Raw genomic sequence first — 46,312 nt, 5'->3', positions numbered from 1 at the left:
GGCGCCCGCGGCGGGGGGGGGGGGGGGGTCGGGGCGGGGGGGGGGGGGGGGGCCCCCCCCCGGGGGCCCGGGGGGGGGGGGGGGGCGGGGGGCCCGCCGGGGCCCCCCGCCCCCCCGTCCGCGTGTCAGCCGGTGCCGTACAGGTCCGTCAGGCTGATGCCCGTCGTGGTGCCGGCGCCGCCGAGCGGGACCTCGTGGTCGAGGCTGACGAACTTGCCGTTCTCCTGCCAGAGCGCGGTCTTGAGCAGGGCGTACTTCGCCTCGTCCCAGGTGGCCCAGTCATAGCCGAGGAGCCCGCCGGTGTCGCCCGAGTTCGGGTTGAGGCACCAGAAGGTCTGGCTGATGCGGTGGTCCACGATGAGATCGCGCAGCGCCTTCAGCCACTTCTCGTTGGGGCCGTTGTCGAGGAAGCCGCCCCACTCCCCGATGAGCAGGGGCGCGGTGTTGTTCTGGTGCAGGTAGAGCCAGTTGGGGCCCCAGACGTCGCGTTCCAGCGTGCTGCGGTCCCAGTCGCCCTCGAACCAGGGCTGCTGGAAGACGAGCGGGCCGTAGTCGTGCGGGGAGTAGACGAGCTGGTCCTGCTGGGCGCCGAGGTCCACGGGGTGTTCGGCGGCGCCGCGCAGGTTCCCGCCCCACCAGTCGTAGTGGTAGTCCGCCTCGGCGGTGGAGCTCCAGTCGCTGCCGTCCTTGGGGTAGACCTCGATGCCCTCGCAGAGGATGAGGACCTTGGGGTTGATGGCGAGGATGCGTTTGCCGGCGGTCTCGCAGGCGTACTTGAAGTTGTCCTCGTCGGTGGAGTCGTCCCACTTGGCGCGCGGTGACTCGGACTGCTTGCCGTGCGGCTCGTTCTTGATGTCCATCGCCACGAGGGTGTCGTTGTCCTTGTAGCGGTCCGTCACCCATTCCCAGGCCGAGTAGAAGTCCTCGGTGGTGATCGAGCCCTTCCACCAGACGGGGTGGATGTGCCCGGAGTTGTCGGCCTCGGCGCTGTGCACATCGAGGAGGACCTTGATGCCGTACTTCTCCGCCGTGTCGAGGAAGGCGTCGAAGACCTGGAGGGTGGTCTTGTCCTTCAGCTCGGGGTTGGCGTACGTGTTGACCGCGCTGGGCACCGCGGCCTGGCCGTTCTTCCACTCCAGGAGGAGCTGGGTGGAGATCGGCACCCGGACGATGTTGATGCCGCGCTGCGCCATCTGCCCGGTGAGGGTGTCCAGGTTGGCGGACCAGAGCCCGTGGAAGACCCGTTCGGTGGCGTTGAAGCCGAACCAGTTGACGCCGGTGAGCCAGACCTCCTTGCCGTTCTCGTCGACGATCTTGTTCCCGTCGGTGTGCAGCCAGTCCGTCCCGGCGGTGCCCTGCGCGGCGGGGGTGGCGGCGGTGGGGGCCGCCTCGGCGGGGAGCGGTCCGCAGAGGGCCAGCAGCGCGGCGGTGGCCGCGGCGGCGGCGGCCAGTCCGGTGCGTTTCCTTCTGGAGGTCGTCATGGGTGACTTCGCCTTTCGGTGGGGGTCGAATGGTGCCGGTCAACGATGCGGGAGCGCTCCCATATGTGGGGGTGCCCGGCCTCCGCGCACGCCGGAGAGCGCGCGGAGGCCGGGGTGGGTCGAGAGCGTCGGGCGCTACCCGTGGAGGGGAATTCCGGCCGGGCCAGGGGGCGCGGCGAGTCGGCCGGAAAGGCGCCCGCGTCCTGAACCGTGGCATCGGGCCGCACGGCGTGTCAACGCTTTCGTAGTTGTTTCGTGACCCTCACGCGCGGGCGGCACGGCGCCTTGATCCAGCGGTGCCGACACCCTTGCTCTGCTCACGAGTTGAGCTATATAACGTTGTAAAGACGGCCTCGGGGCGCGCCGTCCGGACATCCGGACACCGCATTCCCATTCAGCCCAGGAGGCCCTGATGACCCCTCATGTCCCCGATCACACGCCCGACTCCACACGCTCTGAGCAGGACGGACCGACCGGTCCCGGACGGCGGCGGGTGTGCCGTGACGCCGCGCTGATCGGGCTCGCGGCCGGTGCGCTCGGGCTGCCGGCGGCCGGCACGGCACAGGCGGCGCCGGTTGCCTCGCCGGCCGGCGGGCGGCCGGTCCGGGTGCCGCTCGACGTGCGGGCGCTGGCCCGGCAGCGGTACGGCTCCGATGCCGACTGGTACGCGGCGAACATCCCGTTCGTGGACCTGCCGGACCGCACGATTCTGGACACGTACTACTACCGCTGGGAAGCCTTCAAGAAGCATCTGCGTTCCACCGCCGACGGAATGCTCGTCACCGAGTTCCTGCCCTCGGTCTCGTGGGAGGGCGCCAATTCGACCATCAACGCGGCGGTCGGGCACCACATCCACGAGGCGCGCTGGCTCCGCGACCGGACCGTCGTGAAGGACACCCTCGCCTGGTGGCTCGGCGGCGGGGGCAACCTGCGCCAGTACACGTCGTGGATCGGCCAGGCGGTGTGGGCGGATTACGAGGTCAGCGGCGACGGCCGGGTGCCGCTGGCGCACTCCGCCGCGCTGGAGGCGGATCTCGAAGCCTGGGAGTCCCATTACGACGCGGACATGGGGCTCTACTGGATCGCGCCGGTCAACGACGCCACCGAGTTCACCACGAGCGGGCTCGACGTCGGTGACGGCTGGGCGGGCGAGGCGTTCCGGCCGACGCTCAACAGCTACCTCTTCGCCGGGCACCAGGCCGTGGCGCGCATCGCGGCGCTGGCCGGGGACACCGCGAAGGCCGCCGCGCACACCGAGCGGGCGGAGCGGCTGCGGGCCCGGGTGCAGGAGAAGCTGTGGAGCCCGGAGTTCCGGCACTTCACCGACCGCTTCGGGCCCCAGTACCCGGACCGGCACGGGGCGTTCGTCAGCGGACCGGAGCTGGCCGGATTCGTGCCCTGGTACTTCGGCCTGCCCGACGCGCGGCACGACGGCGCGTGGCGCGGGCTCACCGATCCGGCCGCGTTCGCCGGGCGGCACGGGCTGCGGACGGTCCCGCCCTCCTCGCCGTACTACATGGTGCAGCACCGCACCCCGGGGGCCAGCCCAGGCGAGTGCGAGTGGAACGGGCCGTCCTGGCCGTTCCAGACGAGTCAGGTCCTCACCGCCCTGGCCCGCCTCCTCGACGAGCGCCCGCACGCCCCCGTCGGGCGCGACGACTACGTGGGGCTGCTGCGCCAGTACGCCGCCCAGCAGCGCAAGGACCGGCGGCCGTACATCGCGGAGAACCTGGACCCGGACACCGGCGAGTGGATCGCGGACTTCCCGGACCGCAGTGAGCACTACAACCACTCCACCTTCGCGGACCTGGTCCTCACGGGGCTGCTGGGGGTGCGCCCCTCGGCCGGTGACACGCTGCGGATACGCCCGCTCGTGCCGGCCGGGTGGGACCACTTCGCGCTCCAGAACGTCGCGTACCACGGCCACGAGCTGAGCGTGGTCTACGACCGGGACGGCAGCCACTACCGGCTGGGCGTCAAGGGGTTGTGCGTCTGGGTCGACGGACACCTCGTCGCCTCGGGGCGTCCGCTGTCGGGGGCGACGGTGGATCTGCGGCGGGCCCCGGTGCGCCGGCCGGAGGCGTTGGCGAACCGGGCGTTCAACCACAAGGGCGAGGGGTTCCCGCAGGCTTCGGCCTCGTCCAGTGGCGAGGGGACCGGTCCGGAGGCCGCCGTCGACGGGCGCGTCTGGTTCGACCGGGCGCCGGTCAACCGCTGGGTGTCGGCGCCGGACGGGGCCCGCACGGTGGAGTTCACGGTGACGGCGGCGGAGGCGGTCACGGTGGACCGGGCGCGGATCCACTACTACGACGAGGGGCCGGGGTCCGGGGTGCGCGTGCCCGTGGGGCAGCGGCTCCAGTACGCGGACGGGGACCGGTGGCGCGAGGTGCGGGTGCGGCCGGGGTCGGACCGCTCACCGGCCGCGAACACGGCGACGGAGCTGCGGTTCGCCCCGGTCACCGCGCAGCGCTTCCGGCTCGTGATGACGGCCGCGAAGGGGTGCCGGGTGGCCCTGAGCGACCTCGAACTGCTCGGTCCGCGCGGGAGCCAGGCCGACTGACGGGCGCTCACCGCCCTCGCAAGTGGCTTGCGTAGTACGAGCGTTGGGTGCGCCGAATCCCCGCCAACCGGCGCACTCAACGCATTCTTCTCAGGTTTGAGTCGTAAATTTTAGTTCTGGAAGCAGAATCTTGCGCACCATCGTGGACTTCCTTGCGGCGGTGCTCCTAGCCTGTGGGACGTCCGAAGAGCCCCCACGAGCCGCAAGGACGACTTCGACGTGACTTCCCCACCCCGACGACCGCTGTTCAAGCGGTCCATATCCGCCTCACTCTCGCTGGCCCTCGCCGCGGTCGGCACCGCCGCCGCCGTGGTGCTGACCGGCGCACCGGCCGCCCAGGCCGCCGGTGTCCCCGCCCCCTCACCGCTCTCCGTACCCGGCCGCGGCGCGACCGTCCCGTTCAAAGAACAGGAGGCCGAGTACGCGGCCACCAACGGCACCCTGATCGGCCCGAACCGCCTCTACGGCACGCTGCCGTCCGAGGCGTCGGGCCGGCAGGCGGTGACCCTGGACTCGGTCGGTGAGTACGTGGAGTTCACGCTCACCGCCCCCGCCAACGCGATGTCCTTCCGGTACTCGCTGCCGGACAACTCCGCCGGGACGGGCCGGGACGCCTCGATCGACGTACGCGTGAACGGCGCCTCGCCCAAGGCGGTGCCGGTCACCTCCAAGTACGGCTGGTACTACGGGGGTTACCCGTTCAACAACAACCCGGGCGACACCAACCCGCACCACTTCTATGACGAGGCCCGGACCATGTTCGGGTCCACCCTGCCCATCGGTACGAAGGTCCGGCTCCAGGTGTCCTCCACCGCCGCCTCACCGTCGTTCACCATCGACCTGGCGGACTTCGAGCAGGTGGGCGCGCCCATCGCCAAGCCGTCCGGTGCGCTGGACGTCGTCTCCGACTTCGGGGCCGACCCGACCGGGGCCGCCGACTCGACCGCCAAGATCCAGGCGGCCGTGGACGCGGGCAGGACGCAGGGCAAGGAGGTGTACATCCCGCAGGGCACGTTCCAGGTCCGCGACCACATCATCGTGGACAAGGTGACCCTGCGCGGCGCCGGGCCCTGGTACTCCGTGCTGACCGGGCGCGACCCCTCCAACCGGAGCAAGGCCGTCGGCGTCTACGGCAAGTACGCCGGGGACGGCGGCAGCAGCAACGTCACGCTCAGGGACTTCGCCATCATCGGTGACATCCGCGAGCGGGTCGACAACGACCAGGTGAACGCCATCGGCGGCGCCCTGTCCAACTCGACCGTCGACAACGTCTGGATGCAGCACACCAAGTGCGGCGCCTGGATGGACGGCCCGATGGACAACTTCACCATCAAGAACAGCCGCATCCTGGACCAGACCGCCGACGGGGTGAACTTCCACTACGGCGTCACCAACTCGACGGTCACCAACACCTTCGTCCGCAACACTGGGGACGACGGGCTCGCCATGTGGGCGGAGAACGTCCCGAACGTCAAGAACAAGTTCACGTTCAACACGGTGATCCTGCCGATCCTCGCCAACAACATCGTCACCTACGGCGGCAAGGACATCACCCTGTCCGACAACGTCATGGCGGACACCATCTCCAACGGCGGCGGCCTGCACATCGCCAACCGCTATCCGGGTGTCAACTCCGGCCAGGGGACGGCTGTTTCGGGCACCACCACGGCCGCCCGCAACACCCTGATCCGGACCGGGAACAGCGACTACAACTGGAACTTCGGGGTCGGCGCGATCTGGTTCAGCGGGCTCAACGAACCGATCAACGGCAACATCAACATCACCGACAGCGAGGTCCTGGACAGCTCCTACGCCGCGATCCACCTCATCGAGGGCGCGACCAACGGGCTGCACTTCAAGAACATCAAGATCGACGGCGCCGGCACCTACGCGCTCCAGATCCAGGCCCCCGGCACGGCCACCTTCGACAACGTCACGGCGACGCACATCGCCCAGTCGAACCCGATCCACAACTGCGTCGGCAGCGGCTTCCAGATCACCCGGGGCTCCGGGAACTCCGGCTGGTACGCCGATCCTCCGGCCTGCACCGGCGTCTGGCCGGACCCGGTGTGGACCAACGGCGGCGTCCCGGGCGGCGGCACCGGCCCGACCGACCCCACCGACCCGCCGACCGACCCCACGGACCCGCCGGTCGAGACGGGTAACCTCGCCAAGGGCCGCCCCGTCACCGAGTCCGGTCACGCCGATGTGTACGGCGCGTCCAACGCGGTCGACGGCAACGCGAACACGTACTGGGAGAGCCGCAACAACGCCTTCCCGCAGACGATCACCGTGGACCTCGGCGCCGCCAAGTCCGTCAAGCGGCTCGTCCTGAAGCTGCCCCCGGCGTCCGCCTGGGCGACCCGCACCCAGACCCTGAGCGTGTCGGGCAGCACCGACAACAACACGTACAACTCCCTGAAGGGCTCGGCGGGTTACACCTTCAACCCGTCGAGCGGCAACCAGGCGACGGTCACCCTGCCGGGCACGTCGGCCCGCTATGTGCGGCTGACGTTCACCGCCAACACCGGCTGGCCGGCCGCGCAGCTCTCGGAACTGGAGGCATACACCAGCTGATCCGGCGACGGACGGGACACCGGCGGGCGGCACGCGCGATGCGTGCCGCCCGCCGGGCATTTCCCTTGCGGGGAGCGTTACTTGAGGGGGTAGCTCTTGGCGGCCGCCGCGGCCTCGGCGGGCCTGACCACCTTCAGGCCGCCGGGGACCTTGTCGTCCGGCTTCATGATCACGCTCTCCCTGGTGGAGGGCGCGGCCGGGTCGGTGAAATCGTGCGAGACCCCGAAGTCGGTGCCGAAGCCGGAGATGGTCAGCAGCGCCTTGTCGACGCCCTCGCGGGTGAGGTCCTTGGCCGCGCACGCCTTCTTCAGGGCCTCGCCGTACAGGTCGGCGGCCGTGTAGCCGGCGATGACGCCGTTGTCGAGGCCGTCCTTCGGGTAGGCGGCGGCGTACTCCTTCGCAAGCTTCGCCGGGCCGGTGCCCGGGTCGCCGATGGGCAGGGTGGACGCGGCGACGTAGTAGTCCCGCATCAGGGCCGGGCCCGCCTGGGTCTTCAGCAGCTGCGGTGCGTACGCGGAGTTGTTGCCGATGACCGGGACCTTGAGGCCGGTGGCGGCGGCGACCCCGACGAACGAGGCGGCCTGGCGGGGGCCCGCGCTGATGACGACCGCCTTGACGCCCGCCTGCTTCAGGGCGGCGACCTGGGCGGTCATGTCGTCGTCGGAGGGCTTGATCATCTGCTCCACCACGGTGAGACCCGCCTGCTTCGCCGCGTACTGAGAACCGGCGAGGGCGTTCTCGCCGTAGTCGCCCTCGAAGTACACATGGCCGACCTTGTCGCCCTTGGCGATGCGTTTCTCCGCTAGCAGATAGTCGATGGCGTTGATCGTCTCGACGTCGTACGTGGCGCCGATGATGCGTACGTACTTGCTGCCGAGCAGGTTCGCGGACCATGCCTGCGGCAGGACGAGGCCCTTGTCCAGGCCGTCGATGCGCTGCTCCACCGCCCCGACGAACGGGGAGCCGATGAACTGGACGAAGCCCAGCACCTTCGGTTCCAGCTCGGTGTATCCGGCGACCGCCTTCTGCGGGTCGTAGCCGTGGTCGCGCACGGTCAGCTCGATCTTGCGGTCGCAAATGCCGCCCTCGGCGTTGGTCCGCTTCACCCAGAGCCGCTGGGCCTGGGTGACGCTCTTGCCGAGCGAGGCGTAGACGCCGGTCATGTCGGTGAGCGCGCCGAGTGCGATCACCGAATCGGTGACGCCCTTGCCGGTCTTCACCCCGCCCTTGGACCCCTCTCCCCCGTCGGAGGACCTGGCCTTCTCGCTGCATCCCGTGAGGGTGAGGGCGAGGGCCGCGCACACGGCCCCGAGCACACGCAGTTTCATTTCTTCTCCCCTGGGTTCTTCCTCGGGCGTGTCAGGCCGCCGGGCAGGAACAGGACCGCCGCGACGACCGCGGCGCCGTACAGGTAGCGCGATGCCTCGCCCGGTGCCAGGCCGCCGGTGCCGGGGGCCGCGACCAGCGGCAGGGCGTCGCTGTAGTGGGTGAGGAGCTGAGGCAGCAGCGAGACGAAGGCGGCGCCGACGACCGCCCCCGCCACGGTGCCGAGCCCGCCGATCACGATCATGGCGAGGTATTCGAGGGACAGGACCATGCCGAAGTACTCGGGCACCGTCCGCTGGAATACCAAGGCCAGGAGCACCCCGGCCAGTCCGGCGTACATGGAGGACAGGACGAAGACCCCGGCCCGGTAGCGGGCCACCGGGACGCCCATCACACCGGCCGCGATGCGGTGGTCGCGGATGGCGTTGAGCGCCCGGCCCGGCCGCCCGCGCAGCACCCCGCGCGCGAACAGGCCGCTGAGGAGCAGGGCGAGCAGCGCCGCGTACCAGAGTTTCTCGGAGGACTGGAACGGCACCGCGGCCACCACCGTCTCGGTGTCGTCGAAGGTGAGGCCGAAGAGCGACAGCGGCGGCACCGGGCGGCCGTTGTAACCGCCGGTGAGGGACGAGGCGTTGAACAGCACGTGCTGGCCGATGAAGATCAGCGCCAGGGTGGCGATGCCGAGATAGGCGCCGCGCAGCCGCCCCGCGATCGGGCTGAACAGCCCGCCCGCTACTCCGGCGAGGAGAACGGCGAGCACGGCGGCGAGCCAGCTGGGCAGGCCGAGCCCGGACAGGGTGTGCCCGTTCTCCGTACCGCCCTCTCCCGCCAGTACGCAGTAGCCGTACGCGCCCACGGCGAGGAAGAAGGCGTGGCCCATGGAGAGCTGCCCGGTCGCCCCGGTCAGCAGGTTGAGCCCGATCGCGCCGATCGCGGCGGCCATCGCGAAGAGACCGGCCTGGAGCCAGAAGCGGTCCAGATAGAAGGGGAGGGCGAGCAGCAGCACCGATCCCGCAGCCCAGGCCCAGGTACGGGGGCGGCGCAGCCGCGCGGTGACGGTGTACGCGAACGGGGTGGCGGTCTCAGACACGGGCCGGCTCCTTCGTGCCGAGGAGTCCGGCGGGGCGTACGAGCAGCACGATCACCATCACCAGGTAGGGGGCCAGGTCGCCGATGCCCCGGCCGAGGAACGACAGATCGCTCTGGTAGCCGGTGGCGAGCGATTCGGTGACGCCGACGATGAGACCGCCGGCGAGGGCCCCGGTCGTGGAGTCGAGGCCGCCGAGGATGGCGGCGGGGAACGCCTTGAGCGCGGCGAGCGAGGTCGCCCGTTCCAGGCCGGGCGTCGGGAAGACGGTGAGGAACAGCGCGGCGACGGCGGCGAGCGCCCCGGCGACCGCCCAGGCGGCGAGCGAGACCCGGCCGAGCCTGATCCCCATCAGCGCGGCCGTCCGGGGGTTCTCGGCGGCGGCGCGCATCGAGACGCCCCAGGAGGTGAAGCGGAAGGCGAGCAGGAAGACGGTGATGAGGAGGGCGGCGGCGACGAACGCGGCGACACGGGTCTGGGCGAGGGTGACCCCGCCGATGGTGAGGACCCGGTCGCCCCAGGGGTCGCCGAGCGCGAGCACCTCCGTGCCCATGCGCCGGGTGAGTTCGGTCGTCAGGAGGATGTCGACGCCGATGGTGACGATGGCGAGGACGCTGTGGTCGCTGCCCCGGTAACGGCGCATCACCAGGAAGTCGACGGCGGCGCCGACGACGGCCGCGCCCGCGATGCCGACCGCGAGGGCGGGCCAGAAGCCGATGTCGTCGTGGAGTACGGCGGTGACGTAACCGCCCGCCAACAGCAGGGACGCGTGGGCGAAGTTGACGACCTCGGTGGCCTTGAAAATGACGACGAAGCCGAGCGCGATCAGGGCGTAGACCGAGCCGATGGACAGGCCGCCGAGGAGGAATTCGATGAAGGTGGTCATTGCGGTGCTCCCAGATATGCCTGGACGACGGCGGGATCGTTCTGGACCTCTGCGGGGGTGCCGTCGGCGATCCGGCGCCCGAAGTCGAGGACGGTCACGGCGTCCGCGAGCCGCATCACCACGCCCATGTCGTGCTCGACCAGCACGATCGAGATGCCGAGGCCGTCGCGGACCCCGGCGACGACCGCGGCCGTGCGCCGGCGCTCGTCGGCGGTCATGCCGGCGACGGGTTCGTCCAGGAGGAGCACCTGCGGCTCCATGCACAGCGCCCGGCCCAGCTCGACCAGCTTCTGCTGCCCGTACGGCAGTGCGCCGGCCGGCCGGCTCAACTCCGCTTCCAGGCCTATGAATTCGGCGATCTCGCGGACCCGTTCGCGGTGCGCGCGGGCTTCCCGGGCGGCGGACGGCAGCCGCAGTCCGGCGGCCAGGAATCCCGCCCGGGTGAGCCGGTGCCGGCCGAGCATGAGGGTGTCGGCGACGGTGGCGTACGGGGGCAGCGCGAGGTTCTGGAAGGTTCGGGCCACCCCGAGCGCGGCGATCCGGTGCGGGGCCAGCCCGGTCAGCTCGGTCCCGCCGAGCCGGACGCTGCCGGAGGCCGCCCGGCAGACCCCGGACAGCACGTTGAACGTGGTCGACTTCCCGGCGCCGTTGGGGCCGATGACGGCGTGCACGCTGCCCGGCTCGACGGTGAACGAGACGCCGTCGAGGGCGGTGAGCCCGGCGAAGCGGACGGTGACGTCGCTGACGGTGAGCTGCGCGGGGGCGGTCACGCGGACCACCTGCCCAGGGTGCGTACGGTGGTGCCCGCCGCCCGGTCCGCGTCGGCGGCGGCCGCCTCGTCCACGACGCCCAGATAGCGGCGGCGCACCTCGTCGGAGGCGGCCAGTTCCTCGGCGGGCCCGTGCAGGGCGACCTCGCCGACCTCCAGGACGTACGCCGTGGTGGCGAGGCGCAGGGCGATCGACGCGTTCTGCTCCACGAGCAGGACGGAGGTGCCGGAGGCGTTGATCTCGCGGATGGTGTCGGCGATGCGTTGCGCCATCAACGGCGCGAGGCCGAGCGAGGGTTCGTCGAGGAGGAGCAGCCGGGGGCGGGCCATCAGGGCGCGGCCCATGGCGAGCATCTGCTGCTCGCCGCCGGACAGCAGCCCGGCGCTCTGGTGGGCGCGGCGGGCGAGTACGGGGAACAACTCGTGCACGCGGCCCAGCGCTTCGGCCGCCGCCTTGCGGCCGCCGGGCGCGCCGAGGGCCCCGGCGCGCAGGTTGTCCGCCACGGTCATACGGGCGAACACCTGGCGGCCCTCGGGCACTTGGACGATCCCGGCGGCGACGACCCGGTCGGGCCGCAGCCGCTCCAGCGGGCGCCCGTCGAACCGGACGGTGCCGGTGGCGGTGCCGCCGTGGAAGCCAAGGGTCCGTGAGACGGCCCGCAGCAGGGTGGTCTTGCCGGCGCCGTTGCCGCCGAGTACGGCGGTGATCGTGCCGGGCGGGACGTCGAGGTCGATGCCGCGCAGTGGGCGTACGGGGCCGTAGGTGGGCGGAGAGTGCGCGGATCTCCAGGGTGGGCATGGGGGTGTCCTCCTCCTTCCGCGGTTCCTGTGTTGCCACAGGTCAGCAGGGGGAGGAGGGGGGCGTCCATGGGGGTGGGGGGATGTGGTGCGGGTGCCCCGGGTGGGCGGGGGCGGGGTTGTGCGGGCGCACAGGGCGGGGGGCGCCTGCGGCGGGCCTTGTCCCCTACCCGCCCCTTCCCGAAACCGGGGCTCCGCCCCGGACCCCGCGCCTCAAACGCCGGCGAGGCTACCTATAAGCCCCTCCGGCGATTGAGGAGCGGGGGTCCGGGGGCAGCGCCCCCGGTTCAGACCAGAAAGTCGCGCGCGATCGACTCCGCGACCCGCTCCAGCAACGGCCCCGCCTCCGCCATGCACACCGCGGGATCCGGCTCCAGGTCCATCAGCGCGTACGCCCGCCGGATCCCCGCCCCCGCCAGCGCCTCCGGCGACAGCGCGAGGCGCCCGCAGACCGCCACGACCGGGAGGCCCGCCGCCCGCGCCGCCGCCGCGACGCCCGCCGGGGCCTTGCCGTGGAGGGTCTGGGTGTCGAGGGAGCCCTCGCCGGTGATGACGAAGGTCGCCCGGTCGAGCGCGGGCGCGAAGCCCAGGACGTCGAGCATGACCTCGATCCCGGGGCGGAAGCGCGCGCCGAGGGCGACGAGCGCGCCGTAGCCGATGCCGCCGGCCGCCCCGGCGCCGGGGAGGTCCGCCTGCTCGGGGCCGAGGAGGGACGCATAGTGCGCGAGGGCCGCGTCAAGCGTCGCGATGTCCGCCTCGGTCGCGCCCTTCTGGCGGCCGTAGACCTCCGGCGCGCCCTTGGAGCCGGTCAGCGGGTTGTCGACGTCGCTGGCGAGGACCAGGTCGATGCCGGCGAACCGGGGGTCGAGCCCGGACAGATCCGCCTCGGCGAGGTCCGCGAGGCCGCCGCCACCCGGCCCGACCGGCTTGCCGTCCGCGTCGAGGAAGCGCGCCCCGAGCGCGGCGAGCATGCCCGCCCCGCCGTCCGTGGTGGCGCTGCCGCCGACGCCGAACACGATGGTCCGGGCCCCCGCCTCGACCGCGGCGAGCAGCAGCTCCCCGGAGCCGTACGTGGTGGCCGTGAGGGGCGCGAAGACTCCTTCGGGCAGGTGCTGGAGGCCGGACGCCTCGGCCATCTCGACCACCGCGGTGGTCCCCCGCACCGCGTACGCGGCGGTGACGGGGTCGCCCAGGGGCCCGGTCACCCGTGCCTCGCGGCGCTCGAAGCCGGCGGCCACCGCCGCCGCCACCGTGCCGTCGCCGCCGTCGGCGACCGGCAGGGTCTCCACCCGTATGTCCGGGACGACGCGCCGCAGCCCGGCCGTCACCCGCTCCGCGACCTGCACGGCCGTGAGCGAGCCCTTGAACTTGTCCGCCGCGACGAGCACGCGTGCGGTTTCCATCACTGCTCCGTCCGTCACCATGATTCCCTTTGCATTCGAACAGGCAGTCGCGCCGCCCCGACCCTATCCGCCGGACCCCCTCCCTGCCCATGGTCTGATCGATCAAAATGGCTCTACGCTGACCGTGTGACCACTACTGACTACGCCACGTATATCGCCGGTCTTCCCAAGGTCCTCGTCGGTGCCGCCTGTGTCTTCCGGGACGCGCGCGGCCGGGTGCTGCTGGTCGAGCCGAACTACCGGGAGGGGTGGACGCTGCCCGGCGGGACGGTCGAGTCGGCGGACGGGGAGAGCCCCCGGCAGGGCGCGCGGCGCGAGTCGCTGGAGGAGATCGGGCTCGACATCGAGCCGGGCCGGCTCCTCGCCGTCGACTGGGCGCGCGGCAGCGACCGGCCGCCGATCGTGGCGTACGTGTACGACGGCGGGGTCCTGGACGAGGAGCAGCTGAAGGCGATCCGGCTCCAGGAGTCGGAGCTCCTGTCCTGGAAGCTGGTCGAGCCAGCGGAGATCGACCAGTACCTGAAGGGGGCGCGCGCCTGGCGGATGCACGCGGCGCTGAAGGCGCTGGAGTCCGGCACGGGCGCCGTGGAGCTGGAGGACGGCCGCCCCGTCTGCTGAGACGAGGGCGGTCAGCCCTGGGTCTCCGGCGGCCTGGACTCGTCGTCGCGCGCGGTCTCCTCGCGGACGAGCTGGCCGCGAAACATCTGGACCGGGCGATGCTCGGCGCCTTCGCCGCGTATGTGGAGGCGGGCGGCGGCGGGCCGGTCGCCGATCTCGGCTGCGGGCCCGGGCGGGTCACCGCGTACCTGCGGGACCTCGGCCTCGACGCCTCCGGCACGGACCTCTCCCCCGGCATGGTCGCCGAGGCCCGGCGGCGCTATCCGGACCTGCGGTTCGAGGTGGGGACGATGAGCGCGCTGGACCTGCCCGACGGCTCGCTGGGCGGGGCCGTCGCCTGGTACTCGCTCGTCCATACGCCGCCGCGGGAGCTGGGGCCGTACGTGGCCGAGTTCCACCGGGTCCTGGCCCCCGGAGGCCATCTGCTCCTCGCGTTCAAGGCGGGCGACGACGAAGGCGTGCGACTTGAGCACGCGTACGGGCACGCCGTGGATCTCGACGTCTACCGCTTCGACCCGGACCGGGTGGCCGGGCTGCTGGAGCAGGCCGGGTTCGAGGTGCGGGCACGCCTCGTGCGGGCGGCGGATCCGGAAGAGCGCACTCCGCAGGCGTTCCTGCTCGCCCGGCGGCCGGCCGGGTGAGGTAGTGTGGACGGCTGCGAAGGGGAGTAGCCCCGCAAACCGGTCGTCGACACACTGGAACCTCGCGGTTCCCGGTGGCCGGGCTCGTGGATCATCACGGGTGGGCGAGACCTTCGGTCAGGTGTGACACGCCCACGCCCTGTGGGCGGTGCCGTCATGCCGGGCCGAGTGGTCCTCCGAAACGCCGACCGGCACTTCGCGGAGATCCGGGGCCCGGCTCGTACAGAAAGCCACCCGGAATGCATCTCGACCCCCTGGCGATCATCACCGCTTTCGGGCTGATCTTCCTCGCCGAACTCCCGGACAAGACGATGTTCGCGTCGCTCGCCATGGGCACGCGCATGCGCCCGCTCTATGTCTGGTTCGGCACCTCGTCCGCGTTCATCGTGCATGTCGCCATCGCGGTGGGGGCGGGCGGGCTGCTCGGCCTGCTGCCCGACTGGATCGTCAAGCTGGTGTCGGCCTCGCTCTTCGCGTTCGGCGCGTTCATGCTGCTGCGCGGCGGCGGGGACGACGAGGACGACGAGGCGGGCCCGAAGACGGTGACCGGGTTCTGGCCCGTGTACTCGACGGCCTTCATGGCGGTGTTCATCAGTGAGTGGGGCGACCTCACGCAGATCACGACCGCCAACCTGGCGGCGAGCAACGGCACCTGGTCGACCGCGATCGGTTCCGCCGCCGCCCTGATGTCGGTGTCGGCGCTGGCGCTGCTCGCGGGCCGGTTCATCGCGAAGCGCGTACCGCTGAAGACCGTGCAGCGGATCGGCGGGCTGTGCATGCTGGGCCTGGCGATCTGGACGGTGACGGAGATCTTCACCGGCTGAGCCACGGAGATGCTGTACGGCGAAGGGCCCCGCACGCGCGTGTGCGGGGCCCTTCGCCGTACGCGCCTCAGAACAGCGCCGGGGTGCTCGCCTCCGTACCGTTCTCGAACGCCAGCAGCCGCTGTTTGCGGTCCAGCCCGCCCCCGTAGCCCGTGAGGCCGCCCGAGGCCCCGATCACCCGGTGGCAGGGGACGATGATGCCGACCGGGTTCTTGCCGTTGGCCAGGCCCACCGCCCGGGAGGCCCCGGGCTTGCCCAGGTTCTCGGCGAGTTCGCCGTACGAGCGGGTCTCGCCGTACGGGATGAGGCGCAGCTGCTCCCAGACGCTGCGCTGGAACGGGGTGCCGTCCAGGTGCAACGGCAGGTCGAAGGCGCGCAGTTCGCCGGCGAAGTAGGCGTCGAGCTGGCGGATCGCCTCGGTGAAGGGGCGCGGATCGGGTGCGCCGAAGGTCTCCTCCGGGGGCCGGTGGCGCTGGCCGGTCATGTAGAGGCCGGCGAGGACGCCGTCGGTGGCGACGAGGGTCAGCGGGCCGTAGGGGCTGTCGGTGACGGTGTGCTGCCGGGTCACGGGGCACTTCCTTCCGCGTCCGGGAGGTGGTTGATCGGGTGGTCGTCGACGGTCCAGAGGTACTGGACGGCGTACGCCCGCCAGGGGCGCCAACCGGCCGCGCGGGCGGTGAGCGCGGCCGGGGTGGAGGGCAGGCCCAGCTGCTGGGCGGACCTGCGGATGCCGAGGTCGGTGGGGAGGAAGGCGTCCGGGTCGCCGAGGGCGCGCATCGCGATGACCTCGACGGTCCAGGGGCCGAAGCCGGGCAGCGCGGCCAGTTCGGCGCGGGCCCGGTCCCAGTCGGAGTCGGGGCCGAGGCGCAGCGAGCCGTCCGCCAGGGCCTGGACGAGGGTGGTGAGCGTGCGGCGACGGCTGTGCGGGAGGGCCAGCTGCTCGGGGTCGAGTCCGGCCAGCGCCTCCGGGTCCGGGAAGAGGTGGGTGAGTCCGCCCTCCGGGTCGTCCACCGGGGTGCCGTGGGCGGTGACCAGGCGGGCGGCGTGGGTGCGGGCGGCGGCGGTGGACACCTGCTGGCCCAGCACGGCGCGGACGGCGAACTCGGCGCCGTCGACGGTCCTCGGCACCCGGCGGCCCGGTGCCGCGTCGACCAGCGGGGCGAGCAGCGGGTCGGTGCGCAGCTGCTCGTCCACGGCGACCGGGTCGGCGTCCAGGTCGAGGAGCCAGCGGCAGCGGCTGATGGCGAGGGTCAGGTCGCGCGGGTCGGTGAGGGAGAGCCGGCAGGCGATGTGGTCGGGGCGCGGGGTGAGCGCCACGATGCCGTGGCCGTGCGGCAGGGCGAGGGTGCGGCGGTACGCACCGTCGCGCCACTCCTCCACGCTGGGGACGGCGGTCGCGGCGAGGTGGCCGAAGAGGTTGCTGGGGTTGAGCGGGGCGCGGTACGGGAGGCGCAGCGTGATGACGCCGGGGGTGGCGGGGCCGGGTGCGGTGCGGGCGGCCCGGGTGCGCAGTTCGCCGGGGGCGAGGGCGAAGACCTCGCGGACGGTGTCGTTGAAGGTGCGCACCGAGGAGAACCCGGCGGCGAAGGCGATGTCGGCCATGGGGAGCGCGGTGGTCTCGATGAGCACCCGGGCGGTCTGGGCGCGCTGGGCGCGGGCCAGGGCGAGCGGTCCGGCGCCCAGCTCGGCGAGGAGCTGGCGTTCGATCTGGCGGGGCGAGTAGCCGAGGCGGGCGGCGAGGCCGGGGACGCCTTCGCGGTCGACCACGCCGTCGCGGATGAGCCGTATCGCGCGGGCCACCGAGTCGGCGCGGGCGTTCCACTCCGGGGATCCGGGGCTGGTGTCGGGGCGGCACCGCTTGCAGGCCCGGAATCCGGCCTGCTGGCAGGCGGCCGCGCTGGGGTAGAACGTCATGTTCTCGGCCTTGGGCGGCACGACGGGGCAGCTCGGGCGGCAGTAGATCCGGGTGGTCAGGACGGCGGTGAAGAACCAGCCGTCGAAGCGGGCGTCCTTGGACCGGACCGCCCGGACGCAGCGCTCGGTGTCGGTGTGCATGGTTCAAGGATGGGCCACCGGTGGGGGCGGAGGCTGGCGGAAATCCGACATGGGCGTCGGGCTGCCTGGGGCTGCCCGACGCCCATGTCTCTCTTGGATCAGCCGAGGAGCGCGGAGGCGAAGATGCCCGGCAGCCGAGTCGCCTTCGGGTCCGTGGTGTAGGCGGTGAGGCGTTCCATGGTCGTGCGGCCGGTGCGGTTGGTGACGTAGTACGGCGGGCGCGGGGACAGGGACGGGGAGCCGGTGAACAGGCCGCGCGGGGCGGGTGCGAAGGGGGCGCGTACGACGGTCTTCTCGACGTGCTCCAGCATGAACGCGTTGTGCACGAAGCCGACGCCGCTGCCGATGTCCTGGCGGCTGTGCCCGGGGAACGCGCCCCAGGGGGTGTAGCCGAGCAGGAAGCCGAACGCCGACCAGCAGTTGACGCCGAGGGTGCCGTAGCGGAGCCCGGCGACCGCCTCGTCGACCGCGTGGCGGTGGGCGCGCTCGGTGCGGGGGTGGACGATCAGGGTCGCGCCGAGGGTGCCGGGGAGCCGGTCGTTGGCGAACTCCGTCGCGGCGCGCAGGAAGGCCGGGGCGTCGGCGCCGGGCAGGCGTACGACTCCGAGGGCGCTGGCGAACACCTCGATGTCGAGCATCGGGTCGCCCTCGTCGGTGATGTCCGGGACGAGGAGGCGGCAGGCGCCCTCGCCGTGGGTCTCGGCGTCCGGGTGGGCGCGGACCACCGCGTCGAGGCGGTCGTCCGCGCCGGGGTAGTAGTCGGCGCGGGGCGGGAGTTCGCGCAGCACCCGGCGGATCTCGGCGAGCAGCCGCTCGGTGCCGTCCCACTCGCGGGGGACGACGAGGATCTGGCTGGCGACGCAGTTGTGGCCGGAGTTGTTCATCTTGCTGGTGACGATGTGCTCGGCCTGGAAGCGGAAGTCCGCCGCGCTCCACGGGCCGGGGGTGACGATGCAGGGGCTGACGCCGCCGAGCTCGCTGGTGAACGGCTTGTCATTGAGCGGGGTGTCCTCGCTCCTGCGCCGCTCGGCCTGCTCGTCGGTGCCCCAGACGATCGCGTCGTGGGTGCGTTCGCTGCCGGTGACGTGGATGGTGTCGACGCCGCCGTGGGTGGTGAGGTAGGCGCCGGTGTCGGCGCCGCCGTCCACGAAGCGCACCCAGCCCTTCTCGATGAACTCGGCGAACACCTTCTCGAAGTGCGGGCGCAGATAGGCGTTGACGGGGTTCATCTTGGCGAGGACGACCTCGCCCTCCGCGTACAGCTTGTGCACGATGTCGAGCGGGGTGATGGCGGGGACGTTGCCCGCGCCCAGGACCAGGGCGACGGCCGGGCTCCCCTGACGGCCCCGGTACTCCCCCGCCGCGTCGGCCAGCGCCTGCGCCCGGGTGGTCCCGGGGAGGGTCCACACCTCGGCGGTGAACCCGTTGAGCAGAAGGCGGTCCGATCCGGTGGCGGGGAAGACGTCGACCAGGACGCGGCCCCCTCGTTCGCGGACGGCCGTGCGGTCGACCGGGTCCTGTCCGGCGGCGAGCCTGCGCAGCACGTGGAGGTGGGCGCTCACCGTCTGGGCCAGGGCCCAGGGCGCGGTGACCCAGTCCTCGGCGGCCCAGGCCGAGTCGGCGGCGTACCCCTTCGCGGCGGCGGCGTCGGCGACCATGGCGGGCGCGGCCTCGGCGATACGCGGGAGCATGCGCTCCAGGAGGGCGACGCGTTCCGTGAGCGGGGTGGCGGTCCAGGCGCCGGCCCGGTCGCGGAGGCCGGCGACGGCGAGGTCGAGCGGGCTGGTGTCGAGTGCGGGGACTGCGCTCACGGGCGGGCTCCTTGGGTGGGTCCGGTGGGGGGAGGGATCAGGGGGTCGGGCGGGTCGCGTCGCGGGCCGGGTCGATGAGCCAGAAGGATGCCGCAGCCCCCAGGACGAGGAGAAGACCGGAGAGCACGACGGCGTTCTGGTAGCCGCCGGTCCCTTGGGCGTCGACGAGGGCGCCCACGACGGCCGGGGCGGCCAGGCCGGCCATGGTGACCAGGGCGTTCATGACGCCCAGCGCGCCGCCGGCCCTGTTCGGCGGGGCCAGTTCGCTGACGGTGGTCGCCGCGACGGCCGCGTACGACCCGCCGAGCCCGAAACCGAGGGCGATCAGCACCGTCTTGGCCGTGGCGCCGTCCGCGAGGGGGACGGCCAGGCAGCACAGGGCGCCGAGCGCGAGCAGCGTGCCGCCGACCCAGCCCCGGGCGCGGCGGCTGCCCACGCCGCGCCGCATCAGCCGTCCGGTGACACCGGCCTGGGCGAGCAGCACGACGGCGCCGATGGTCCAGGGGGCGACGACGACGGTGCCCGCCTCACCGGCCGTGTAGCCGAGGGCGTTGCGCAGGTAGGACGGCAGCCAGACCAGCATCAGGGCGACGGTCCAGTAGCTGGTGAAGTAGGCGAAGGTGGCACCGATCCAGGTACGGCTGGTGAGGATCGCCCGGTACGGGACCGGGGTGGCGTGCGCCTCCTCGCGTACGGGCGTGGCGGCGGTCTCCACGCGGTGTCCGCCGTCGGCGCCGAGCACCTTCCAGACGGCGGCCCAGACCAGGCCCACGCCCGCCAGCACCCACAGGGCCGTGCGCCAGCCGTGGTGCTGGATGACCCAGGACAGGCCGGGCGCGGAGGTGATCACGCCGAGTGTGACGCCGAGGGTGATCAGGGCGCCCGGCAGGTTGCGCCGGTCGTTCGGGAACCAGGCGAGGGTGGCCTGCTGGGCCACGGGGAAGGCCGGGCCCTCCGCCGCGCCGAGGAAGACCCGGGAGGCGACGAGGACGGCGAGGCCGCCGCCGATCGCCGCGGGCACCTGGGCCACGGACCAGAGCAGCGCCATGAGGAGCAGCAGGATCTTCGGCGAGACCCGGTCCGCGGCGAGGCCGACCAGGACGGCGGCGACGGAGAAGAGCAGGAAGAATGCGCCGTTGACGAGGCCGAACTGAGTGGCACTCAGATGCAGGTCCGCGCGGATCTCGTCGGCGGCGAGGCCGAGGACGGACTTGTCGGCGAAGTTGACCATCATGAAGACCACGAGCAGCACGGTCACCGTCCAGGCCCGGGTGCGGGTGCCGGCGGGTGCCACCGTTTCGGTGGGGTGCTGGGGCCGTTCGATCGGTGCCGCGGTCATGGGATCTCCTGGGAAGGGGGTGCGGAGGGGGTCAGGAGAGCGGCACGCCGGCGATGGCGATGCGCTCCATGATCCGGCGCTGCGGGAAGTAGTCGTTGATCGCGTAGTGCTGGGTGGCGATGTTGTCCCAGATGGCGATCGAGTCGGCCTCCCAGTGGAAGCGGACCTGGTATTCGGGGATGCGGGCCTGGAGGACCAGGATGTCGAGGAGTTCGCGGCTCTCGGCGTCGGACAGGCCGTTGATGCGGGTGGTGAAGGGCTCGTTGACGTACAGGGTCTTGCGGCCGCTGCGCGGGTGGCGGACGACGACGGGGTGCTCGACCTGCGGCCAGGACTTGCGGAACTCGGCCTTCTGCTCGTCGTTCATGAGGGCGCCCCAGCTCGGTGCCCAGTCGTGCACGGCGGTGAGCTCGGCGATGCGGGCCTTCAGGTCGTCGGGCAGGTTGTCGTAGGCGGCGGCCATGTCCGCCCACATCGTGTCGCCGCCCGCCCCGGGCACCTCCACGGCGCGCAGCACGGAGCCGAGCGCCGGGTTGACCATGAAGGAGTGGTCGCTGTGCCAGATGTTCTTGTTGCCGGCGGCCTTGGCGTCCTTGGCGAGGCGCGAGACGCCGGCCGTGCCGGTCTTCGGGAAGAACGGGTTGGGCTCCGGCGGGCCCCAGACGCCGGACAGGGCGAGCTGGTGTTCGGCGGTGAAGCCGGTCTGCTTGCGGAAGAAGATCACCTTCCACTCCAGCAGCGCCTGGCGCAGCTCCTCGGCGAGCTCCTCGGTGATCGGGCGGGTCAGGTCGACTCCGTCGAGCACGGCGCCGAAGTGCGGGGTGAGCGGGCTGATCCCGACCTGCCGGTACGTGGTCGGCTCGGCGCCGGGCGCGAGCCGTTCCAGGGTCCGGCTCCCGTAGTGCATGAGCGGCTTGTCCAGGACCGGCTTGGGGTTCGTGACAGCGGTCTGCATGGGTGTTCCTCCCGGCGGTGCGCTAATTACGTAACGAGCAGTATCGATATAGCGGGGCGGCGGGGCAAGGGGTGGGACGGGTTGATTTACCGGCGGGTTCGGTGACCGTCCGGGGGTGGGTTCTGTGACGGTCCGACCCGGTTTTGGGCATGCGGAAGCGCCCGGCGGCGGGCCGGGTCACGGGCGCAGGGCGTTACGCGGGAGCGGCGACCGCGCGGCTGATCAGGTCCACCACGGAATCCACCAACCGCTGGTCCGGCAGGCGCTGTTCGCCGACCATGCGGAAGACCAGCGAGGCGGCGACGAGCGTCGCGGCGGCGGCGATGTCGACGTCGGCCCGGACGTCGCCGCGTGCCACTCCGCGCTCCAGGAGGTGGCGGGTCTCGCTCATCACGCGGGCCGTGTAGTCGCGGTACGCGCCCGGCTCGGCGCCCGCCTCCGAGGCGGAGCCGATCACCCCGGCGAGCAGCCGCGAGACGCCCGGCTGCCGGTACGCCTCCATGCGCGCCGTCAGCACGGCGCGCAGCTCGGCCCGGAAGTCGCCCATGTCGGGGACGGCGAGCGGCCCGATCCGGGTCTCGGCGGCGGCCAGGACCAGATCCTGCTTGGTGGCCCAACGCCGGTACATGGCCGGTTTGCTGACGCCGGCCCGGGCCGCCACGGCGTCCATGGTCAGCGCGCCCATGCCGTGCTCCGTCACCAGGTCCACGACGGCGTCGAGCACGGCCCGGGTGACGCGCTCCTCGCGGGGTCTGCCGGGGCCCCGCCGGGTCCTGGGCGCCTGTTCGTCGGCCATGTACCGACCCTACGCGGGCCGGGCCCGCCCCCTCCCGCAGGGGTGAGGCCCCCGGCTCACCGCGTCAGCTCGTCCCGCAGGACGTGTTTGGTGATCTTCCCGGACGGCGTGCGGGGCAGCGCGGGGCGCAGGACGAGCTCGCGGGGCACCTTGTAGCGGGCGATCCGGGTCTCCAGCCAGGCGCGAACGCCCTCCAGGTCGAGCGCGGCGCCCTCGCGCGGGACGACGACGGCGACCACGGTCTCGCCCCACTGGGGGTGGGGCCGGCCGATCACGGCGACGTCCAGGATGTCGGGGTGACCGCGAAGGGCGCCCTCCACCTCCTGCGAGGCGACGTTCTCACCGCCGGTGATGATCACGTCCTTCATCCGGTCCACGACCGTGACGAACCCGTCCTCGTCGACCCGGCCCAGGTCACCGCTGCGGTACCAGTCGCCCGCGAACACCTCGGCGGTGGCCTCCTCGTCGTCCAGGTAGCCGACCATGCGGGTGTCGGAGCGCAGCCAGATCTCGCCGGTCTCCCCCGCCCCCGCGTCCGCGCCGTCCTGGCGCACGACCCGCAGCTCGACGCCGGGCATGCCGCCCCGGCCGATCGCACCGGCCTTGGCGACCTGCTCGGCGGGCGGGAGCGAGGCGCCCACGGGGCCCGTCTCGCTCATCCCGTACACCTGGTGGAAGTCCTCGGAGCCGTACGCCTTCATCAGGCGGCGCGCGGTGTCCGCGTCGAGCGGTCCCGCGCCGTAGATCCAGGCCCGCACGGACGAGAGGTCGTACGAGGCGAAGTCGGGGACCGCCTGCGTCGGCGCGATGAGGGCGATCGGGGCGCCGAACATGGCGGTGATCCGTTCGTGCTGGATGGTCTCCAGCATGCCCCGGGGTTCGTACTCGCGCTGGAGCACCAAAGTGCCGCGGGTCAGCAGCGTGCCCATCACCCAGTTGTTGAGCGGCGATGCGTGCCAGACGGGCATGCAGATCAGGAACCGTTCGTCGCGGCGCAGCGGGATCGCGGCGGCGGTGTAGGCGGCCGTCAGGGTGATGGTCCGGTGGGTGTGGACGCAGCCCTTGGGGGTGCCGGAGGTGCCCGAGGTGTACAGGATCTGCGCGATGTCCCCGTCCGCGCCCGACTCCCCGGAGAACGGCTCGGCGGCCGCGATCCGGGCCTCGAACGCGTCGGCGGACAGGGCGTCCGGCTCGGCGTCGGGGTGGCTGACCAGCCAGGTCACCCCGGCATCGGCGGCGGTGGCGCGCTCGCCGATCTCCGCGTCGACCAGGGCGATCCCGGCCCCGCAGTGGGTCAGCTGGCGCGCCACCTCGGCGGTCTGGAGCTTGTGGTTGACCGGGACCAGGGTGGCGCCCGCGTACCAGGCGCCGAAGGCGGCGAACAGGAAGGCCGGGGTGTTGTACGTCATCACGGCCAGCCGGTCGCCGGGCCGCAGGCCGGCCTGCCGCAGCACGGTCGCGGCACGGCGGGCCGCGTCGGCGAATTCCCGGTAGGACCACCGCTGCTCACGGTAGACGACCGCTTCGTGGTCGCCGGCCGAGCGGACGGCGCTGTCCAGCAGGGTACTGAGGTGCATCACGTTCTCCTGACGGGCCGGACCGTGCGAACGGGCCATGGCGGGAAACTCTGAATGATGGTTCACTTCTTTCATGGCCTACCGCAAGACCCCAGCCGAAATCAGTCGGCTCGAAGCAGCCAGGGAGCACCTGATCGCCGCGGCCACCTCGGTGGTCACGGAGGTCGGCTGGTCGCAGGCGTCGGTCACCGCCGTCGCCGACTCGGCCGGTATCGCGGCCGGCTCCGTCTACCAGCACTTCTCGTCCAAGGCGGCGCTGGCCGTCGAGGTGTTCCGGCGCGCCGCCGGCCGTGAGGTCGAGGTGCTGGGCACGGTGCTGCGCGAGCCCGGGACCCCGGTCGAGCGGCTGGCCCGGGGCGTCGAGGTCTTCGCCCGCCGCGCCCTGGAGAACCGGGGTCTGGCCTACGCACTGCTCGCCGCCCCGGCCGATCCCGCGGTCGGCGCCGAACGCCTCGACTACCGCCGCCGCTACCGCGCCCTGTTCGCCGAGGTCGTCCACGCGGGCATCGAGGAGGGCCTGCTGCCCGCGCAGAACGGCGAGATCACCGCCGCCGCGCTCACCGGCGCGGTCGGTGAGGTCCTGGTCGATCCGCTCGGCGCCGGCGACGGGGAGACCACCGAGGCGCTGCTCACCGAACTCGTCGCCATGGCCCTGCGCTGCGCGGGCGCGCCGCGCCCTTGACCACTCCGCGTATCACTTCTCCTGGAGGCCCCCGTGTCCACGACCGTCCCGCCCCGTAGCAACCCCACCGCCGCGACCCATGAAGTGACCAACCAGGCACCGCCGTTGACCGGGCACGACGTGGCCGACGACGCGGTGCTCCTGGAGGGCCTGCGCCGCGAGGGCGCCGAGTGGCACACCGAGGAGCTGCACCGGCTCGGCCGCTACGTCGGCAGCGCGCAGGCCCAGGAATGGGCCGAGCAGGCCAACGTCAACGAGCCCGAGCTGCGCACCCACGACCGCTACGGCCACCGCGTGGACGAGGTCGACTTCCACCCGGCCTACCACCACCTGATGAACGCCTCGGTGGGCGCGGGCCTGGCCGGCGCCGCTTGGGCGGACGAGCGCCCCGGCGCCCATGTGGCGCGCGCGGCCGGCTTCATGGTGATGTCGACACTGGAGGCGGGCCACCTGTGCCCGGTCTCCATGACGTACGCCGTCGTCCCGGCGCTGCGGCACGCCCCCGACCTGGCGAAGACGTACGAACCGCTGCTGACCAGCCGGGTGTACGAGGCCGGGCTGCGCACCCCCGCCGAGAAGCCGGGACTGCTCGCCGGGATGGGCATGACGGAGAAGCAGGGCGGCACCGATGTGCGCGCCAACACCACCACGGCCACCGAGGCGGGTGACGGGACCTGGCGGCTGCGCGGGCACAAGTGGTTCACCAGCGCCCCGATGAACGACCTCTTCCTGGTCCTCGCCCAGACGCCGGGCGGCCTCTCCTGCTTCCTGGTGCCGCGCGTCCTGCCGGACGGCAGCCGCAACACCTTCCGCATCCAGCGGCTCAAGGACAAGCTCGGCAACCGGTCCAACGCCAGCAGCGAGCCCGAGTTCGACGACACGGTCGCCTGGCTCGTCGGCCCGGAGGGCAAGGGCGTGCGCACCATCATCGACATGGTGACGATGACCCGCCTGGACTGCGTCATCGGCTCGGCGGCCGGTATCCGCGCCGCGCTCGCCCAGGCCGCGCACCATGTGCGCCACCGCTCGGTCTTCGGCGCCAAGCTGATCGACCAGCCGCTGATGCGCAATGTGATCGGCGACCTCGCGGTCGAGTCCGAGGCGGCGACCACGCTCGGGCTGCGGCTCGCCGGGGCGGCCGACCGGGCCCAGCGCGGCGACGCACAGGAGCGGGCGTTCCTGCGGCTGGCCACGGCGGTGTCCAAGTACTGGGTGTGCAAGCGCCAGCCGGTCGCGGTCGCGGAGGCGCTGGAATGCCTCGGCGGCAACGGCTACGTCGAGGACTCGGGCATGCCGCGCATGTACCGGGAGGCGCCGCTCAACGGCATCTGGGAGGGATCGGGCAATGTGAACGCGCTGGACCTGCTGCGCGCCCTGGCCCGGGAGCCGGAGTCGCTGGACGCCTTCCGCGCCGAGGTCGAGGCCGCCTCGGGGGCCGACCGCCGGCTGGACGCGGCCTGGCAGGAGCTGCGCGGCGAGCTGGTCCTCACCGAGGACGCCCCGCTGCGGGCCCGGCGCCTCATCGAGCGCGCGGCGCTGGTCCTCCAGGGCTCGCTGCTCGTCCGGCACGCGCCGACGGCGGTCGCCGACGCGTTCTGCGCCTCGCGGCTGGCCGGGGACCGAGGCCTCGCCTTCGGCACCCTGGCCCCGGACACCGACTTCGCGGGGCTGCTGGAGCGGCTGCCCGCGTAACACGTCGCCGGGACGCGGTGAGCACGGATCACGGCGTCCCGGCCGACCGGTCACCACCTGCCGGGCCCGTGCCCCTTCGGTGGCGCGAGGCGATCTCAGCGGCCGGACGCGGCATTGAACGTCCGGCCGCTCCGTGGTGTCATCTTCCCTATGAGGAGTGCCCGTTCAGCCCGCACGGTACTGCTGGACGCGTTCTGGCCCAGCCGTCGCGTCGACCACTTCGACCAGTTCTGTCGCTGAGCACTCCCCCCTTCGCAGCTGCCGCCCCGATCCGATGACGGGGCCGTTCTTGAGCTGCCTCCACTGAGTACGCGCGTTCCGAGGGATGCGTGACGTCCCCCTCGTACGCTCTTCCGCCGCGCCCGCACTGACGTTCATCGGTGGTCCGCGGCCGTGCCGTGCTGCTCCCAGCCCTGACAGGAGCCCAGCGATGTCCTGCTGCACCCCCGCCTCCGGGGGCCATGACCTGTGCCATCCGTCCGGTGCCCCCGGCACCCTCACCATCGGACCGCCCGGCCCGCATCGCCCCGCCCCGGAGCGGCGCGAGATCCGGGGCCAAGTCCCGCTGCACGGCGGTACGTTCGCCATGGGCGACGGCTTCGGAGAGGGATACGCGGCCGACGGCGAGGGCCCGGTGCACCCCGTCTCACTCGGGCCGTACCTGATCGACCCCACCACCGTGACCAACGCCGCCTTCGCCAGGTTCGTCAAGGACACCGGCTACGAGACGGACGCCGAACGGCTCGGCGTGTCCGCCGTGTTCCACCTGTCCGTACGGGCGGACCGCTCCGACATCCTCGGGGAGGCGGCCGGGACACCCTGGTGGCTCGTGGTGCGAGGAGCCTCGTGGCGCCACCCGGCCGGCCCGCTCTCGTCGACCGGTTCACTGCGCAACCACCCCGTGGTCCAGGTGAGTTGGAACGACGCACAGGCGTACTGCGCCTGGGCGGGCAAACGCCTGCCCACCGAGGCGGAGTGGGAGTTCGCGGCGCGTGGCGGCCTGACGGGCCGCCGGTTTCCCTGGGGCGACGATCTGAGACCGCGCGGACGGTGGAACTGCAACATCTGGCAGGGCACCTTCCCCACCCACAACACCGCCGAGGACGGGCATGAGACCACCGCCCCCGCGAAGTCCTACCGGCCCAATGGCTACGGCCTGTGGAACATGGTCGGCAACGTGTGGGAGTGGTGTGCGGACACCTTCGCCGCCGACACGTACGCCGCACGCGCCGGCGATCTGCCCGTGCACGACCCCCGCGGCCCCTCGCACGACCCGGACCCCGACGCCCGCCGCGTGATGCGGGGCGGTTCGTTCCTCTGTCATGACTCGTACTGCTACCGCTACCGGGTCGCCGCCCGCTCCGGCAACACCGCCCGGTCCGCGGCGGCGAATGTCGGCTTCCGCTGCGCCAACGACGCCGCGTGACGCCACCTCCGCCCCAGCCCTCCGCCCCGCACCAGCTCATTGAGGAGAGACCCCATGCCCAGCAGACACGCACGGCTGATCGGCCTGCTCAGCCTTCCGGTGATACTCACCCTGCCCACCCTCGTCGCCCCCGCGTCCGCCACACCGGCCCCGCACCTGCCCACGGCCGGTCAACAGGCCGCCCCCGCGCCGAACATCGTGTACGTCCTCGCCGACGACTTCGGCTGGACGGACGTCAGCACGGGGCGGACCAACGCCGGCCACCCCAGTGACTTCTACGAGACGCCGGCCCTGGACCGGATCGCGCGCGAGGGCGTCGCCTTCGACAACGGCTACACCTCGGTGAACTGCACACCGACCCGGGCCGCGCTGCTCACCGGGCTGTACGCCCCGAGGCCCCAGAACAACATCTATCTGGTCGGCGATCTCAACCGGGGCGGCGACAACACCTTGCTGAAGGGACCCGCCCAGGGCCGCGCGGACGGAGCCACCGCCCTGCCGAACGACGCGAAGACCATCGGTGAACGCCTGCAGGACGTCGGCTACACCACCGGGTACTTCGGCAAGTTCCACGTGACCCGGACGGGCGCGGACATCGTGACGCGGCACGGCTTCGACGAGAACTTCGGCGGGACCAACGCGGGTGACCCCGGCGCCTACCACGCCACGGACGGGCACTTCCACACCAAGATCGGCCCCGCGCTGGACGCCTATGCCGCCGACTACACACAGGACTACGTCGACCGGAACATCAAGCCGTACAGCCAGGGCGAGAGCTCCGCCGCCCTGGACGCCCTCGTCGGCACGGACAAGCACGTCACCGACGCACTGGCCGACGCCGAGCTGGACTTCATCGACCGCAACAAGAAGGACCCGTTCTTCGCGTTCGTCGGTTCCTACGCCGTCCACACCCCGGTCGGCGAGAAGCAGGCCCGTGCCGACCTGTTGGCCAAGTACCGTGCGAAGACTCCGGGCAGCACCACCTCGAACCCGTCGTACGGCGCGCTGATCGAGGGCCTCGACCAGAACGTCGCCCGTCTGGTCGACCGGCTGCGGACCACCGCCGACCCGCGCAATCCCGGACACGTCCTCGCCGACAACACCGTCCTGCTCTTCAGCGGGGACAACGGTGGTGTGGAGCAGTTCACCGACAACGGGCCGCTGCGCGGCCAGAAGGGTGAGCTGCGGGAGGGCGGCATCCGGGTCCCGCAGATCGCCTGGAGCGCCAACCCCCGGCTGGTGAGCGGCGACCGGGTCGACCACACCCCCGTGTACGTCACCGACCACACGGCGACGATCGCCGCGCTCGCGGGAGTGCCGGCGGCCGACCGCCAACAGCTCGACGGTGCCGACCTGCGCGGACGGCTCAACGGCTCCGCCCCGCTGGAGCGCGACGCCCTCTACTGGCATCTGCCCGGCTACCTGATCGAGGGCGGCCGCGACCAGCGCCCGCAGTCGGTGATCCGTTCCGGCAAGTGGAAGCTCGTCTACTCCTACGAGGACCGTTCCTGGAAGCTGTACGACCTGGCGAGCGACATCGGTGAGGCACACGACCTGGCCGCCGCGCAGCCTGCGGTCGTCACGGACCTGGGCACCAAGCTGATCCACTGGCTGGACGAGGTCGACGCCCCGCTGGCGACCCTGCGCGAGGGCAAGGCCCCCCTGACGTTCACCGTCACCGGCAGCACGTACGCCGATGACCAGGTCGTACAGCGCCGCAACGAGACGGTGGTGGTCCAGCCGGGCGAGGAGGTACCTGTGGTCCTGCAGGCCCCTCCGGCGGCCCGCTGACCAACCACTCGCCCCCGGACGGAGCCGGACCGCCCCTACCGGGCGTCCGGCTCCGTCTCCATGAGCCGCCGCACCTCGGCCGTATGGGTCGCGCCCGCCGGGTAGGGCAGGGCGCGCACCAGCTCGTCGGCACGTGTCAACGCCTCCCGCGCCGCCTCGCCGTCGCCGAGCCGGTGCAGGGCCAGGGCGAGGACCGTCCGCGCGTCCGCCTCGGCCAGCCGTTCTCCGGTGCGTCCGGCCCGGGCCACCTCGTCGCCCGCGATCCGCCGCGCCGCCTCCGGCCGGCCGCAGTGCAGCTCGGCCCACGCGGCGAACACCGGCACGTCCCGCTCATGGCCCTCCACGGCACGGCGCGCCTGGCCCGGGAGCCCGTCGCGCAGGGCGAGTTCGGCACGGGCCGCCCGCACCTCGTGGCCCGCCTGCCGGTCCACGAGGCCCGGTGAGGACTGCGCCCTGCCGAGCAGGACGGCGGCGTCCCGGGCGTCCCCGGTGCGCATCCGGACCAGGGCGAGGGCCGTCAAGGCGTACGGAAGGCACCAGGCGTCGTTCTGTTCGGCACCCGCGACCGCCGCCTCGGCGAGGGTGCGCGCGGTGTCGAACTCCTGGAGCAGCAGCCACAGTTCGGCGAGATTGGCCCGTTCGAAGGCGGCGCCGGCCAGGTCCCCCGACTGCTCTACGAGGTCGAGGGCCCGCTGCCCGGTGGCCACCGCCTCACGCAGCCGCCCGCTGCGCCGCTCGTTCTCCCGCAGGATCGAGAGGACCTGGCCGAGCAGGGTCGGGTCGCCGTACGCCTCGGCCGGGGCCAGCGCGAGGTCGGCCGCCTCATGGGACTTGTCCAGCCGCCCGGTCAGGCCGAGAACGCTGGCCCGGAGCGAGTGGACCCGGGCCAGCAGCCCGTTCCCCGGCATGCCCGGCACCCGCAGCGCGCGGGCCAGGGCCGGTTCCGCGGCCGACAGGGCGTCCTCGTAACGCCCCTGGATGCGGCACAGTACCGCCTCCGCCAGGTAGTGGCCCGCGGCCGGCTCCGGCGGGCTGTCCGCCGTCACCGGGTGCGCGGCCAGCACCTGCCGGCCGGCGTCGGGCAGGCCGGTGCGCCCGAGGGTGTCGGCGAGCCAGGCCGCCGCGAGCACGATGTCCTCGTGGTCGCCGCGCCGGACGAACTCGTCCAGGGCCAGGCGCAGCACTTCAGCGGCCTGAGCGAAGTTCCCCATGCGGCGCAGCACCTGGCTGTGGGCGAGGCGGGCGCGGGCGGCGTCGACATCGAGCCGGGCGACCAGGTCGCGGTAGTAGCGGTCGGCGGTGTCGTTGGCGAAGAGGGCGGCGGCGCGGGCGGCGGCGCGGCGCAGGTACTCGGCGGCGCGCGGGTCGTCGGCGCGGGTGAAGTGCGAGGCCAGGGTGTCCACGGCGTCGGGGCGGCGGCGGAGCACCGCCTGCGCGAAGGCGCCGTGCAACTGCCTGCGGCGGATGGCGGACAGTTTCTCGTAGCAGGTGATGCGGACCAGCGGGTGGCGGAAGGTCAGCCCCGCCTCGTGCCGGCCGCCGACCAGGATGTCCCGCTCCTCGATCAGCGAGGCGTCCATGGCCCGCTCCAGCGCGTCGGTGGCGGCGCCCCCGGTGACGACGGGGTGGAGTCCGTGCGCGGCGACGTCGAGCAGCTCCGACAACGATGTCTCCGGTCCGGCCACGGAGAGCGCCTCGACGATTCTCCGGGCGTCGTGGTCGAGCCGCGCCAGCCGGTCCGCGACGAGCTGCCGGACGCCGTCCGGGGCGACGGTCCCGGCGCCGTCGGCCATGCCGTGGGCCAGCTCGACGGCGAAGAGCGGGTTGCCGAGGGAGAGTTCCCAGATCCGGTCCGGCGTGCCGGTGGCGGGGGCGGCGGTCAGCTCGACCGTGTCGCGTACGACGGCGAGGCACGCCTCCTGGTCGAGGCGCGGCACGTCCTCGCGGACAGCGAGGCCCTGGCGGGCGAGGGAGGACAGGCCTGCGGAACGCGGGTCGCCGTCGGGTATCTCCTCCTCCCGGTACGTCACGAGGAACCGCCAGCCGTCCGTCTGCGCCGCCCGCCGGGCCAGGTGGCTCAGCAGCTGGAAGGAGCCCAGGTCCGCGGCGTGCAGGTCGTCGAGCACGATGAGCACCGGCTGTACGGTGGCCAGCTCGCCGAGCAGGCCGGCCGCGGCGCGGAAGAGGCGGTCGCGCTCCTCCTCGGGGCTGCGTTCGGAGTCGGCGCGGACCCGGCCGAGCGCCGGCAGGAAGGCGGCCAGTTCGGGGTACTCGCCGCCGACGCGGGCGCGTTCCGCCTCGTCGCGTTCGGCCAGCCAGCCGTCCAGGGCTTCGGCGAAGGCGCCGTACGGGGTGTGCCCCTCCGCGTCGTGTCCGCCGCCCCAGAGGACGGCGGTGCCGGAGGCGGCGGCCTGCCGGGCCACCTCGCCGACCAGCCGGGTCTTGCCGACGCCCGCCTCGCCGGTGAGCACGGTGACGACGGCGGGCCCGTCCTCCGCGAGCAGCCGCCGGAGCACGGCCTCGCGCCCGCGCAGCGGCGTGGCGGCGGCGACGCGGAGCGAGGCGGGCAGGGAGGGCGCGGACGGCGGTCCGGCGGGCTCCGCCGCGAGTGCGGCGCGGTGCAGGCGCTCGGTTTCGGGGCCCGGCCGTACGCCCAGTTCGGCATCGAGGGCCGCTCGGCAGACGTGGTACTGGCGCACCGCGCGGCGGCGCAGCCCGAGCCGGGTGTAGGCGTCGATGAGGAGGCGGTGGGCCAGCTCCTCGGCGGGGTTGTCGTCCAGGAGGCGTTCCGCGAGGGTGACCGCTTCCTGGGGCTCGCCGGCCCGGAGGTGGGCGTCGCCGAGGGCGAGGAGCAGCCGTTCCTTGAGATCGGCGAGCTGGGAGCGGCGGCCCTCGGCCCAGTCGGCGTAGCGGTCCTCGGGGAGGAGTTCGCCGGAGAAGCGCTCCAGGGCCGCGCGGAGGACGTCCACGCCACCGGCGGCGAGCGCGGCCCGGGCCTGCTCCTCCGCGCGGTCGGCGTCGATCCGGACGCGGGCGGGGTCGAGGTAGAGCAGTCCGCCTTCCGAGGCGAGGTACGAGGAGGTGGCGCGGGAGGCCAGCTCGGGTTCCAGGGCCCGGCGGGCGGCGTGCAGGGCGACACGCAGACTGCCCTGGGCAGCCTGGGGGTCCGCGTCGGGCCAGCAGATGTCGATGACCTGTTCGCGGTGGAGCCGGTGTCCGGGTACGACGGCGAGCAGCTTCACCAGGGCCTGGGCGGTCTGTCTCGGCCAGCGGTCGGCCAGGGCCGGTCCGCCGTCGCGGGTCACCCGGAAGCCACCGAAGAGATGTATGTGCACCAGGGGCGGGGTTTGGTCCGTGCTGTGTGCCGTGTGCCGCTCATTCATGAGGGCGCCCACTCTAACCGGGCCCGCTGTGGCCCCCGGCCGGCCACCCCGGTTGTCCGTTCGGCTCAACCCCGCTCGCGCGCGTCCGCCGGTCGCCGTTGCCTGGACAGTCAGGGATCCGGACCCGGCGGGAGGCGCGGTGGACGACGGCGGCGCGGCAGCGAGTGACGGCTCCTCACCCTCGGAGGTCCAGGCCCTGCGAGACCGGGTGACCGCTCTCGAACGGACGCGCGCCCGGCCGCCCCGGCATCGCGGCCGGTCCTTCCTCGCCGCTGTCCTCATCGTCCTCGGCTGTCTGCTGGCCCCGCTGTCCGTCGTCGCCGCGTGGGCGTCGGACCAGGTCGGGGACACCGATCGTTACGTGGACACGGTCGCCCCGCTCGCCTCGGAGCCGGCCGTCCAGGAGGCCGTGGCCGACCGGGTGACCGACGCGCTGATGACCAGGATCGACCTGTCGGCGCTGCTGTCCGGGGTTTCACCGGACGACCGGCCCCGCCTGGAGAAGGCGCTCGGGCGGCTCGGCGGCTCGCTGGAGGACGCGGTCCGCAGCCTGGTCCACGACCGGGCGCGCGCGGTCGCCGCGTCGGACGCCTTCGAGAAGGTGTGGACCGAGGGCAACCGGCGGGCGCACCGGGCCGTCGACAAGGCGCTGACCGGGAAGGGCGGCGGCGCGGTGGAGCTGACCGACGACGCCGTCACGCTGGACCTGGCCCCCGTGATCGACCGGGTGAAGCAGCAGCTGGTGGACCGGGGCATGGCGGTCGCCGGGCACATCCCGGAGATCCACACCGACATCACGCTCATCAGGTCGGAGGACGTCGGCAAGGTCAGGACGTACGTACGGGTCCTGCAATTCCTGGGCGACTGGCTCGCCGTGATCGCCGTCCTGCTGATCGCCGGGGGCGTGCTGCTCTCGATGCGGCGGCGCCGGTCGCTGGTGGCGGGGGCCCTGGGCGCCGCCGTCGCCGTGGGGCTGCTCGGCATCGGGCTGCGGATCTTCCGGGCGGTCTATCTGGACGCGCTGCCGACCGGGGTGTCGCCGGGGGCGGCGGGCGCGGTCTACGACGCGATGACCCGGTTCCTGGGGACGACGGTACGGATGGTGGTGGCCCTGGGGGTCGTGGTCGCGCTGGCGGCCTGGCTCACCGGTCCCGGGCGCCGTGCCACGACCGTCCGGGGGCTGTGGACGTCCGGGATCGGCGCGGTGCGGGCCACGGCCGACGGGGCGGGGCTGCGGACCGGTCCGGTCGGCCCGTTCGTACGCCGGTTCCGCACCTGGGTCACCTGGCTGCTGGTGGCCGGCGCCCTGGTGGTCTACCTGTTCTGGGCGCACCCGACCGGATGGGTCGTCGTCGGGATCGCGCTCTGCCTGCTGTTCCTGCTGGCGGTGGTGGAGTTCCTGGCGGCCGGGGACCGGGAGCCGGCCGCCGGGCCCGCCTGAGAGAGGAGCGAGGAAATGGCGGGAGTCGACGCCGACGCCGTCCGGAGGATGACCGGCGCGCTGTTCATCGAGCGCGGGCTGCGCAGTCCGGGCTCGACCCGGTTCTGGGGGCTGCTCGTGCTGGCCGCCGTCATCGCGAGCGCGGGGGTCGTCGGGGACTCCACGGCCACGGTGATCGGCGCGATGATCGTCGCGCCGCTGATGACGCCGATCCTGGGCTGCGCGCTGGCGCTGGTGCTGGCCCGCCGGCGTCAGGTGGTGCGGTGTCTGCTGCTGGTGACCGGAGGCGCGCTGGCGGTGGTGGCGATCGGCATGCTGCTGGGCTGGATCGCCGCTCCGCCGGACGCCTTCGCCTCCAACAGTCAGGTCTCCTCGCGGATCAGCCCGCGCCTGATCGATCTGCTCGCCGCGCTGGCCACCGGCACGGTCGGCGCGTTCGCCCTGGTGCGCGCCGATATCTCGGACACGCTGCCGGGCGTGGCCATCGCCATCTCCCTGGTGCCGCCGCTGGCCGTGACGGGGCTGCTCCTGACGGTGCACCGCTACCACGACGCCGGGGAGTCGGCGCTCCTGTTCGCGACCAACGTGGCCGCGATCGTGGCCACCGGGACCGTGGTCTTCCTCCTTTACGGAGTCCGGGCGGGCGCCGAACGGGCGGACATGCGGGTCGGGCAGTTCCGGGGCTGGACGCTCGTGGCGGTGGCCTGTGTCGTCGTGCTCGTCGCCGTCCCGCTCACCATCGGGACGGTCAGCGTCGCCCGGGACCGTTCGCTGGCCGCCGACGCCCGGCCGGTCGCGGAGCGGTGGGCGGCGACCGGGAAGTGGCAGATCGCGTCCGTGGAGGCGCGCAACGGGATCGTCGTCATCGGCGTGCTCGGCCTGCCGCCGCAGCCGGCGCCGACCGCGCTGCGCGAGGCGCTGGACGACCACGGCATGCGCGACGCCGACCTCGAACTCCACCTGGTCGGGGGGCGTACGCACTGGTGCCCGGCGGACACGGACACCTGCACGGTACGGGAGGGCGGGCGCAGCTGATCCGGGTCAGCTGCGGCGGCCCGGCTCCCCCGACTCGCGCAGCCGCCGCCAGACCGCCTTCGCCGCGTGGTGGCCGGACATGCCGTGCACCCCGGGTCCGGGCGGGGTCGCCGAGGAGCAGAGGAAGACCGCCGGGTGCGCGGTGGCGTACGGGACGCGGGCCAGCTTGGGGCGGATGACGGTCTGGAGGCCGGCGAAGGCGCCGCAGGCGATGTCCCCGTCCACGTAGTTCGCGTTGCGCTTCGCGATGCCGGGCGGGCCGGCGACCGCGCGGGCGAGGACCAGATCGCGGAAGCCGGGGGCGAACCGCTCCAGCCGGCGTTCGATGACCTCGGTCGCGTCGCCCTGCCAGCCCGCCGGGACATGTCCGTACACCCAGAAGACGTGCTTGCCCTCCGGGGCGCGGGACGGGTCGACCAGGCTGGACTGCGCGGTGATCAGGAAGGGGGCGCGGGGGTCCCGGCCGTCGACCGCCCGGCGCAGGGCGTCGTCGATCTCGCCGGCGGTGGGGCCGATGTGCACGGTGCCGGCCCGGCGGGGCTCCTCGGCGGTCCAGGGCACCGGGCCCGACAGGGCGTAGTCGATCTTGAAGCAGGAGGCGCCGTAGCGGTACCCCTGGTAGGCGCGGCCGAGTCCGGCGATCCGGGCGAGGGCGGCCGGCGAGGTGTCGAAGACGTAGGCGCGGGCGGGCGGCAGTTCGTCCAGGCGCTTGACCTCCGTACCGGTGGTGATCGTGCCGCCGAGCTCCCGGAGGTACGAGGCGAGGGCGTCGGAGATGGCCTGGGAGCCGCCGCGCGGAATGGGCCAGCCCCGCTCGTGGGCGGCGAGCGCGAAGAGCAGGGCGATGCCGCCGGTGGCGAGGCCGTTCGTGGGCGCGATGGCGTGCGCGGCGAGGCCGGCGATCAGGCCGCGCGCCTTCTCGCCCCGGAAGCGGCGGGAGAGCAGCGTCGCGGGCTGGATCGCGTCGAGCCCGAAGCGCGCCCAGCGGTACGGGTCGCCGGGCAGACCGTCCCACGGGGTGCGCAGGAAGTCCCGGGCGAGGGTGTCCCAGTGGCCGAGGTAGGGGGCGAGGAGGCGGCGGTAGGCGCCCGCGTCCTCGGGGCCGAGCGACATCGCGGTCTCCCCCACCGAGGCGGCGAGCACGGCGGCGGTGCCGTCCGGGAAGGGGTGGGCGAGGGCCAGGTCGGGCTGGATCCATTCCAGGCCGTGCCGGTCCAGGGGCATCGCGTCGAAGGCCGGGGAGCCTATGGCCAGGGGGTGCACCGCCGAGCAGGGGTCGTGCCGGAAGCCGGGGAGCGTCAACTCCTCCGTGCGCGCCCCGCCGCCGACCGCGGGTGCGGCCTCGAAGACCTGGACGGCGAAGCCCCGGCGGGCCAGTTCGACTGCGGCGGTCAGTCCGTTGGGGCCCGCGCCCACCACGACCGCATCGAGCATCGACGGCACCTTCGGACTCCTTTGTCAGCCGACGGTCGGAGCACCCAGGATATTCGCAGGCGCCGACGGTCGGGGGGCGGGTAGTGTCCTCGCCCGATGACCTCAGAGAACTTCGCCGGATCCGCCGATTCCGGAATGACCGCCCGGGTCGCCGAGATGGCCGCCCGGCTCACCCAAGTGCCCGGCATCCGGGCCGTCCTGCTCGGCGGCAGCCGCGCCCGGGGCGCCCACCGCCCGGACTCCGACTGGGACCTGGGCGTGTACTACCGCGGTACGCCGGACACCGCCGCCCTGTCCGCACTGGCCGCCGCCTTCCAGGGCTCCCCGGTCGAGGTGACCGGCCCCGGCGGCTGGGGGCCCTGGGTGAACGCGGGCGGCTGGCTGCGGGTGGACGGCGTCCAGGTCGACTGGATCCTGCGCGACCTGGACCGGGTCGAGGCGGTCTGGGCCGACTGCCGGGAGGGCCGCTACGAGGTGGGGATCCAGCCGGGCCATCCGCTGGGCTTCTGGTCGCCCACGTATGCGGGCGAGGTCACCCTCGGGCGCGTACTGGCCGATCCCGGCGGGGAGTTGACTGCGCTGAAGCGGGAGACCTCGGTCTATCCGGAGCCGCTGCGCACGGCGCTGACCGATGCGGCCTGGGAGGCGGAGTTCTCCGTCGTGGGGGCCCGCAAGTCCGCCCCGGCGGGCGACCGGCTGCACGTCTCGCTCTGCCTGTCCCGCGCCTTCGGCATCCTCGCCCAGTCGCTCCACGCCCACCACCGCACCTGGTGCCTCAACGAAAAGGGCGCCCTCGCCGCGACCGCCGCCCTGCCCGCGACCCCGGCGGGCTTCGCGGACCGGGCGGACGCGGCGCTGCGGGGCCTGGACGCGGCGGCGGTGGAGAGGGCGGCGGAGCTGGTGCGCGAGGTGCGCGAGGTGCTGGGGACGGCGTCGGGCTGAGCGGCGGCGTCCGCCGGGGCGGGGCTCAGTCCGCGCGGATCGCGGTGACGCAGCGGGCCAGCAGGTCGCGCAGTGTGTCGCGTTCCCCGGGGGTGAGCGCGTCCGCGATGCGGCGTTCGATGCGGACCGCTCGTTCGTCGGCGCGGTGCAGGGTCTCCGTGCCGGTCTCGGTCAGGCGGGTCTCCAGCATCTTCTGGTGGTAGGGGTGCGCCGACCTGGCGATCAGGCCGCGCTCCTCCAGGTGCTTGAGCACCCCCGCCATCGCCTGGGGGGTCACCAGGCACTCCCGCGCGAGGGCCGCGCCGGAGATCCCGGGGTTGGCGGAGAGCGCGAGCAGCGCCGCGTACTGCGCGACCGTGAGGTCGGCGTCCTTGAGCGCGGCGCTCTTGGCTGCCATGAGGGCCTGCTCGGCGCGCTTGATGTCCAGGCCGAGGCGTTCACCGGCGGTCATTCCCATGGTCGCGAGCGTACAGCGCCGGACATACAGCAAGGGCCGAACGTGAGGCAAGCATGGAATATAAATCAAGACCTTGATATAACTCAGGCCATGGATATCTACACGGCACCCGACACCTTCGACCGCACCGTCCTCATCACCGGCGCCACCCAGGGCCTCGGCCTCCACCTCGCCCGCGACCTGGCCGGGCGCGGCGCGACACTGCTCCTGCACGGCCGCGACCGCGCCCGGCTCGACCGGGCGGCCGCCGAGGCGCGGGAACTCTCGGCCGGCCGGGCCGAGGTCCGTACGTATCTCGCGGACCTCTCCGACCTGGACCAGGTCCGGGCCATGGCGGCCGGCATCCGTGCGGCCGAACCCCGGCTCGACGTACTCGTCAACAACGCGGTGGCGGGCGGCGGAAGCGAACCGCTGCGCCGCGAGTTCGGTGCGCAGGGCCACGAACTGCGGTTCACCGTCAACTACCTGACGCCGTATCTGCTCATCAAGGAGCTGCTGCCACTGCTGTCGGCATCAGCGCCCGCGCGCGTTGTCCAGGTGGCCTCGATGGGCCAGGCCCCCGTCGATCTGGACGACGTCATGATGGAGCGCGGCTACGAGGGGCTGGAGGCGTACTGCCGGAGCAAGCTCGCGATGATCATGTCGACGTTCGACCTGGCCGAGGAGGAGACGGCCCGCACCGGCGTCACCGTCAACGCGCTGCACCCGGCCCACCTGATGGACACCGAGGGCGTGCGCGCGTACGGGCTGACGCCGGCCGTCTCCATCGAGGAGGGGGTGCGCCCGACGGTGCGGCTGATCACCGACCCGGCGCTCGCCGACGTCACCGGCCGCTACTTCGACCGGTTCACGGACAGCCGGGCGCACGAGCAGGCGTACGACACCGAGGCCCGCAAGCGGCTCACCGCGCTGACCCGGGAGCTACTGGGTCTCTGAACGGCCTTCCCGCAGCGCCGCCAGGACGCGGTCGGCGGTCGCGCGGTCGCGGGCGGCGGTGAAGGGCAGGGCGTTGCCGCCCGCGATACGGAACGGCTCACCGGACAGCGTGGACTGCGTGCCGCCCGCCTCGGCGACCAGGAGGAGCCCCGCCGCGTGGTCCCACGCGTACTCCCAGTTGAAAGCCACGGCGTCGCTCTCGCCCCGGGCCACGGCGAGGTATTCCAGACCCGCCGAACCGCAGGGGCGGGCGGCGAAGCCCTCGGCGCGCAGGCCGAGCAGGGCCGCCTTCTGCTCGTCGGTGGTGTAGTCGGGGTGGGACATCGCCACCCGCAGCACGGCGTCGGGCGCGGGCGACCCGGCGTGGATCGGGGTGCCGTCGACCCGGGCACCCCGGCCGCGTACGGCGACGGCCATCTCGTCCCGTGCGGGGGCGTAGGTCCACGAGGCCAGCAGCTCGCCCCGGTGGGCGAGGGCGACCAGGGTGCAGAAACCGGGCTCGCCGCGGACGAACTGGCGGGTGCCGTCGACCGGGTCCACGATCCAGACGGGTGCGTCGCCGCCCAGCGCCTCGTACACCCTCGGGTCGGCGTGGACGGCCTCCTCGCCGACGACGACCGAGCCGGGCAGGAGCCGGGCGAGGGAGGCGGTGAGGTGTTCCTCGGCGCGCCGGTCCGCGACGGTGACGAGGTCGTGCGGGCCGTTCTTCTCGACCACCTCGTGGGCGGCGAGCTGCCGGTAGCGGGGCATGATCTCGGCGGCGGCCGCTGCGCGGACCGCCGCCTCGATGTCGGTCAGGTCACCGGCGAGGAAGGCATCGATCATGCCCCCAGCCAATCATGGGCCTCCGGGGCGCCGGAGGGCCGGGCCGGTCAGCCGTTGACCGTCCATTTCTGGTTGGCCGTTCCCGCGCAGGTCCAGATCTGCAGCCGGGTGCCGTTGGCCGAGCTGTTGCCCGTGACGTCCAGGCACTTGTTCGCCTGGGGGTTCACGATGTCGCGGGCCCCGCTGACCGCCCACTTCTGCGCGGCCGATCCGTTGCAGTCCCAGAGCTGGACCTTGGTGCCGTCCGCCGTGCCGCCGGAGGCCACGTCGAGGCACTTGCCGAGCGCCCGGATCGTGCCGTCGGAGCCCACGGTCCACTTCTGCGCCTCGGTGCCGTTGCAGTCGTAGAGCTGGACCGGGGTGCCGTTCGCGGTTGCGGCGGCGGCGACGTCCACGCACTTGCCGGCGAGCCCGGTGATCCGGCCGCCCGCGGCGGGGGGCTGGCTGTCGTTGGTGGTGACGCGGACGTGGTCGACCACGAGCTGGTTGGGGAAGGCGGTGCTGCCGTCGGGGTCGCCGGGCCAGTAGCCGCCGACCGCCAGGTTCAGGATGAGGAAGAACGGCTTGTTGAACGCCCAGGCGTTGCCGTTGGTGTCGGCGGGGGTGCGGCGCTGGTAGACGTTTCCGTCCACCGACCAGGTGATGGAGTCGGGCGCCCAGTCCACCGCGAAGGTGTGGAACGCGTCCGCGAACGCCTGGCCGTTCGGCAGGGTGTAGCCGGCGCCGATGCCGCCGGAGCCGGAGTAGCCCGGGCCGTGCAGGGTGCCGTGCACGGTGTTGGGCTCGAAGCCGACGTTCTCCATGATGTCGATCTCACCCGAGTTGGGCCAGCCGACCTGCCCGATGTCGCTGCCGAGCATCCAGAACGCGGGCCACATGCCCTGTCCGCGCGGGATCTTCATGCGCGCCTCGACATGCCCGTACGCCTGCGTGAACTTGCCGGAGGTGTTCAGGCGCGCGGAGGTGTACTGACAGGTGCCGTACCAGCACTGGTAGTTGGAGGGGTTCTCCTTGCGGGCCGTGATGACCAGGTGGCCCTGGCCGTCCAGCGCCGCGTTCTTGTTGCCGGAGGTGTAGTACTGCCGCTCGTGGTTGTTGACGTTGTCGCCGGTCTCGATCTGCCACTTGCCGCCGTCCACGGCCGAACCGGCCGCACCGTCGAACTCGTCGGAGAACGTCGTGGTGGCGGTCGCCGCGGCCTGCGACATGGGCGCGGCACCCGCCGAGGAGGGCGCGCCGGTGCCGGCCAGGCCCGCGGTGGCCAGGGCGAGAGCGAGTGCCGGGAGTACGGAGCGCAGCAGGCGCCGCGAAAGGCGTGGGGAGTCCATGACTCTCCCTTCCGGTGTGTATGGGGAGGGAAGGGGAACCCCGCCGTGCGCATAGGGCATGCGCATGACAGGTCGAGCACACACGGTGGAGCGGACACGGTGGAGCGAGCATGGGGAACTTGGTTCGCTACGTGATTTAAGAAGTGAAGAAAGGGGGTGTCAAGAGTTTGGTACGGACCACAGGAGTCGAAGTCAGGAACGGCCCCGGACACACCAACGGCCCCCGGACATGGGGAACATGTCCGGGGGCCGCTGGTTCAGCGCACCCAGGGGCCCGACGTCACTTCTGCCAGCCGACCGTCTCCGGCAGCGGGGTGTAGAAGATGGTCGCGCCGACGTTGGCGAGGCCCTTCTTCACGCCGTACGTGGAGGGCCCGCTGAACAGGGGCAGGAAGGCGTACTCCTGGAGCGCCTTCTTCTCCACCTTGTTCACCGCCGCTGTCTGCTCGTCCAGGTCGGCGATCTCCGTGGTGTCGCGGATCTCCTGGTCGAGGGCCGGGTTGCCGGAGCCGGTGATGTTGGAGTCGCGGTCCGAGCAGTAGAAGTCGCAGAGGTAGCGGGCACCGAAGGGGTCCATGGAGCGGTTGCCCGACAGGAACAGGTCGAACCTGCGCTCGCTGATGGTCTTGGCGAAGTCCGCGTCGTCGCCCTTCCGGATGTCGAGGTGGATACCGGCCGGCTTCAGCATCGCGGCGAGGGCCCCGGCGGTGGCCTTGCCCAGCGGGTCATCGCCCAGGAGGGTGTAGCCCACGTCCAGCTTCTTGCCGTTCTTGACGCGGACGCCGTCGGAACCGGGCTTCCAGCCCGCCGCGTCGAGCGTCTTCTTCGCCTCGGCGGGGTCGTACTTCAGGACCGCCGACAGGTTGTCCTCGTACCCCTTCTGGAAGCTGTAGAGCACCGCCGAACCGGGCAGCGGCTCCTTGTAGTCGAGGCCCTGGAACTGGATCTTCGCGATCTGGGCGCGGTCGACGCTCTGCTGGATCGCCTTGCGGACGGCCTTCTCGGAGAGGACCGCCGACTTGGTGTTGAAGTACAGGGAGTATTCGAAGGGGCTGCCGCCGCTGCGGATCTCGGTGCCCTTGAGGCCCTTGACCTGCTTCAGGCTCTCCGCGTCGACGGCGGAGGTGTAGTCCAGCTGCCCGTTCTTGAAGGCGTTGACGCCCGCCGTCGTCTCCAGGTTGACGTACACCCGCTTGTCCAGCTTGCCCTTCCTCCCCCACCACTTGGGGTTGCGGACGAAGGTGATGTTGCCCGAGTGGGTGTCCCACTTCCCGACCGTGTACGGGCCCGCGCCCCACTCGGGGTGGGCCTTCTTCACGTACGCCTTGTTGAAGTTCCCGACCGTCGCCGCCTTGGGGTGCAGGAACGTCGTGAAGAGGGTAGACCAGGAGGCGTTGACGCCCTTGAAGGTGACGACGGCCTCCTTGGCGTCCTTCCCCTTCGCGACGGAGGTGATCTGGTCGTAGCCGTCCGTGGAAGAGGCCGCGAACTCCTTGTCCGACCCGTTGTTGGCCTTCCAGGTGGCCTCGATGGCCCGCCAGTCGATGGGCGTGCCGTCGTTGAAGGCCGCCTTCGGGTTGATCGTCAGGACCACCTTCTGGTTCCCGCCCTCGACGGTCACCTTCACATCGCTGTAGTAGTCCTTGTTGTACTGCACCTCACCGGTCGGCGAGTACGTGATCGCGTCGGCGTTGTACCAGCCCCAGACCCGGGACGCGGTCAGTGTGGCATTGACGTTGAAGGGATTGCCCTGGTCGTCGAAGGTGCCGGCGGTGGTGTACGTGCCGCCGTCCTTGATGTTCTCGTACGGCTGCGGGTTGTAGTCGACGGCGGCCGACGCGGCCTTGGGCGCGTTCTTGGCGCCCCGGTCGGAGTCGTCGCTCCCGCCGGACGACTGGCACGCGGTGGCGGCGACGGAGACGGCGGCGATCAGAGCGACGGGCATGGCCAGTCTTGCGCGCATGGCGGAGTGTTCCTTCTGGTTCGAGGGATGGGGAGGGGCGGAGAGCGGAGGTGCCTCAGACGGCGTGACAGGCGTACGCGTGGCCGGGCTGCCCTGCCACGGGCGAGGCCACGGGCCGTTCCGTACGACAGCGCTCGCGCACCTCCTCGCCGGCCAGCCGGTACAGCGGGCAGCGGTCCACGAAGACGCAGCCGGAGGGCAGCCGGGCGGCGCTCGGCTGTTCGCCCTCAAGCACCACGCGTTCGCGGGTGCGTTCGCGCTTCGGGTCCGGGACCGGGATCGCGGACAACAGGGCCTTGGTGTACGGGTGTTTGGGGTCGGCGAACAGCGACTCGGTGTCCCCGGTCTCCACGATGTGGCCCAGATACATCACGGCGATCCGGTCGGAGACGTACCGGACGACGGCCAGGTCGTGGGCCACCACCAGGTAGGCCAGGCCGAGTTCGCGCTTGAGCCGGGCCAGCAGGTTGATCACGCCCGCCTGCACGGAGACGTCCAGGGCGGAGAGCGGTTCGTCCAGCACGAGGAGCCTGGGCTCGGTCGCGAGGGCCCGGGCGATCCCGATGCGCTGGCGCTGCCCGCCGGAGAGCGCGGCCGGGAAGCGGTCGCTCACCGCCTCGTCCAGGCCGACCAGGGCGAGGAGTTCGCGGACCCGGGCCCGGGTGGAAGCGCGGTCCCGGCCGATCGCGCGCAGGGGTTCGGCGAGCAGTTCGGAGACGGGCAGCCTCGGGTCGAGGGCGCCCATCGGGTCCTGCATCACGATCTGGACGTCGCGGCGCAACTCCCTCCGCCGGGAGGCGGATTCGGCGGAGCCGACCTCGGTGCCGGCGATCTCGATCCGGCCGCCCTCGGGCCGCCTCAGCCGCAGGATCTCCAGCAGGGTGGTGGTCTTGCCGCTGCCGGACTCCCCCACCAGGCCCAGGGTCTCCCCGGACCGCAGCTCGAAGCCGACCCCGTTGACCGCGCGCAGCGTGCCGACGCGCCGTTTGAGGACGGCCCCCTTGGTGACCGGGAAGGTCTTCACCAGGTCCTCGACCCGGAGCACGACGTCCCCGGCGGGCGTATCGGCCTCCAGGGACTCCCCCGCCTCCGCCCCACCCGTCGGATCCAGCGACCCGGCCGCGATCTCGTCCGCGCGCAGGCAGGCCACGTCGCCGTGCCCGGTGACCGCGCGCAGGGCGGGCTCGTCCGTGCGGCAGGCGTCGAGCGCGACGGCGCACCGGCTCGCGAAGGGGCAGCCGGCCGGGAGGTCCACCAGGGCGGGCGGTTCGCCGCCGATCGGGACGAGGGGGCGGCGTACCCCGCTGTCCACCGTGGGCACGGCGGCGAGCAGGCGCGCGGTGTACGGCATCACGGGGCGCGCGAACAGCTCGTCCACGCCCGCCCGCTCCACGAACCGGCCCGCGTACATGACGGCCACGTCGTCCGCGTGGCCCGCGACGACTCCGAGGTCGTGGGTGATGAGGACGAGTCCGGCGCCGGTCTCTTTCTGTGCCAGGCGGAGCACGTCCAGGATCTGGGCCTGCACGGTGACGTCGAGCGCGGTGGTGGGTTCGTCGGCGACCAGGACGGACGGCTTGTTGGCGATGGCCATCGCGATGACGACGCGCTGGCGCATTCCGCCGGAGAACTCGTGCGGGAAGGAGGCGGCCCGTTCGCGCGGGTCCGGGATGCCGACGAGGTCGAGGAGTGCGACGGCCTGTTCCCGGGCGGCCCGCTTCGTCAGGTCCTGGTGGACGCGCAGGGCGTCGGAGAGCAGCCGGCCCACGGTGAAGATCGGGGTGAGCGCGGAGAGCGGGTCCTGGAAGACCATGCCGATGGAGTCGCCGCGGATCGCGGACAGCTCCTTGTCGCTGAGGCCGACCAGGTCCCGGCCGCCGAGGACCACCTGGCCGCTCGTCGCGGCGGTGGGCGGGAGGAGGCCCATGATGCCCATGGCGGTGGCGGACTTGCCGGAGCCGGACTCGCCGACGATGCCCAGGGTGCGGCCGGGCAGCAGGTCGAAGCCGATGCCGCGCACCGCCTCCACGGGGCCCGCCTCGGACGGGAAGGTGATGTGCAGGTCGCGCACCGAGAGGACCGGGGTGGCGGCGTCTCCGGGCGGCGGGGCGGTGGGCAGGGTCGTCGCGAGGGTCATCGTCGGCCTCCTGCCGCACCGGTCGTGGATGTGGGGTCGAGGGCGTCGCGCAGCCCGTCGCCGACGAAGGTCATCGACACGGTGAGCAGGACGACCAGGCCCGCGGGGAAGGCGAACAGCCAGGGCGCGCTGGTGACGGTGTTCGCCCCGTCGGCGAGCATCGTGCCGAGCGAGACGTCCGGGGTCTGGACGCCGAAGCCGAGGAACGACAGCGCGGTCTCGCTGAGGACGGTCGCCACGACGCCCAGGGTCAGGTTGACGATGAGCAGCGAGCCGAGGTTGGGGATGATGTGGCGCAGGATGATGCGGGCCGGGCTCACCCCCATGAATTCGGCGGCCGTGATGAAGTCCCGCTCCCGCAGCGAGGTCGAGACGGACCAGATGACCCGTGCGGTGGACATCCAGCCGAACACCGTCAGGACGACGATGAGCACCCGCCAGTCACCGGCGAGCCGGTGGGAGACCAGGGCGAGGATGAGGAAGGAGGGGACGACCAGCAGGAAGTGGATGACGGCGAGGGTCGCCTTCTCCACCCGGCCGCCGAAATACGCGGCGCTGGAGCCGATGACCGCGGCGACGACGATGGTCAGGACGGAGACGCTGACCGCGATGACCAGGGAGCGCCGCAGACCGTGCACGGCGGAGGCGTAGATGTCGTTGCCGCCCTGGTTGGTGCCGAACCAGTGGGCGGCGCTCGGTGGCTGGGTGAGCGCGGCGAAGTCGGCGTCCGAGTAGGCGTACGGGGTGAGCAGTCCGCCGAACACGCTGAACAGCACGAGGAGGACGAAGATCGCCACCCCGGCGACGGCGAGCCGGTTGCGCAGGAATCGCCGCGCGTAGAGCCGGGCGAGACCGGTGCCGGTGTGCCGGGGCGGCGCCGCCGGGGAGGGCGTGATGAGTTCCGTCGGTTGTACGGCCATGTCAGCTCACCCTCACGCGCGGGTCGAGGAAGACGGTGGCGATGTCCGCGAGGATCGCGCCGATCGCGGTCAGGGCGGCGGCGAAGGCCGCCGTGGCGACGGTGCCGTGGATGTCGTTCTTGCTGATGGTCTGGATGAAGTAGCGGCCCATGCCGTTCCAGCCGAAGATCGTCTCGGTGATGACGGCGCCGGTGAAGATCGCCGGGATGCTGAACGCCACGGAGGTCGCCGTGGGGATGAGCGCGGTGCGCAGGGCGTGCCGGCGGATCGCCTGGGCGCGGGTGAGTCCGGTGGCCCGGGCGGTGCGGACGTAATCGGCGTTGAGGGTGTCGAGCAGCAGCGCACGCTGTGTCAGGTGGTAGCCCACGTAGCCCATCAGGGTCAGCGTGAGGGTGGGCAGGATCAGGTGGAGCACGC

General features: G+C 72.6%; 35 protein-coding genes and 1 pseudogene (1 of these 36 only partly in view). 13 read left to right on the top strand and 23 right to left on the bottom strand.

What is annotated here, in order from left to right; genetic code table 11:
* Window positions 1-125: 125 nt before the first annotated feature.
* The gene (locus ACIQZN_RS15440) at window positions 126-1,481 is read right to left on the bottom strand and encodes a glycoside hydrolase family 5 protein (RefSeq protein WP_403992956.1); all 1,356 of its coding nucleotides are present in this window, start codon (window positions 1,479-1,481) and stop codon (window positions 126-128) included.
* A 412-nt stretch (window positions 1,482-1,893) separates the two neighbouring features.
* On the opposite strand from ACIQZN_RS15440, the gene ACIQZN_RS15435 reads away from it, so the two are divergent.
* Together ACIQZN_RS15435 and ACIQZN_RS15430 are read left to right on the top strand one after the other, a co-directional pair.
* The gene (locus ACIQZN_RS15435; RefSeq protein ID WP_403992953.1) at window positions 1,894-4,041 is read left to right on the top strand and encodes an MGH1-like glycoside hydrolase domain-containing protein; all 2,148 of its coding nucleotides are present in this window, start codon (window positions 1,894-1,896) and stop codon (window positions 4,039-4,041) included.
* Window positions 4,042-4,260: 219 nt separating this feature from the next.
* Window positions 4,261-6,618: a discoidin domain-containing protein gene (locus ACIQZN_RS15430; RefSeq protein WP_403992950.1), complete on the top strand. Its 2,358-nt coding sequence runs from the start codon at window positions 4,261-4,263 to the stop codon at window positions 6,616-6,618.
* A gap of 77 nt (window positions 6,619-6,695) precedes the next feature.
* Here ACIQZN_RS15430 and ACIQZN_RS15425 read toward each other — a convergent pair whose 3' ends face one another.
* The 6 genes and pseudogenes from ACIQZN_RS15425 to ACIQZN_RS15400 form a co-directional block, all read right to left on the bottom strand.
* Window positions 6,696-7,946 (bottom strand): ABC transporter substrate-binding protein, encoded by a 1,251-nt coding sequence (locus ACIQZN_RS15425; RefSeq protein WP_403992947.1) that lies wholly within the window; start codon window positions 7,944-7,946, stop codon window positions 6,696-6,698.
* Window positions 7,943-9,034 (bottom strand): branched-chain amino acid ABC transporter permease, encoded by a 1,092-nt coding sequence (locus ACIQZN_RS15420; protein ID WP_403992944.1) that lies wholly within the window; start codon window positions 9,032-9,034, stop codon window positions 7,943-7,945. Before ACIQZN_RS15420 ends, ACIQZN_RS15425 begins: the two co-directional genes overlap by 4 nt.
* On the bottom strand, window positions 9,027-9,917 hold the full coding sequence (locus ACIQZN_RS15415) for a branched-chain amino acid ABC transporter permease (RefSeq protein WP_403992941.1): 891 nt from the start codon (window positions 9,915-9,917) through the stop codon (window positions 9,027-9,029). The genes ACIQZN_RS15420 and ACIQZN_RS15415 overlap by 8 nt, the downstream gene beginning before the upstream one ends.
* Complete coding sequence (locus ACIQZN_RS15410) at window positions 9,914-10,696, bottom strand: ABC transporter ATP-binding protein (RefSeq protein ID WP_403992939.1); 783 nt, start codon at window positions 10,694-10,696, stop codon at window positions 9,914-9,916. Before ACIQZN_RS15410 ends, ACIQZN_RS15415 begins: the two co-directional genes overlap by 4 nt.
* Window positions 10,684-11,485 (bottom strand): annotated as a pseudogene (locus ACIQZN_RS15405) (ABC transporter ATP-binding protein). The gene ACIQZN_RS15410 and the pseudogene ACIQZN_RS15405 overlap by 13 nt, the downstream one beginning before the upstream one ends.
* 286 nt (window positions 11,486-11,771) lie before the next feature.
* Window positions 11,772-12,887: a glycerate kinase gene (locus tag ACIQZN_RS15400; RefSeq protein ID WP_403992936.1), complete on the bottom strand. Its 1,116-nt coding sequence runs from the start codon at window positions 12,885-12,887 to the stop codon at window positions 11,772-11,774.
* A 126-nt stretch (window positions 12,888-13,013) separates the two neighbouring features.
* Between ACIQZN_RS15400 and ACIQZN_RS15395 the strand changes: the two genes are divergently transcribed.
* The 3 genes from ACIQZN_RS15395 to ACIQZN_RS15385 all read left to right on the top strand — a co-directional run bounded on the left by ACIQZN_RS15395 (window position 13,014) and on the right by ACIQZN_RS15385 (window position 14,970).
* Window positions 13,014-13,505, top strand: a complete 492-nt coding sequence (locus ACIQZN_RS15395) for an NUDIX domain-containing protein (RefSeq protein WP_403992933.1) — start codon at window positions 13,014-13,016, stop codon at window positions 13,503-13,505.
* Window positions 13,506-13,522: 17 nt separating this feature from the next.
* The gene (locus ACIQZN_RS15390; RefSeq protein WP_403993040.1) at window positions 13,523-14,146 is read left to right on the top strand and encodes a class I SAM-dependent DNA methyltransferase; all 624 of its coding nucleotides are present in this window, start codon (window positions 13,523-13,525) and stop codon (window positions 14,144-14,146) included.
* A 239-nt stretch (window positions 14,147-14,385) separates the two neighbouring features.
* A complete protein-coding gene (locus tag ACIQZN_RS15385; RefSeq protein WP_374782881.1) occupies window positions 14,386-14,970 on the top strand; it encodes a TMEM165/GDT1 family protein in 585 nt (194 codons plus the stop codon).
* A gap of 67 nt (window positions 14,971-15,037) precedes the next feature.
* On the opposite strand, the gene ACIQZN_RS15380 is transcribed toward ACIQZN_RS15385, so the two are convergent.
* The 7 genes from ACIQZN_RS15380 to ACIQZN_RS15350 form a co-directional block, all read right to left on the bottom strand.
* Entirely contained in the window at window positions 15,038-15,538 is a 501-nt protein-coding gene (locus ACIQZN_RS15380) for a methylated-DNA--[protein]-cysteine S-methyltransferase (protein WP_403992930.1), read from the bottom strand.
* Entirely contained in the window at window positions 15,535-17,025 is a 1,491-nt protein-coding gene (locus ACIQZN_RS15375) for an AlkA N-terminal domain-containing protein (protein WP_403992927.1), read from the bottom strand. Before ACIQZN_RS15375 ends, ACIQZN_RS15380 begins: the two co-directional genes overlap by 4 nt.
* 98 nt (window positions 17,026-17,123) lie before the next feature.
* Window positions 17,124-18,836, bottom strand: coding sequence for an aldehyde dehydrogenase family protein (locus ACIQZN_RS15370; RefSeq protein ID WP_403992924.1), 1,713 nt, complete (start codon window positions 18,834-18,836; stop codon window positions 17,124-17,126).
* Window positions 18,837-18,873: 37 nt separating this feature from the next.
* The gene (locus ACIQZN_RS15365; protein WP_403992921.1) at window positions 18,874-20,175 is read right to left on the bottom strand and encodes an MFS transporter; all 1,302 of its coding nucleotides are present in this window, start codon (window positions 20,173-20,175) and stop codon (window positions 18,874-18,876) included.
* A gap of 31 nt (window positions 20,176-20,206) precedes the next feature.
* Entirely contained in the window at window positions 20,207-21,130 is a 924-nt protein-coding gene (locus ACIQZN_RS15360) for a TauD/TfdA dioxygenase family protein (protein ID WP_403992918.1), read from the bottom strand.
* A 193-nt stretch (window positions 21,131-21,323) separates the two neighbouring features.
* On the bottom strand, window positions 21,324-21,926 hold the full coding sequence (locus tag ACIQZN_RS15355) for a TetR/AcrR family transcriptional regulator (protein WP_403992915.1): 603 nt from the start codon (window positions 21,924-21,926) through the stop codon (window positions 21,324-21,326).
* A 56-nt stretch (window positions 21,927-21,982) separates the two neighbouring features.
* Entirely contained in the window at window positions 21,983-23,503 is a 1,521-nt protein-coding gene (locus tag ACIQZN_RS15350) for a class I adenylate-forming enzyme family protein (RefSeq protein ID WP_403992912.1), read from the bottom strand.
* Window positions 23,504-23,576: 73 nt separating this feature from the next.
* On the opposite strand from ACIQZN_RS15350, the gene ACIQZN_RS15345 reads away from it, so the two are divergent.
* From ACIQZN_RS15345 to ACIQZN_RS15330, 4 genes are all read left to right on the top strand, one after another.
* Window positions 23,577-24,185 carry a TetR/AcrR family transcriptional regulator gene (locus ACIQZN_RS15345; RefSeq protein WP_403992909.1) on the top strand — a complete coding sequence of 203 codons (609 nt, stop codon included), beginning with the start codon at window positions 23,577-23,579 and terminating at the stop codon, window positions 24,183-24,185.
* Window positions 24,186-24,218: 33 nt separating this feature from the next.
* Window positions 24,219-25,877 (top strand): acyl-CoA dehydrogenase family protein, encoded by a 1,659-nt coding sequence (locus ACIQZN_RS15340; protein ID WP_403992906.1) that lies wholly within the window; start codon window positions 24,219-24,221, stop codon window positions 25,875-25,877.
* A 430-nt stretch (window positions 25,878-26,307) separates the two neighbouring features.
* Window positions 26,308-27,303 (top strand): formylglycine-generating enzyme family protein, encoded by a 996-nt coding sequence (locus ACIQZN_RS15335; RefSeq protein ID WP_403992903.1) that lies wholly within the window; start codon window positions 26,308-26,310, stop codon window positions 27,301-27,303.
* A 54-nt stretch (window positions 27,304-27,357) separates the two neighbouring features.
* Complete coding sequence (locus ACIQZN_RS15330; RefSeq protein ID WP_403992900.1) at window positions 27,358-29,094, top strand: sulfatase; 1,737 nt, start codon at window positions 27,358-27,360, stop codon at window positions 29,092-29,094.
* A gap of 35 nt (window positions 29,095-29,129) precedes the next feature.
* Here ACIQZN_RS15330 and ACIQZN_RS15325 read toward each other — a convergent pair whose 3' ends face one another.
* Entirely contained in the window at window positions 29,130-32,477 is a 3,348-nt protein-coding gene (locus tag ACIQZN_RS15325) for an ATP-binding protein (protein WP_403992898.1), read from the bottom strand.
* A gap of 139 nt (window positions 32,478-32,616) precedes the next feature.
* Between ACIQZN_RS15325 and ACIQZN_RS15320 the strand changes: the two genes are divergently transcribed.
* The gene (locus tag ACIQZN_RS15320) at window positions 32,617-33,918 is read left to right on the top strand and encodes a hypothetical protein (protein ID WP_403992895.1); all 1,302 of its coding nucleotides are present in this window, start codon (window positions 32,617-32,619) and stop codon (window positions 33,916-33,918) included.
* A gap of 15 nt (window positions 33,919-33,933) precedes the next feature.
* Window positions 33,934-34,953, top strand: coding sequence for a DUF389 domain-containing protein (locus ACIQZN_RS15315; RefSeq protein ID WP_403992892.1), 1,020 nt, complete (start codon window positions 33,934-33,936; stop codon window positions 34,951-34,953).
* Between the two features lie 6 nt (window positions 34,954-34,959).
* On the opposite strand, the gene ACIQZN_RS15310 is transcribed toward ACIQZN_RS15315, so the two are convergent.
* Window positions 34,960-36,396 carry a phytoene desaturase family protein gene (locus tag ACIQZN_RS15310; protein ID WP_403992889.1) on the bottom strand — a complete coding sequence of 479 codons (1,437 nt, stop codon included), beginning with the start codon at window positions 36,394-36,396 and terminating at the stop codon, window positions 34,960-34,962.
* A gap of 87 nt (window positions 36,397-36,483) precedes the next feature.
* On the opposite strand from ACIQZN_RS15310, the gene ACIQZN_RS15305 reads away from it, so the two are divergent.
* Window positions 36,484-37,329 carry a nucleotidyltransferase domain-containing protein gene (locus tag ACIQZN_RS15305; protein ID WP_403992886.1) on the top strand — a complete coding sequence of 282 codons (846 nt, stop codon included), beginning with the start codon at window positions 36,484-36,486 and terminating at the stop codon, window positions 37,327-37,329.
* Window positions 37,330-37,354: 25 nt separating this feature from the next.
* Here ACIQZN_RS15305 and ACIQZN_RS15300 read toward each other — a convergent pair whose 3' ends face one another.
* Window positions 37,355-37,786, bottom strand: coding sequence for a MarR family winged helix-turn-helix transcriptional regulator (locus ACIQZN_RS15300; RefSeq protein ID WP_403992883.1), 432 nt, complete (start codon window positions 37,784-37,786; stop codon window positions 37,355-37,357).
* 90 nt (window positions 37,787-37,876) lie between these two features.
* Between ACIQZN_RS15300 and ACIQZN_RS15295 the strand changes: the two genes are divergently transcribed.
* Window positions 37,877-38,722 (top strand): SDR family NAD(P)-dependent oxidoreductase, encoded by an 846-nt coding sequence (locus ACIQZN_RS15295; protein WP_403992881.1) that lies wholly within the window; start codon window positions 37,877-37,879, stop codon window positions 38,720-38,722.
* On the opposite strand, the gene ACIQZN_RS15290 is transcribed toward ACIQZN_RS15295, so the two are convergent.
* The 6 genes from ACIQZN_RS15290 to ACIQZN_RS15265 form a co-directional block, all read right to left on the bottom strand.
* The gene (locus ACIQZN_RS15290) at window positions 38,708-39,547 is read right to left on the bottom strand and encodes an inositol monophosphatase family protein (protein ID WP_403992879.1); all 840 of its coding nucleotides are present in this window, start codon (window positions 39,545-39,547) and stop codon (window positions 38,708-38,710) included. The genes ACIQZN_RS15295 and ACIQZN_RS15290 overlap by 15 nt on opposite strands.
* A 47-nt stretch (window positions 39,548-39,594) precedes the next feature.
* Complete coding sequence (locus ACIQZN_RS15285) at window positions 39,595-40,875, bottom strand: lectin (RefSeq protein WP_403992878.1); 1,281 nt, start codon at window positions 40,873-40,875, stop codon at window positions 39,595-39,597.
* Between the two features lie 280 nt (window positions 40,876-41,155).
* Window positions 41,156-42,820, bottom strand: coding sequence for an ABC transporter family substrate-binding protein (locus tag ACIQZN_RS15280; protein ID WP_403993037.1), 1,665 nt, complete (start codon window positions 42,818-42,820; stop codon window positions 41,156-41,158).
* Between the two features lie 73 nt (window positions 42,821-42,893).
* Window positions 42,894-44,975, bottom strand: a complete 2,082-nt coding sequence (locus ACIQZN_RS15275) for a dipeptide ABC transporter ATP-binding protein (protein ID WP_403992876.1) — start codon at window positions 44,973-44,975, stop codon at window positions 42,894-42,896.
* Window positions 44,972-45,895, bottom strand: a complete 924-nt coding sequence (locus tag ACIQZN_RS15270) for an ABC transporter permease (RefSeq protein WP_403992874.1) — start codon at window positions 45,893-45,895, stop codon at window positions 44,972-44,974. Before ACIQZN_RS15270 ends, ACIQZN_RS15275 begins: the two co-directional genes overlap by 4 nt.
* A 1-nt stretch (window position 45,896) precedes the next feature.
* A protein-coding gene (locus tag ACIQZN_RS15265; protein ID WP_403992871.1) for an ABC transporter permease crosses the window boundary here: on the bottom strand, window positions 45,897-46,312 show its final stretch. The gene runs 568 nt beyond the window's last position; 416 of the gene's 984 nt are visible here — the last part of the coding sequence; its start codon lies beyond the right edge, outside the window; its stop codon occupies window positions 45,897-45,899.

The organism is Streptomyces sp. NPDC097595, from assembly GCF_044761525.1.
GTDB classification, from domain to species: domain Bacteria; phylum Actinomycetota; class Actinomycetes; order Streptomycetales; family Streptomycetaceae; genus Streptomyces; species Streptomyces drozdowiczii_A.
This window is presented reverse-complemented; position numbering and strand designations above follow the sequence as displayed.

Bases quoted from the DNA above. Each gene is read 5' to 3' on its own strand.
- ACIQZN_RS15440 (WP_403992956.1), bottom strand. From the start codon at position 1,481: ATGACGACCTCCAGAAGGAAACGCACCGGACTGGCCGCCGCCGCCGCG.
- ACIQZN_RS15435 (WP_403992953.1), top strand. From the start codon at position 1,894: ATGACCCCTCATGTCCCCGATCACACGCCCGACTCCACACGCTCTGAG.
- ACIQZN_RS15425 (WP_403992947.1), bottom strand. From the start codon at position 7,946: ATGAAACTGCGTGTGCTCGGGGCCGTGTGCGCGGCCCTCGCCCTCACC.
- ACIQZN_RS15415 (WP_403992941.1), bottom strand. From the start codon at position 9,917: ATGACCACCTTCATCGAATTCCTCCTCGGCGGCCTGTCCATCGGCTCG.
- ACIQZN_RS15400 (WP_403992936.1), bottom strand. From the start codon at position 12,887: ATGGAAACCGCACGCGTGCTCGTCGCGGCGGACAAGTTCAAGGGCTCG.
- ACIQZN_RS15385 (WP_374782881.1), top strand. From the start codon at position 14,386: ATGCATCTCGACCCCCTGGCGATCATCACCGCTTTCGGGCTGATCTTC.
- ACIQZN_RS15375 (WP_403992927.1), bottom strand. From the start codon at position 17,025: ATGCACACCGACACCGAGCGCTGCGTCCGGGCGGTCCGGTCCAAGGAC.
- ACIQZN_RS15365 (WP_403992921.1), bottom strand. From the start codon at position 20,175: ATGACCGCGGCACCGATCGAACGGCCCCAGCACCCCACCGAAACGGTG.
- ACIQZN_RS15360 (WP_403992918.1), bottom strand. From the start codon at position 21,130: ATGCAGACCGCTGTCACGAACCCCAAGCCGGTCCTGGACAAGCCGCTC.
- ACIQZN_RS15355 (WP_403992915.1), bottom strand. From the start codon at position 21,926: ATGGCCGACGAACAGGCGCCCAGGACCCGGCGGGGCCCCGGCAGACCC.
- ACIQZN_RS15350 (WP_403992912.1), bottom strand. From the start codon at position 23,503: ATGCACCTCAGTACCCTGCTGGACAGCGCCGTCCGCTCGGCCGGCGAC.
- ACIQZN_RS15345 (WP_403992909.1), top strand. From the start codon at position 23,577: ATGGCCTACCGCAAGACCCCAGCCGAAATCAGTCGGCTCGAAGCAGCC.
- ACIQZN_RS15335 (WP_403992903.1), top strand. From the start codon at position 26,308: ATGTCCTGCTGCACCCCCGCCTCCGGGGGCCATGACCTGTGCCATCCG.
- ACIQZN_RS15330 (WP_403992900.1), top strand. From the start codon at position 27,358: ATGCCCAGCAGACACGCACGGCTGATCGGCCTGCTCAGCCTTCCGGTG.
- ACIQZN_RS15325 (WP_403992898.1), bottom strand. From the start codon at position 32,477: ATGAATGAGCGGCACACGGCACACAGCACGGACCAAACCCCGCCCCTG.
- ACIQZN_RS15315 (WP_403992892.1), top strand. From the start codon at position 33,934: ATGGCGGGAGTCGACGCCGACGCCGTCCGGAGGATGACCGGCGCGCTG.
- ACIQZN_RS15305 (WP_403992886.1), top strand. From the start codon at position 36,484: ATGACCTCAGAGAACTTCGCCGGATCCGCCGATTCCGGAATGACCGCC.
- ACIQZN_RS15300 (WP_403992883.1), bottom strand. From the start codon at position 37,786: ATGGGAATGACCGCCGGTGAACGCCTCGGCCTGGACATCAAGCGCGCC.
- ACIQZN_RS15295 (WP_403992881.1), top strand. From the start codon at position 37,877: ATGGATATCTACACGGCACCCGACACCTTCGACCGCACCGTCCTCATC.
- ACIQZN_RS15290 (WP_403992879.1), bottom strand. From the start codon at position 39,547: ATGATCGATGCCTTCCTCGCCGGTGACCTGACCGACATCGAGGCGGCG.
- ACIQZN_RS15285 (WP_403992878.1), bottom strand. From the start codon at position 40,875: ATGGACTCCCCACGCCTTTCGCGGCGCCTGCTGCGCTCCGTACTCCCG.
- ACIQZN_RS15280 (WP_403993037.1), bottom strand. From the start codon at position 42,820: ATGCCCGTCGCTCTGATCGCCGCCGTCTCCGTCGCCGCCACCGCGTGC.
- ACIQZN_RS15275 (WP_403992876.1), bottom strand. From the start codon at position 44,975: ATGACCCTCGCGACGACCCTGCCCACCGCCCCGCCGCCCGGAGACGCC.
- ACIQZN_RS15270 (WP_403992874.1), bottom strand. From the start codon at position 45,895: ATGGCCGTACAACCGACGGAACTCATCACGCCCTCCCCGGCGGCGCCG.